Origin of the sequence: Azospirillum sp. A1-3 (genome assembly GCF_023806445.1) — a bacterium.
In the GTDB taxonomy this organism is placed as follows: Bacteria; Pseudomonadota; Alphaproteobacteria; order Azospirillales; family Azospirillaceae; genus Azospirillum.
In genome coordinates this window covers 780245-837694 of the sequence record NZ_JAMSLU010000001.1, presented here as the reverse complement: position 1 = coordinate 837694, position 57450 = coordinate 780245, and the positions used below count along the sequence as shown (strand labels likewise).

The following is a 57450-nucleotide window of genomic DNA, read 5'->3' as shown; positions in this document are numbered from 1 at the left end:
GTGGCAGGCGGCGCAGAGCCTCGCCGACGGACCGGACGGCTGGTCGCTGGTGAGTTGCACCGTGGCGCCGGCCTTCGAGTTCGCCGGATTCAGGATGGCGCCGGACGGGTGGGAGCCTGAGGAGGCCCTGTGAGGGGCGGATGATCGCCCGCCCTCCCCCGGTGTTCGGACCGGGAGAGGGTTTGGCTCGCGGTTCAATGCTGTACGTCAGCCCTCCTCAAACGAATCCCTCATAGACCACCTCCGTCATCATCCCCGTCGTCATGTGCAGCAGGTTGTGGCAGTGCAGCGGCCAGCGGCCGGGGTTGTCGGCGTCGAAGGCGACGGTCACGCTGGCCATCATCGGCACCAGAACGGTGTCGCGCACCGCCCCCGCCACCGGCCGGCCGTCGATCGCCACCACCTGGAAATGGTGGCCGTGCAGGTGCATCGGATGCGCCATCATCGAGGCATTCTCGAAGGTCAACTCCACCCGCTGGCCCTGGCGGACCAGCAGCGGCCGGTGTTCGCCGAAGGTCCTGCCGTCCAGGCTCCAGACATAGGGCATCATCGAGCCGGTCAGCTGCATCCGCCGCGTCTGGTCGGCCGTCCGCGCCGCCAGCGGCGTCATCGCGACCAACTGGCGTTCTAGCGACAGGTCCAGCGCGTCGGTCTCCGCCTGCCCCGTCTCCGCGACCTTCTCCACCGCCGCGCCGGGGGTGGCGAGGATGATGCCGGTGCGCTGCACCGCCCCTTCGCGCAGAGCCAGGATCGGGAAGGCGCCGCCGTCGGCCGGCAAGGTCAGGCGGATGTCGAGCCGCTGCCCCATCGACAGGCCGAAACGGCTGCCCGCCGCCGGTTGCACCGGGTTGCCGTCGGCGGCGATCACCTGCCCGCTCAGCCGTCCGAGGTCGAGATGGAAGGCGGTGGAGGTGGCGCCGTTGATGACGCGCAGCCGCACCCGCCCGCCGCGCTCCACCCGCACCACCTGCGGATCGGCAAGGGTGCGGTCATTGGCGAGATAGGCGTCGTAATCGATGTCGTTCAGGTCCATCGCCATGCCGCCGGACATGCCGACCATGTCATGGCCGTTGGCCTGGGGCGTGGAGGCGTGCCCCATGGAGCCGTGATTCATCTGGCCGTGATTCATGGCGCCGTGGTTCATCTGACCCTGGCTCATCTGGCCATGATTCATGGCGCCGTGATCCATGGAGCCGTGGTTCATGGCCCCCTGCCCCATGCCGGCAGCACCATGCCCGCCATGCGCCATCCCGGCGGACGGCCCGCCCAGCGACGCCAGAATTTCGGCCGGGTCGCGGAAGGTGAAGTCGTGCAGCAGGATGACCACCTCCTGCTCGTCGGCGCGGAGATCCTCGTCGCTGCGGACCACCAGCGGGGCGGCCATCAGCCGTTGTTCCTGCATTCCGTGGTGGGAGTGCATCCAGTGGGTGCCGGTGCGCGGCGCGAAGTCGTAGCGAACCGTCAGGCCGTCGCGGATCGTCGGCCGGTTCACGTCGGCGACGCCGTCCTGGACATAGGGCGGGGTCTGGCCATGCCAGTGGATGATGGCGTCCTCCCCGGCCCTGTTGGTGAGATCCACCAGAAAGCGCCGGCCGGGATCGAGGATCAGCCCATGCGTGCCGTCGGGCTGGCGGATGCCGAACATGCTGGCGGCCTTGCCGTTCACCTCCAGGGTGCGGCGCTCTACGGTCAGGCGGACGGCATCGCCGGCAGTCGGGCCGGGAACGGGAGCGGCTGCCAGGACGGAGCGGGAAAAGGACGGCAGCAGGGCGGCACAGCCGCCGGCCACCGCCGTGGACAGCAGACGGCGGCGGGAAAGCGCGAGAGCCATGACGGACTCCGGATGATCTGGGGAAATGGGACGGATGACGGCGCCGCTCAGGACCCGCGGCGCAAGAGCATCATCCCAGACGGGGTGGCGGCAGATCGGGGCGCAGGCCCAGCCCCTCTCGCAACGGCCCGGCGGCCCAGCCCAAGCGCGGCCCAGCCGACCCGAGCGGCGACGCCAGCTCGGCACCCGGCAGCCCGACCGGCACGGCGGCGCAGGCCATCCCGCCGCAGCAGGGCTGCACCGCATGGTGCGGTCGGCCCGGCGCCTGCCGGCCATGGTCGATCCTGTTCGTATCCATCGCATGCGACGTGCCATGAGGCGCGACGGCAGCCGGTGCGCCCGGACGCTCGTGCGGGCACGCGGCGGAGGCGGCTCCCGACCACAGCAGCAGGCCGAGCATCACGAGGACCATCGCCCCCGCGATACCACCCAGCCTCCGCATCCAGTCGGCGACGCGCATCGGCACCGCACCGCTCCCGCTTGTTGTCAGCCTTTTCACATAGGCTTGAGGGTCGAACCGGTCAACCACCTCCGACCGCAGGACAAGCCCTCTACCCATTCGGTGCTAGGCGTTATCCCGAGCATGGAACTGCAACACACCGCCCCTATATTGGCGGTCACCCGAAACCAGCCCGAACCCTTCCAGATGTCCGCCTCCACCCGTCCGGCCAATTTCCCGCACACCGCGCCCCGCCAGTTGCATTGCGCCTGCTGCGGCCGTCCCTTCGTCCGTCCGTCCACGCGGGGACCGGCGCCGCTCTATTGCTCGGTGGATTGCCAGAAGCAGATGCGGGTCCGCACGCGGGTGTGGAGCCAGCGCGACGACGCGCCCTTCGGCCTGCGCCGCGCCTCTTAGCCGTACCTTATTGGGGGTCAGCGAATCTCGACGGTCGCGCTGTCGCTGCGGCCGTCGGCGTCCAGCACGGTCACCCGCACCACCCCCGGCCCGGCCGGGCGCCACAGCACCTCGCGCGCGATGGGCGACTGGGCGATGCGCCGGCCGTCGATCAGCCAGGACAGCGGACGCCGCCCGCCGCTGGCGGTCAGGGTCATCGGCTCGCCCCTGCCGTCCGGCCCCAGCGCCTCCAGCACCATATCGCTGACCGGGAAGGTCAGGCGCAGCCGGTCGGTCTGGCGTGATCCGGCCAACTCCACCTCACCCGGCCGCAGGCGCCGCAGCAGTTCCGGCGGCGCGTCGTTGCGCACCGGCCCGGCGGGGCGGCCACGCTCGGCCGGCAGCCGGTCGAACACCTCGAACAGCAGCGGGGCGGCGGTGTTGCGGCCGTAATGGTCGGGGCTGGGCGTGCCGTCCGGCCGGCCGACCCACACCCCCACCGTGTAGCGCCCGGTGACGCCGAAGGCCCAGGCGTCGCGGAAGCCATAGCTGGTGCCGGTCTTCAGCGCCACCGGCCCGCTGCCGCGCAACTCCTGCGCCTGCACCACCCCCGGCGGCGGCGGGGAGCCTTCCAGGATCGCCCGCACCTGCTGCGCCGCGGTGGCCGACAGCAGCCGCTGCTCCGTCCCGTCCGTCTGGTCCAACATTGTCCGCAAGGGCGCCACCAACCCGTCGCGCGCCAGCCCGCTGTAGAGAGTCGTCATGTCCCACAGGCTGATCGAGGCCCCGCCGAGCGCCACCGGCAGTCCCGGCAGCGCCGTGCCGCTGGGCAGCACCAGCCGGGCACCGGCCTTGCGCAACGCCTCGGCGAAGCGCAGCGGGCCGACGCGGTCGAGCACCAGCACCGCCGGCACGTTCAGCGAGCGCTGCAACGCCTCCATCACCGTCAGGTCGCCGGTGAAGCTGCGGTCGAAATTGCGCGGCGCCCAATCGCCGAAGCGGGTGGAGACGTCGGCGATCTGGGTCAGCGGGTGGATGATGCCGTCGTCGAAGCCCAGCCCATAGATGAAGGGCTTCAGTGCCGACCCCGGCGAGCGCACCGCCCGCACCATGTCGATCGGCCCCTGCCGGGTCTCGTCCAGCGCGTCGGGGCTGCCGAGATAGGCGAGGACCGAGCGGTCGCGGTTGTCGACCACCAGCACCGCCAGCCCGGCCTGCGGGTTCAGCGTCTCCGCCGCCCGGCGGGCCATCGCCTCGATTGCGTGCTGCAGCGTGCCGTCAATGGTGGTGGCGATCACCGGCCGGTGGGGTTCGGCGTTGCGCAGCCGGTCGGCCAGATGTGGGGCGGACGCCGGCAGGGACAGGCGCGCCGAGGGCACCGGCAGGGTCTTCGCCTCCGCCACCGCCTTGGGCGGCAGCGCGCCGGCTTCGGCCACCCGGTCCAGCACCTTGTCGCGCGCCGCCTGCGCCCGCTCCGGATAGCGGTCGGGCCGCAGGCGGGAGGGCGATTGCGGCAGCGAAACCAGCAGCGCCGCTTCCGCCGCGTCCAACTCCACCGGCGCTTTGCCCAGCAGCATCAGCGAGGCGGCGCGAATCCCCTCGATGTTGCCGCCATAGGGGGCGAGCGTCAGGTACATGCCGAGGATGTCGCGCTTGCTGTAGCGCCATTCCAACTGCGCCGCCCGCGCCGCCTCGATCAGCTTGGCGCCGAAGGTGCGCGGGCGCGGCTCCAGCAGGCGGGCGACCTGCATGGTGATGGTGGAGGCGCCGGAGACCACCCGCCCGGCTCCCAGATTCTGCGCCGCCGCCCGCAGCACCGCCAGCGGATCGACGCCGGCATGGCTTTCGAAGCGCCGGTCCTCATAGGCCAGCAGAAGCTCGACGAACAGCGGCGACACGTCGTCCACCGTCGCCGGCAGCCGCCACGCGCCGCCCGCGTTGGTGAAGACGCGCAACGGCTGGCCCTTGCGGTCGGTGACCGTCACCGACAGGTCGGCCAGCCGGTCCAGCGGCGGCGGGAACAGCCGGTCTAGCGCCAGCGCCGTCCCGATCAGGGTGGCGACGCCCGCCGCAGCAAGCGCCAACCGCCGCACCCAAACCTTGCGCATCCAAACCCGCGCCAATCGTCACTCCGCCGGATGGACCGTGATCCGCCCGGTGGTCTGGCGAGCGAAGAAGCGCGGCTTGTACATGTCCTCCACCGTGGCGCCCGGCAGTTCATAGCTGCCGGGGGTGATGGCGCGGACGATGAAGGCCAGCTTGAAGGTCTGCTGGTCCTCCGTCAGGTCCACCGCGGCGACATAGCGGTCGTCGCGCGCCTCGGTCGTGCGAGTGTAGCTGAGATCGCCCAGCCACTGCATCTCCTCCGGCGTGCCGCCGCCCAGCTTGGCGTTCTCGATCTCCCAGCCGGCGGGAAGCGCGTGGGTGACCATGCCCTGGTGGAACAGCTTGGTGTTGGCCTCGCCCTCCAGCACGACGACGAAGACGTCGTTCTGCTTGATGCTGTCGAGGTTCAGCGGCTCGCCCTTGCGGGTGAAGAAGTAGCGCTTGATGCGCAGCCCCTCGCGCGCTGCCGGCTGCGGCGCCACCGGCACGCCGGACAGCGACACCGCCTGCCACACCGCCGCCTTGCCGGCGTTGGCGACCGGAATGCCGGCCTTCAGCTGGGCCAGCGTCGGGGTCAGATCGACCCGCGCGCCGTCCTTCTTCGCACCGCCCAACGTCACCTCGACCTTGGCCGGCGCGCCGCGCAGCAGGGCGTCGGCGGCCAGGACCGACCACGCCTTCTCCTGCGTGTTGGTGCGGCCGGCGGCGGTGGCGGAGGCCGGAAGCCGGTCGATCAGCGCCGGGATGCGGGTGCCGGCCATGTCGACCTCGGTCATCAGCGCCACCAGCGCCGCGGCGTCGCGGACGGTGGAGCCGTAATCGACATGCCACTCCTCGCGCGCCAGATGGGAGACCGCGCTGTCGAAGGCGCTGGCCGCCCGCTCCTTGTCGCCCATGCGGGCGAGCGCCGCGCCGAGCTGTCCCTTGGCGAGCGGCGTCGGCAGCTTTTCCAGCGCAGTGTCGTGCAGATAGCGCGCCGGCCCCGGCAGCGACACGCCGGCCAGCGCCAGCGTGTGCAGGGCATAGGCGCGCACCGCCAGTTCCTCCGGCTCGGTCGCGCTGGCGATGGCGCGCTGGCGCAGCCAGGACAGCGCGTCGGTCAGCGGTTTGTCCGGCACCGCCTCCCCCTTCTGCTTGGCGCGGACCAGGAACTCGGTGGCATAGGCGGTCAGCCAGCCGTCGGCCTCGTCATGGGCACCCCACAGGCCGAAGGCGCCGTCGAAGCGCTGCTTGTCGAGCGTGCGGGAGATCGCCTGCTGGACGCGAGCCTCCAGCCCGTCATCCGGCTTGCGGTCCTTGCCCAGCGCCAGTTCGACATCGCGCACCACCAGCAGCGGCAGGGCGCGGCTGACCGTCTGTTCCAGGCAGCCGAACGGATAACGGTCGAGCGCCCGCAGGATGCCGCCGACATCGAAAGGCGGCGCGGTGGTGAAGCTGGCCGACCAACTGGTCGTTCCCGGCAGATAGGTGGCAAGCTCCGCCCCGTCGAAGCGGACGCTCTCGCCAGGGGCGATCTGGCGGGTGAGGAACTGGGTCTCGACCGCGCGGGCCGGGCGGACGGTGATGCCGTAGTCGTGGTTCAGCGCCAGATTCTCCGGCCCCTTCACCGCCACGGCGACATGGCCGATGCCGGCGGCGACGCCCTTCAGCGGCACCACCAGCGTCTTGCGCTCGCCCTTCGCCAGCGGAACGGAGAGATTGCCGCCCTCCACCGAAACCGCGTCCTGCGCGGTGACCGCCACCTCGTAGGTGCCGGCCGCCGCCTCGACATTGTGCAGCGACAGGGTCACGCGGCTGTCGTCACCGGGGGCGAGGAAGCGCGGCAGGATGGCGTCGGCCACCAGCGGATCGCGCACCGTCACCGGCCCGGCGGCCGAGCCGACCCGGCCGCGGCTGTAGGCCACCGCCATCAGGCGAAGCTCGCCGTTGAAGTCGGGCACGTCGAAGCCGATGCGGGCGGTGCCGTCGGCCCCGACCTTCACCGGCCCGTGGAACAGCGAGACCACGGTGAAGGGCACCACCGGCAGCCCGGCACCGCTGGAATCGCCGCCCTGGCGCATGGCGCCATAGGGGCCGTCGAGCGGGTCGATCAGCCGGCCGTAATCGTCGCGGATGTCGAGGCCGAGCCGGCGCTTGCCGAAATAATGCTTCTCCGGCTGCGGGCTGGCGAAGTCGGTCAGGCGAAGGATGCCCTCGTCGACCGCGGCCAGCGTGACATAGGTGTCCTCCATCGACCCGCCATCGGCGGCGGCGACCTTCACCCCGACCTCCAGCCGGCTGCGCGGGCGGATCACCTGCGGCGCGTCGAGCGCGACGGTCATCGTGCGCACCGACGGATCGACACCGACCCAGGCGACGCCCATGGCACGCACCGGCTGGCGCTCCCGCCCCTTGACCGGCGGACGGTAGGCGGTGGCGGTGACATAGGCGCCGGGTCCCCAGGCGGCATCGACCGGGATTTCCACCGTCGCCCCTTCGGCCGGGACCGAGATGGTGCGGACGTCGAAGATGCGGTCGGTCGCCACCGTCACCAGCAGTTCGCCGGCAAAGGGCGGGGCGATGCGGACGCGCGCGGTCTCGCCCGGCTTGTAGGACTGCTTGTCGGTGGAGACCTCCAGCTTGTCCGGGATGTCAGCGGTGTCGTCGCCGCTCGCCCAGCCGGAATAGAAGCGGTAGGAGCTGGCGACGCCGGCCGCCTTGTCCGTGACCTCCAGCCGGTAGCGGCCGAACTCGCGCTTGCCGAGCGCCACCTGCGCCGGCTTGTCGGCGCCGACATCGACGGTTCCGGAGGCCAGCGGCACGTCACGCACCGAGGCATTGTAGCTGTAGCGGCCGTCGCGGCGATACCAGACGAAGGAGACCCGTTCCTCCACCAGTTCCCATTTGACGCCGGGCTTGGCGATGGCACTGCCGTCCGGCGCGACGGCGACCAGATCGAAGGCGGCCTCGCCCCCCTCGCCGATGCGGCCGTCGGAAAAGCGCGGGCGCAGGCCCAGCGCGTAAGTCTTAGGCCGCACCGGGACCGAGACCGACTTGTGCACCGGGCGCCCGCCCGGCTCCGACAGGGTGACGCGGATGTCGGCGCGCAGCGGCTTGCTGGTGTCGGGCACCTCCGGCAGCGTCACGGCGACGTGCGAGACACCCTGCTCGTCGGTGGTCGGGAACTCCAGCGGGTCGAGCCGCTCGGTCGGATTGTCCTGCACCCGGCCGAAACGATAGTCCTTGAAGGCGGGATAGGGCATCGGGTCGGGCTTCAGCGCCACCTCGGCGGTGCCGTCCAGCCCGGCGGCCGGCGGGCCGTAGAGGAAGCGGCCCTGCGCCGTCACCTCGAAGGGCTGGCCCGGCACCAGGATCGGCGCGCTGGCGGTCAGGTCGAGCGCCAGCTTGACCGGCACGAAATCCTCGACCTGGAAGGAGCCGCGGCCGATCGGCTCGCCCTTCGGGTCGCCATAGACCAGCACCTCCCAGCCGCCGAGCGGCGCGGTGCGGGTCAGGTTCAGCGGCAGGAAGAAGCCGCCGGCCTCCTGGCCCTTCAGGGCGCCGCTGTAATATTCGGTACCGCTGGGACGCAGGACCTTCACCGTCAGCGGGAAGTCGCTCACCGCCTCCGTCTTGTCGTCGCGCAGCAGGATCGACAGGTTGACCGTCTCGCCCTGGCGGTAGACGCCGCGGTCGGCATAGACGAAGGCGTCCATCGGCCCAGGCGCCGGACGCCCGCCCACCCCGCGGTCGCTGAGGTCGAAGGCGGCGCCGGTCAGGTCCTGCATGGCGAAATCGGTGCCGAGATAGGCCATCACCATTTCGGGCGCGTTGCCGCCGGTCTTCAGCAGGCCGGGCGCGAAGCGGGCGCGGCCGAACTCGTCGGTCTTCACCCGCGCCAGTTCGGTGTTGTTGCGGGCGACCAGCGCCATGTCCACCCCCGGCAGCGGCTTGGCATTGCCGAAGGAGCGGGCGAAGACGGTCAGCCCGTCGGCGCCACGGAAGCTGGTCAGGCCGATGTCGGACAGCAGGACCCACTGGGTCGCCAGCGCCTCCCAGCGGTCGGACTCCTCGACGTCATGCGGACGGGCGGTGACGACATAGAGGCCGGCCTTGGGATCGTCGCCCACCGCCTGCCGGAAGGGGATCGCGGCGGTGGTGTCGCGGTTGCGCTCGCCCTTCACCTCCAGCGTGCCGGTCCAGACCAGTTCGCCATTCTCCTGGGCCAGCCGGTCGGCGGTATAGCCGGTCAGCTCGCTGAACAGGCTGGCGTCATACTTGTTGGAAACCAGCGCCCGGTCGGCGATGCGATACACCGACACGTCCAGCTTGTCGGTGTTGACGCTGATCACCGGAATGCCGTCGGCGCCCTTGCGCGGCAGGATGTAGGCGGAGCCGCGGAAGGCCGCCATCGACGGCCGATCGGGCACGCGGACGCGCTGGGTCTCGTCGGCCTTCAGCGCCACGCCGTCCTCGCCGGGCAGGCCCTGGCGCAGGGTGACGGTATAGCCGTTGCCATGGGTGACGCCGCGCAGGCACAGGCTGTTGTCACGCGCCTCGATGGCGGTCTTGGTCGGCGGCTCCACCCGGACATAATCGTCGAAGCGCACACCCTGCTTGGCGCTCAGCCGGTCGTTGAACTGGAAGCAGACGCGCGGGCTGCTGCCCTCCGCGTTCACGGTGACGCCGGTCATCGCCAGCCCGGCCTTGCGGCGCATGGCGACGAAGCGCTCCTCCAGCTTCGGCGCGCGGGCGTCGAGTGTCGCCGTGTCCAGCTTCGGCGCCAGCTCGCGAATCGCATTCAGCGCCTTCACCGCCTCGTCCGGCTTGCCGAACGCCTCGTCCATCAGGGTGGCGATGCGCCAGAGGATGGCGACGCGCTCCTCGTCCTTCGGATTGAACTGCCCGGCCATCACGGCGCTCTGCAGCGCGCGGTCCTTGTTTGGCGGGGTGGCAGCCGACCAGGCGGCGCTCAACTCCAGCCAGACCGATGGCGAGCCGCCGCCCTGGGTGATGGTCTTCTCATAGGCCTGGATGGCGCCGGCCATGTCCTTGCGGTCGCGGGCGGCATGGGCCTGTTTCAGCAGGTCGGCGATCACCTGCGGCTTGGGCTGCGGCGGCGATTTCAGCAGCAGCCCGTTGGCATAGGCGGTGGCGTCCGACAGCGCCCCCGGCGGCGTGTAGTCGGCACGGACCGGACCGGCCGCAAAAACCATCACCACGAGGACCCAAAGCAGCGTCAGCAGCCGTGCCATCTTATCGCCTTACAACCGGGAACCGAATCGAACCGGTTATAGCGCCGATAATCAGGCTGCTGCGATAGGCCGAACCGCCGATGCCACTTCTCGGTAGCCTACGGAATCCTCCCTTTCCCCAGGACGGGAGAGTGAAAATCCTCCACCGCCACGCGCACGAAGGCCCGTTCGGCGATGCTGCGGTAGCGGTCGCGGTGGCGAACCAAATGGAAAGGTCTGGCCGGCAGGTCCAGCCCCTCCAGCGCCACGATCCGCCCGGCCGCCAAATCCTCGGTCAGCATCAGGTCGGACAGCACGCTCGCCCCCAAACCGGCGAGCAGAGCCGCGCGGATCATCCCGCCGCCGGGCAGCGTCATGGCGACATCCAGCCCGCCCGGATCCAGCCCCGCCCCGCGCATCGCCGCCTCGAACAGCGCGCGGGTTCCGGAGCCGGGTTCGCGCAGGATCCAGCGCCCGGCCGCCAACTCGTCCCGCCCCACCCGGCCAAGCCCGGCCCAGGGATGGGAGCCGCCAACCACCAGCCGCAGCCGGTCGCCCTCGACCGGTTCGCTGACCAATGCCGAATCGGTCACCACCCCCTCGGCGATGCCCAGCTCGGCCCGGCCGTCGCGCACCGCCTCGGCCACCTGCTCGGTGTTGCCGATCGACAGGTCGACGCGGATGCCGGGATAGGCGGCGGCGAAGCGCAGAAGCCGCGGCGGCAGCCAGTGATTGCCCACCGTCTGGCTCGCAGCCAGCCGCAGCGCGCCGCGCGACAGGCCCGACAGCTCGGCCAGCATGGTCCCGGCCTCGTCCACCTTCGCCAGGATGGCGCGGGCCTGACCGTGGAGAAGCTGACCTGCGGCGGTCAGCTCCACCCGCCGGCCGATGCGGTCGAACAGGCGCAGGCCATGCTCCGCCTCCAGCGCGGCGATGGCAGCGCTGACCGCCGGCTGCGACAGGTGCAGCACCTCGGCGGCACGGGTGAAATGCAGCATCTCCGCCACCGTGGCGAAGATGCGCAGCTGTTCCAGCGTCACGCGAACAGACCGGTGAAGGGCAGGAAATCGACCAGATCGCCGGGATTCACAGCCGTGGCCTCCGCCGGCATGTCGACCAGCCCGTCGGCCTCCACCATCGAGGTCAGCACGCCGGAGCTGTTGCTGGGGAACTTCACGGCGACCGGACGGCCGTCCGCGCCGCGCTCCAGCCGGGCGCGCAGGAACTCGCGGCGGCCGGGCTTCTTGGTGAAGGTGAAGTCGGCGACAACGAGGCTGCGCGGCGTGGCAATGCCGGTCGCACCGGACAGGCGCAGCACCAGCGGCCGGCCGACCAGCAGGAAGGTCACCATCGCCGACACCGGATTGCCGGGCAGCCCCAGGAAGGGCGTGTCGCCGACCCGGCCGAGCGCCAGCGGCTTGCCCGGCTTGATCGCCAGCGTCCACAGATCGATGGAGCCCAGCGCGTTGACCGCCGCCTTGACATGGTCCTCCTCGCCGACCGAAACGCCGCCGCTGGTGACGATCAGGTCGGCGGTGCCGGCGGCCTCGGCGAGGGCGGCGCGGGTGGCGTCCGGCCGGTCGGGCAGGATGCCGAGGTCGCGCACCTCCACCCCCAGCGCGTCGAGCTGGGCGGCCAGCGTGTAGCGGTTGGCGTCATAGATGGCGTGGTCGGGCTTGGGCGTTCCCGGCTCCCGCAGCTCGTCGCCGGTGGAGAACAGCACAACGGTCAACCGCTTGCGCACGATCAGGCTGGAGCGGCCGACCGCGGCGGCAAGCCCGACCTCCTGCGCGCGCATGCGCTGGCCGGGATGCAGCACCACCGCGCCGGCGGTCATGTCCTCCCCGGCCAGACGCACGTTGGAGCCGCGCTTCAGCGAGGCCGGGACCAGCACGGCATTGCCGTCGGTCCGGCAATCCTCCTGCATCGCCACGGTGTCGACCCCGGCGGGAACCGGTGCGCCGGTGAAGATGCGCACCGCCTGCCCCGCCCCAACGATGCCGTCGAATTTCGATCCGGCCGGCACACGCCCGACGATGTCCAGCCGCCGGAACCCCTCCCCCGCCGCGGCGGCGAAGGCCCAGCCGTCCATGGCGGAGACGTCTGCCGGCGGCACATTGACCGGGGCCACCACCTCCTCCGCCAGCACGCGGCCGAGCGCCTGGCGCAGCGGCACCTCCTCCGTCCCGGTCACCGCGCCATACCCCTGCGCGACGCGGGCGACCGCCTCGTCCAGCGACAGGGGAATGGGGCCGTGTGCGGAGCAATCGTCCATGGTCTCGGTGTCCTTGATGAGGTGGGCCGGCCGGGCACCGGCGGAATTGCGGTCAGACTCCGCCCTTCCTATCGCCAACTGCAGCCCACGACGTTGATCCGCGTCAAGGCTCTGTTTGGGCCTGGCGGCATTCCTGCCGCTCAGGCGGTCTCCGCCCGCAGCCAGTCCAGATAGTCCGGGTTGCCGCGCCCCAGCGCCAGTTCGACGACGCAGGGGGTGTCGTAGCTGTGCAGGTCGCGCACGCGGGCGGTGAGGCGGTCGAACAGGGAAGATCGGGTCTTGGCGATCAGCACCGCCTCGTCGGCCTGCTCCACCGCGCCGTTCCAGCGATAGACGGAGGTCATGCCGTCCAGCACGTTGGCGCAGGCGGCCAGCCGCTCCTCCACCAGACTGCGCCCGATGCGCAGCGCCTCCTCCTTCGAACCGGCGGTGATGTAGGCGAAGACCAGACCGTCGTCATGGGTTTCAGGGCGGGTCGCTGGGCTGGTTTCCGGCATGGGGAAAACCCCCTCCTTTTCGATGCACCTGTGCCGCGCTTTCGCGTAGGATGCCCGCACTTTGCCACAGCCCCCATGGGGGCCGGCAATCCCCTGTCCGATCCCGTATCCGCAAGAGCAGCCCGTCCCATGGCCAAGTCCCGCCGTTCCTCGTCCCGCAGCGCCCCGTCCGACGTTCAGGGGGCATGGCTGCGCCGCGGACTGGACCAGCCGGGCGGCAAGCTGCCGCTGTTCGACGAGCGCGGCCAGCGGGTGAAGAAGGCGACGGTGGAGGCCTGCCTGAAGGCCGGCTGGGCGGAGCGCTGGTTCGACAATCCGCTGAAGCCCGACTGGCTGGTCTGCCGCCTGACCGAGACCGGCCGTACCGCGCTCGGTGGAGATGACCACGGCGACACCGCCCCGGTCGGTGAGGTGCAGGCCGATGTTCGGCAAGGCGCGCTGATTTAAAAGAGAAAAGCGGCGATCGGCCCGGCGATGCGGTCTACTGGGCCGCTGGTTTACTGCGCCGCTTCGGCCAAGCCGCTTCCGCGCCTGATCCGCAGCTGGCGGTCTACCTCCGCCTGGAGCTGGCGCGGAGTCACCGGCTTGTGCAGGACGGCGACGCCGTGGGCGGAGGCATCGGCCAAGGTATCGGCGCCGGTCTCGCCGGTCAGAATCAAGGCAGGAACCTCGGCCCCATAATGTGCGCGCACGCGGCGGATCACCTCGGTGCCGACGCGACCTTCGCGCAGACGGTAATCGGCGATGACGATGTCCGGCACGCGCCCCAGCGACTCCAACCGGTCCATCGCCCGGTCGGCGCTGTCGGCGGCGACGACGCGGAAGCCCCATTCGGTCAGCACCGTCTGCAACCCCAGCAGCACCACCGCGTCGTCATCGACCAGAACCGCCAGCCGCGGCCGGTCGATGGCCGGCGGCCGTTCCGGACCACCCGGCCGTCCGGCCAGGAATCGGGCCGGGGCCAGCGGCACCAGGACGCGGAAGGCCGATCCCTGCCCGTGGACCGATCGGACCTCGACGGGATGGTCGAGCAATTGCGACAGCCGCCGCACGATGGCGAGCCCCAGCCCCAGCCCGCGCAGCCGGTCACGCTCCGGATTGCTGACCTGATGGAACTCGTCGAAGATGCGGTCGAGATGTTCGGGCGGGATGCCGATGCCGGTGTCCTGCACCTCGATCGCCAGCCGGTCGCCGCCGGGCGCGGCGTCGATGCGGCAGCGGATGCGGATCGCGCCGGCCTCGGTGTAGCGCAGAGCGTTGTCGACCAGATTGCGCAGCAGTTGCATCAGCAGGCCGCGGTCGCTGCGCAGGACCGCCTCGCAGCTCTCCACCCGCCAGACCAGCCCCTTGGCGGTCGCCTGCTCGCCATAGGCGGCGTCGAGCGCGTCGGTGATCTCGCTGATCTCGAAGGTGTCCAGCACCGGCGTCACCACGCCCGCTTCCAGCCGCGACACCTCCAGCAGCCCGTCGAGCAGGCCCTTCATGGTGTCCAGCCCCTGGTCGAGCCGGGACAGCAGATCGCGCCCGTTGTGGTCGCCGACATGGCGGGCGAGTGCAGCGGACAGGAAGAACAGCGCCTGGAGCGGCTGGCGGAGATCGTGGCTGGCGGCGGCGAGGAACTTCGATTTCGCGAGATTCGCGCGCTCGGCTTCCTCCCGGGCGGCATCGCGCTCCGCTTCCAGCGACTGAAGGCGATGAATGAGACTCATGCTTCGACCACGGCTCTCACGGAGGATGATGGGGTTCCCGAAGGCGCCCCGTTTCCATTTTCGAACAGAACCGGGGATAATGTTAAACTGCATTAACCATAATCATGCTGCAGCGCGCAACCCCTCCCAGGCATATGTGCCGCATGGGCAGGGTCCATGAAGAAAAGGTTAATGGTGGTTCATATGCGAAAGCCCCGGCATTTTTCCGGGGCTTTCCGCATTCGGGACTCGATAAGCGGTCCTGCGCCAAACGTCGTGGGCAAACCTTTCGAGAGACCGGCCCTCAGAACCCCCGACGGACGGCCATGTGGATTTCGCCACGGGTCAGTCCGATGTCGGACAGTTCGGCGTCGGACATATGGTTCAGCTCATCTTCCGCACGATGAAGTTCAATCCGTTCGCGGACCCAATGAACGACACGTTGAAAGAGGGTGTTTTCCTTTGTTCCGGCGGCAAACAATTCACCGGACGAAGACTGCATCGAAGAATAGGCCATGTTGATCTCCTGCGTTTGGCGCCGATTACATGAGCCTATTTTGCCTTTCGCACCCGCGAAATCAATGGCCGACCCTCTGCGGCCCGGCGTCGGCAGACCTGCGGGAATTCGATAGAACATTCGTGGGCAAATCAACGCAGGCACAAAAAAACGCGCGGGGGTCTCCCCCCGCGCGTCTTTCGGAACAGTGGCTTGGCCGCCGGTCCGCTTACTTCACGCCCGGCTTGCGCGACAGGTTATGGTGCGCCTCGATGTAGCGGACCGTGCCCGACTTGGAGCGCATGATGACCGAGTGGGTGTAGGCGCCGCCCGGGAAGCGGCGGACGCCCTTCAGCATGGCGCCGTCGGTCACGCCGGTGGCGGCGAACATGACGTTGCCGCGCGCCAGTTCGTGCAGGCTGTACTTCTTGTCGAGGTCGGTGACGCCCCACTTGGCGGCGCGCGCCTTCTCGTCGTCGTTGCGGAACAGCAGACGGCCCTGGAACTGGCCGCCGATGCAGCGCAGGGCCGCGGCAGCCAGCACGCCTTCCGGCGCGCCGCCGGAGCCGACATACATGTCGACGCCGGTGCCGGCCTGGCTGGTGGCGATGACGCCCGACACGTCGCCGTCGTTGATCAGCATGATGCGGGCGCCGGCTTCACGGACGCGGGCGATCAGCTCGGCATGGCGCGGACGGTTCAGGATGCAGACCAGCAGCTCCTGCACCTCGGTGCCCTTGGCGGCGGCCAGCGCCTTCAGGTTGTTGGCCGGGGTCTCGTCCAGGTCGACGATGTTGTCCGGCAGGCCGGCGCCGACGGCGATCTTGTCCATGTAGACGTCGGGGGCGTTCAGGAAGCCGCCCTCCTCCGCCATGGCGATCACGGCCAGCGAGTTCGGGCCGCCGGTGGCGCAGATGGTGGTGCCTTCCAGCGGGTCGAGCGCGATGTCGACCTTCGGACCGGAACCGATGCCGGCACCGACCTTCTCGCCGATGTAGAGCATCGGGGCCTCGTCGCGCTCACCCTCGCCGATGACGACGGTGCCGTCGATGTAGAGCGTGTTGAGAGCCTGGCGCATGGCGTCGACCGCGGCCTGGTCGGCCAGCTTCTCGTCGCCACGGCCCATCAGCAGCGAGGCCGACAGGGCGGCGGCCTCGGTCACGCGGACGGCCTCCAGCGCGAGGTTGCGGTCCATATGGGACAGATCGACATGCGTAGACGGCGTAGACATCGTGTGCTCCCCCCGACTCTTCGGTCGTATCAGGCTGATATTGGTTATTGTGGGAAACGGGGCAGGTGAGGACTGTCCTGTTCGGGAAAGGGCTTAGAACTGCCTATCAGAACTGTTCGATGCGGATCATCCGCGGCGGCTCCAGCACATTGTCGCTGGCCGCGATGGTGGCAAGCGCGCGCTGCATGGCCGCCTCGTCGGTGTCATGGGTGGTGAGAACCACCGGAACGCCTTCGTCCGGCGAACGGCCGCGCTGCAGGAACTGCTCCATGGAGACGTTCTGGTCGCGCATCGCCGCTGCGATATCCGCTATCACACCGGGGCGGTCCACGACCATCAGGCGGACGTAGTACGACCCGCGGCGCGATTCCATCGGCGACGGGGTTGCCGCGCCCAGCCGATCGGCCGGAACGCCGAAGGTCGGCGTAGACCGCCCGCGGGCGATGTCGATCAGGTCGGCGACCACCGCCGACGCCGTCGGGCCGGCACCGGCGCCACGGCCGACGAACAGCACGCGGTCGGCGAAATCGGCCTGCGCCACCACGGCGTTGAACACGCCGTCCACCGACGCGATGGGCGCGTTCTTCGGCACCATGCAGGGATGGACGCGCTGCTCGACGCCCTTGTCGGTGCGCCGGGCGATGCCCAGCAGCTTGATGCGGAAGCCCAACTGGTCGGCATAGTCGAAATCGACCGCCGAGACCTGCCGGATGCCCTCGATATAGACCGACGAGAAATCGACCGGCGTGCCGAAGGCGACCGAGGCCAGGATCGCCAGCTTGTGCGCGGCATCGACACCGTCGATGTCGAAGCTGGGATCGGCCTCGGCATAGCCAAGCGCCTGGGCATCGGCCAGCACATCGGCGAAGTCGCGGCCGGTGGTCCGCATCTCCGTCAGGATGTAGTTGCAGGTGCCGTTCAGGATGCCGTGGATTTCCGACACGCAATTGGCGGCCAGCCCCTCGCGCAGCCCCTTGATGATCGGGATGCCGCCGGCCACCGCCGCCTCGAAGGCGACGGTCAGGCCGCGGGACTCGGCCTTCTGGGCGATCTCGGTGCCGTGGATGGCCAGCAGCGCCTTGTTGGCGGTGACCACATGCTTGCCGGTCTCCAGCGCCGTGGCGACGGTGTCGCGCGCCGGGCCTTCCGACCCGCCGATCAGCTCCACCACCAGATCGGCGCCGGATTGGGCGGCCATCGCAACCGGATCATCGAACCACTGCACGCGCGACAGGTCGACGCCGCGGTCCTTGCCCTTGGAGCGCGCGCTGACCGCGACCACCTCGATCCGGCGGCCGCAGCGCTGTTCGATCAGCGAGGCTTGGGTGTCCAGCAGCTTCAGGACACCGGCGCCGACCGTACCAAGGCCGGCGACGGCGATTTTCAGGGGGGCTTGCTGGGCGTTCGGCATCAGGCTTTCGCTTTCTCGGATTCCAGAAGGGCGGCGCGGGCCACCGGGTCCTTGCTCGCCGCAACGCCGCCGGCGTTGGAACGGAAGAACTCCTTGATGTTGCGGGTCGCCTGACGGATGCGGTGGACATTCTCCACCATCGCCAGACGGACATGGCCGTCGCCGTATTCACCGAAGCCGATGCCGGGCGCCACCGCAACCTCCGCCTGCTGCAGCAGCAGCTTGGAGAATTCCAGCGAGCCGAGATGGGCGAACTGCGGCGGGATCGGTGCCCAGGCGAACATCGACGCCTTCGGGCTCGGGACTTCCCAGCCGGCGGCGGCCAGACCCTCGATCATCACATCGCGGCGCTGATTGTACATGTCGCGCACCTGCTGCACGCAGTCCTGCGGACCGTTCAGCGCGGCGGCGGCAGCGACCTGGATCGGCGTGAAGGCGCCGTAGTCGAGGTACGACTTGATGCGGGCCAGCGCGGTGATCAGCGTCTTGTTGCCGGTGGCGAAGCCGATGCGCCAGCCGGCCATCGAATAGGTCTTCGACATCGAGGTGAACTCGACCGCGATCTCGCGCGCTTCCGGGATCTCGAGGATCGAGGGCGGCGGGTCGTTGTCGAAGAAGATCTCGGCATAGGCCAGATCGGACAGGATGTAGATGCCGTGCTTGCGGCAGAACTCGACGATCGGGCGGTAGAAGTCCAGCCCGACCACTTCGGCCGTCGGGTTCGACGGATAGTTCAGCACCAGCGCCAGCGGCTTCGGCACGCTGTGGCGCACGGCGCGCTCCAGCATGATCATGAAGCTGTCGATGTCGGTCGACGCCCCGTTCTCCATGCCGACCGGCAGGTGACGCACCGAGGCGCCGGCCAGGATGAAGCCGAACGGGTGGATCGGATAGCTGGGGTTCGGCACCAGGATGATGTCGCCCGGGCTGGTGATCGCCTGGGCGAGGTTCGCCAGACCTTCCTTCGAGCCGATGGTGACGATGCACTCCGTCTCCGGATCGACATCGACGTTGAAGCGGCGCTTGTAATAGGCGGCATGGGCCTTGCGCAGGCCGGGGATGCCGCGGGAATTCGAGTAGCGGTGCGTCTTCGGATCGCGCACGGCCTCGACCAGCTTGTCGACGATGTGCTGCGGGGTCGCCTGGTCGGGATTGCCCATGCCGAGGTCGATGATGTCGGCGCCGTTGGCCCTAGCTCGCGCCTTCATCGCGTTCACTTCGGCGAAGACGTAGGGCGGCAGGCGCTTGATGCGATGGAATTCGTTGTTCGACATGGACGCTCCGGAAGACCGCTCCGGTCACGCCACGAACCCAAGAGACCTGCGGACCGGGACTGACGTTCTACCGCCCCGACGCGACGGAAGCGAGGCAAATTTCGTTGCCCGGCCTTTCAACCCGGCGCTTTGGCCGCAATGAGTTTGGCGGTCCCGGTAATAGAGTGACTTAACAATCTCCCTACCGACGTCGTGGTTAAACCTAACTGTCTCTTAACTCGTTAGCTTTCATACAGTCCTGAAACTGGGTGATCGCGCCGGGCTGCGATGGTTCCGTTTGCTGGAGATGTGAGATGGTGTCGCTTCTGAAGATCGCCGATGGCCTGCTCGGGAACATGCGCTTCTCACGGAAGATGGCGCTCGCCCTGTCGGTTCCGATGGGCGGCGTGGTCGTCCTGTCGTCGTTGCTGGTGTGGGAACAGCTCGACACCAGCCGCCGGGCCGCCGATCTCGCCTCCGTCACCCGGCTTTCGGTCGGGATGACCAGCGTCGTGCACGAATTGCAGAAGGAACGCGGAGCCTCCTCCATCTTCATCAGCGGCAAGCGCGACGACGACCGCCGCCGCATGGAGACGGTTCGAAGCGCCGCCGACACCAAACTGTCCGATCTGACCCGGCAATTCGCCGAGGCCCGCATCCGTGACCCCCATGTCGCCGACGCTATGGCCGGCGCCCGCGACGCACTGTCGCAGCTGTCGCGGCTGCGGTCCGGGGTGGACGGCACGGCCCAATCCTCCATGGAGGTGGTGGCGAGCTACAGCGCCTTGATCCGCAAGCTGCTGGATGCCTCCGGGCAGGCGCGCAACCTGTCCGCCGACAGCGACCAGCTGCGCGCCGCCGACGCCATGGTCTCCCTGTCGGAGGCGAAGGAGCGGCTGGGCCAGCAGCGCGCCGTCGGCGGCGGGGCCTTCCGCAAGGACCGCTTCCCCGCCGACGCGCATGAGCGCTTCATCGAACTGTCGGGCGAGTACAAGGCGCTGATGGGCGGCCTGATGGGAAAACTGACGGCCGAGCAGGCGCGCTACCACGACCAGACCGTTGCCGGACCAGCCATTGCGGAGGTGGAACGGATGCGGCGGATCGGCGTCGCCTCCGCCTACGGCGCCGGCAACCAGGGTATCGACGCCGGAAAGTGGTTCGACACCATCACCGCCAACATCGACATGCTGCGCAGCGTCGAGATTCGCGTGGCCGACGACCTGATCGCGCTTGCCAACCGTGACGCGCAGGACGCGATGAACCGGCTGACCGGCATGGTCGTCGGCTTGACGGTCCTGCTGGCGATGATGACCGTGATCGCCGTGCTGGTCGCCCGCAACATCACCCGGCCGATCGCCCGCCTGAACGGCGATATGGCGCGGATGCAGGCCGGGGAACGCGAACTGGCCATCCATGGCGCCGAACGCGCCGATGAACTGGGCGCCATGGCCCGCAGCCTGGATCATTTCCGTCTCGGCCTCGCCGAAGCCGACCGGCTCGCCGCCGAACAGCGGCGGCACCAGGAGGACCGCCTGCGCGAGGCCGAGCGGCTGGAACGGCTGGTGGCGGAGTTCGACCGTCACATCGAGGCGGTTGCCGAACAGCTGGCGGGCGCCGCCAGCGGCCTGCGCGGCAATGCCGAACAGATGAGCAGCATCGCGTCGCAAACCGAAAACCATGTGCTGTCGGTTGCCCGCGCGTCCGAAGGCGCCTCCGAAAATGTCCAGGCCGTGGCCGCGGCGACCGAGGAGCTGACCGCCTCCATCTCGGAGATCGGCCGGCAGATGACGGGCTCGACCGAGATGGCCGAACGGGCGGTCACCGACGTCCGCCGCACCGCCGGCATCATCGCCGACCTCAGCGGCGCCGCCCAGCAGGTGGGCGATATCGTGCGGATGATCACCGACATCGCCAGCCAGACCAACCTGCTGGCCCTCAACGCCACCATCGAGGCCGCCCGCGCGGGCGAGGCCGGCAAGGGCTTCGCCGTGGTGGCGCAGGAGGTGAAGCAGCTCGCCAGCCAGACCGCCAAGGCGACGGAGGACATCACCGCCAAGGTCGCGGAAATCCAATCGGCGACTGACCACACCGTCCGGGCCATCGGCGACATCGGCACAATCGTCACCCACATCGAGGAGAACATCTCCGCCGTCGCCGCCGCCGTGGAGGAGCAGAACGCCGCCACCGCGGAGATCGGCCGCAATGTCCGTCAGGCCGCCGACGGCACCGATCAGGTCTCCCACAACGCGTCGCTGGTCGGCACGGAAGCCGGTCGCGCTGGCGCCATGGCGAAGGAGGTGCTGTGGATGGCCGATGCGCTGAAGCAGAACGCCGACGGCCTGCGCAGCGACGTGGCCGACTTCATCGGGAAGATCCGGGCGGCGTGAGGGGGGGGGGAGATGTGTCGACTTCCGGATGTCCCCTCCCCGACCCTCCCCCGCTAATGCGGGAGAGGGTGCCTTATGCGAATTAGCGGCAGTCCCCTCTCCCTCGAGGAGGGGGAGGGCTAGGGAGGGGGCAATCGTTGCAAGGTCCACTCACGAAAGCCCTCCCTCACCCCACCGCGGTCGCCTTCGCGTATTTCCGCTTCGCCACTTCCAGCGACGCCAACAGCTGCTGCCCGGTCGCCCCGCCGTCGCCGCTGACGCGGCCGGTCATCACCGCCTTGATCGCGTCGACATGGGCCTTGAACAGCAGATGTTCGTTGGCGGTCACCGTGGTCAGGCCGCTGCGGGTGGCCTCGTAGAGCGACTTGGCGATGTGGGTGATCAGGGGATAGCCGAAGATGCCGCCCTGCCCGCGCATCTCGTGGGCGGCGCGGTTGACCTGGGCCAGAAGGTCGGGCACCGACTCCGGCTCGCGCGGCAGGCGGTCGACGCGGCGGCCCATCTCCTCCACCTCCGCGCCGATCCACACGGCATAATCGCCGGCGCGGTTCAGGATTTCCTCCTCCGCGGCGGCCAGCACCTCCGGCGGCAGGGTCGGCACCGGATCGCGCGGGGCGAGGCCGACCTTGGCGCCCAGACGGTTGGGCAGGTCGAAATAGATGACGGGGAAGCGGTCGATGCCGCGGGCCTTCGACGCGCTGTGCACCACCAGGATTTCCGACGGCGCGGTCATCCGGCAGTCCATCGCGACCGGCTTGTCGGCGCGGCGGCGGTCGGGACCGAAATAGCCCTTGGCCAGCACGAACCGGCGCGGTCGGGCGATGGCGAACAGCAGCCGGCTGGCGATGGTTTGGGCGGAGAAGGGCTTGGCGATGAAGTCGGTGGCGCCGAGATCGCGCGCCTGCTCCACATACTGGCGGTCGGCAGCGCCCGACAGCATCAGCACCGGCAGGAACTTATCGGGGCTCTTGGGGCTGTAGCGGATCCAGCGCAGCAGCATCAGCCCGTTCACCTCGGGCATCACCAGATCGGACAGGATCAGGTCGACCGGCGCGGTCCCCGGCGGCAGCGCCGCGCGGCGCTCCTCCAGCCAGCGGATGGCGTCGGCGCCGCTCGCCACCCCCTCCACCCGGCCGATGCCGATGGCGCGCAGCGTGGCGGTCAGGACCGAGCGGATGAAGCCGCTGTCCTCCACCACCAGCACCGAGAGAAGATCGAGCTTCGACTGGGTCATCGCCCTCTGCTTCGCCAACCGGGCCATTTTGCCGCATTCGGATTCCATTTCTGGCACAGGCTCGTCCGATTGGCGAGCGGCAAGCGGAACGGGAGACAAACCGGCTCGCCGCGGTTACCCTCCCCCCGCCGAAAGGCCCAACAATCAATCAGGAGAGGAACCGCCCGATGCCGCAACCCGATCACGTCATGGCCCTGCCCCTGCCGGAGAAGCCGGACCTCGACGCCGACATGCAGGTCCTGTTCGACAAGTGCAATGAGAAGCTGGGTTTCGTGCCCAACGTGCTCCAGGCCTACAGCCTGCGGCCGAAGAAGCTGCGCAACTTCGCCATGCTCTACAACGAGCTGATGCTGGGCGAGAGCGGCCTCAGCAAGCTGGAGCGCGAGATGATCGCCGTGGTCGTCTCCTCGGCCAACCATTGCTATTACTGCCTCGTCGCCCATGGGCAGGCGGTGCGCAAGCTGTCCGGCGATCCGGAACTGGGCGAGATGCTGGTGGCCAACTACCGCGTCGCCCCGCTGGAGCCGCGCCAGCGCGCCATGCTCGATTTCGCCTGGAAGCTGACCGAGAACCCGATGTCGGTGGGCGAGGCGGACCGCGAGGCGCTGCGCGCCGTCGGATTCAGCGCGGAGGACATCTTCGACATTGCCGACACGGCCGCCTTCTACAACATGTCCAACCGGCTGGCGACCGCGGTGGACATGATCCCGAACCGCGAGTACCACAGCCAGGATCGCTAGGGGCAGGATCGTTGAGTACCGGCACCGTCTAAGCCACACAGGGTAGGAATCATGGTGATCGTCCGTTTCTTCGTCCGTCTGTTCGCGCTCATCGGCCTGCTTCTGGTGGCCGGCGCGGTCGCGGTGACGGTGCTGGTGGTGCGTCATGAACCCACCCTGCCCGATGCGGTGGTGCTGGACCTCGACCTGACCAAGCCGCTGGCGGAGAGCGACAGCGGCAAAATCGGCAGCCTGTTCGAACACCACACCACCCTGCGCGAGGTGCTGGACGCGCTGGACGGCGGCCGGCGCGACCCGCGGGTGAAGGGCGTGCTGGCCCGCTTCGGCGACGACAGCATCGGCTTCGCCCAGACGCAGGAGCTGCGGACCGCCATCGAGCGGTTCCGCGCGTCGGGCCGGTTCGCCGTCGCCTTCGCCGAGGAATATGGCGGGGCCGGGGCGGGCAACCGCTCCTACCTGCTGGCCAGCGCCTTCGACGAGGTCTGGCTGCAGCCGATGGGCACGCTCGGCATCACCGGCCTGTCGGCGGAGCTGCCCTTCGCCCGTGGCGCCCTCGACCAGTTGGGCGTGCAACCGAACTTCGCCCAGCGCGAGCAATACAAGAGCTTCGCCGAGACCTTCACCAAATCCGGCATGACCCCGGCCAACCGCGAGATGATGGAGGCGCTGGTCACCGATCTCGGCAACCAGCTGGTCGACGGCATCGCCAAGAGCCGGCGCCTCGCCCCCGCCTTGGTCCGGGCCGCCATCGACAAGGCGCCGCTGCTGAGCAAGGAGGCGCTGGACCAGAAGTTCGTCGACCGGCTCGGCTATGCCGACGAGGCGCGCGACGAGGCGCTGAAGCGGGCCGGCGCCGGGGCGGAGGCGATGGAGCCGGCCGATTACCTGTCGGTCGCCGGCAGCCCGAACGGCAAGGGGCCGACCATCGCCCTGATCCACGCCGTCGGCACCATCACCGGCGGCGAGAGCGGCAAGCCGGCGCTGGGCGGCACCTCCGCCGGGTCGAAGACCATCGTCGACGCCATCGAGGAGGCGGCCGACGATCCCGACGTGCGCGCCATCCTGTTCCGCATCGACAGCGGCGGCGGCGCCGTCTCGGCGTCCGAGGCGATCAGGCGGGCGCTGGTCCGGGCGCGGCAGAGCGGCAAGCCGGTGGTCGCCAGCATGGGCGACACCGCCGCGTCGGGCGGCTATTGGATCGCGCTCGCCGCCGACCGCATCGTCGCCTCTCCCGCCACCATCACCGGGTCGATCGGCGTCGTCGCCGGAAAATTCGCCATCGGCGGCCTGTCCGACAAGCTGGGCATCCAGTGGGACCGTGTGCAGGGTGGGCGCAACGCCGGCATGTGGTCGCCGCTGCGCCCCTTCGACGACAGCGAAACCGAACGGCTGAACGCCATCATCGACGACACCTACGCCAACTTCCTGCAGCGTGTGGCCGAAGCCCGGCACATGACGCCCGAACAGGCGCGCGGCGTCGCCAAGGGCCGTGTCTGGACCGGCGCCCAGGCCCGCGAACTCGGCCTCGTCGACGATCTCGGCGGGCAGGAGCAGGCGCTGACCCTGGCCCGCACCGCCGCCGGCCTATCGCCCGACGCCCCGGTGACGCTGGCGCCCTACCCGCCGCCGAAGTCGGTGACCGACCAGCTGCTGGACCTGATGTCCGGCAAGGGCGAACTCGTCGGCGCGCTGGCCGCGGTGGCGGAACTGCGCCCGCTGCTGGCCCATCTGCGCCCCTTGCTCGCCGCTACCCAGGCCGACGGCGTGCAGGCCCGCATGCCGGCGATGACGCTGGAGCGGTGACGCGCGCCTGGACCAAATCCCCTCCCCCCCTGGGGAGAGGGGGATATTTCCGCTCAAAGACATCAACGTCCGAGACGACCGATCATGACAGAGACCGCCGCCAGCCCGTCGCAAGCCGCCGCCGACCATCCCGTCTTCACCCACCAGGAAATCCTGCGGGTGTTCAGCGGGGTGGCGCTGGCGATGCTGATGGCGGCGATGGACCAGACCATCGTCGCCACCGCGCTGCCGACGATGGCCAGCCAGTTCGGCGGGCTGGAGATGCTGCCCTGGGTGGTCACCGCCTATCTGCTCACCTCCACCACCACGACGCCGATCTACGGCAAGCTGTCGGACCTCTATGGCCGCAAGCGGGTGCTGCAGACGGCGATCATGCTGTTCCTGGCCGGCTCGCTGCTGTGCGCGATGGCGCAGAGCATGACCCAGCTGATCCTGTTCCGGGGCTTGCAGGGGCTGGGCGGCGGCGGGCTGATGTCGCTGGCCTTCACCATCATCGGCGACGTGGTCGCCCCGCGCGAACGCGGACGCTACCAGGGCATGATCGGCGGCGTCTTCGCGCTGGCCAGCGTCGCCGGGCCGCTGCTGGGCGGCATCTTCACCGAGACCATCGGCTGGCACTGGATCTTCCTCATCAACCTGCCGCTGGGCGTCGCCGCGCTGGCCATGACGCGCAGCACCCTGTCGCGCCTGCCCGCCGGCCGCGCGAAGCCACGCATCGATCTGGTCGGGGCGGCTCTGCTGACCGGTGCGGTGACCACCCTGCTGATCGTGGCCACCCGCGGCGATGCCATGGGCTGGGGCAGCCCGGCGGCGCTCGGCCTGCTGGCGGCCGGCCTCGTCATGCTGGTGGTCTTCCTGTGGCACGAACGGCGGATCGAGGAGCCGATCCTGCCGCTGCACCTGTTCCGCCGCCCGGTGGTGGCGGTGGCGACTCCGGTGGTCGCCGTGTCGGCGATGGTCCTGTTCGCCGGCATCGTCTATCTGCCGCTGCACCTGCAACTGGTGCAGGGCACCAGCGCCACCGTGTCGGGCCTGCTGCTTCTGCCGCTGGTGCTGGGCATGACCTTCGGCTCGGTCGGCGGCGGCCGGCTGATCGCGAAGACCGGGCGCTACAAGGCCTTCCCGCTGGCCGGGCTGGCGTTGTCGGGCGTGATGTACGCGCTGCTCGGCACCCTGCCGGAGCTGGCGGCCGACGGGCTGTGGTCGACGTTGATCCTGGTGCCGCTGGGCATGGGGCTGGGGCTGGTCATGCCGGTGATGACGGTGGCCGTGCAGAATGCGGTGGAGCAACGCGACCTCGGCGCCGCCACCGCGTCGGTCGGCTTCTTCCGCTCGCTCGGCGGGTCGGTCGGCGTCGCGGTGTTCGGCGCCGTCTTCAACGCAGTGGTGTCCGACCGGCTGGAGGGCGCCGGCCTGTCCGGCCGCTCGGTTCTGGACCATGGCGCCGCCGCCCTGGCCACCCTGCCCCCGGCCGCCCGCAGCGGCGTGGTGGCGACGCTGGAGCATGGCTTCGCCACCCTGTTCCTGCTGGCCGCGGCGCTGGCGGTCGTCTCCTTCGCCATGACGCTGTTCCTGAAGGAACTGCCGCTGCGGTCCGCCGATCCACGCCGTTCCAAAGCCGCCCCGGCGGCGGAAGGCTGACCGGTCAGGACCGGTTGCTCTACGATTTGTCGCTGGGGAAGTGCCTGGGCTGCCCCAGCTTGTCCTCGATGTAGAGCAGGTTGACCATCACCAGCGCGACCACGGCCAGCGGCGTCGCCAGGAACATGCCGAGGATGCCGAACAGCACGCCGCCGGCGGCGATGGCGCCGATGGTGACCACCGGCGGCAGGTCGACCACCCGCTTCTGCAGCAGCGGCGTGACGAGGTTGCCCTCGACCTGCTGGATGATCAGATAGAGCCCGGCGACCCAAAGCGCGTCCTGCGGCGATTGGGCGAAGGCGATCATCAACGCCGGCACCGCGGCCAGGAAGGGCCCGATCAGCGGAATGAACTCCAGCAGCGCCGCCACCAGCCCCAGGGCCGGCGCCGACGGAATGCCCAGCAGCATCAGCCCGACGGCCGTCAGAGTGCCGACCGAGGCCATCGCCACCAGTTGTCCGATCAGCCATTTCCACAGGCTGTCGCCGACCACCTCCATCACCTCGCACGCCCGCCCCTGCCCGCGCGGCGGCACCAGCAGGACGACGCCGCGCTGATACACGCCCGGCGACGCCGCCAGATAGAGCGCCGCGAACATCACCACCACCGCATCGCCGACGATATAGATGAGGGTGGAGGCGAAGCTGCCGAGCTGGTTCATCCAGGGCCACTCCTTGCCCTGCTCCACGATGCGCTCGCGCCAGCCGTCCGGCAGCAGTCCGATGGCTTTGACCACCTGTTCGCGCAGTTGGTCGAACTGCGCCGCCATCGAGGTGCCCATCAGCCAGACGCCGCCGCCGACCAGAACCACCAGCACCAGCAGCACGATGGCCAGCGCCCAGCCGTGGGCCAACCCGGTCCACCGCCGCACATAGCCGGTCAGCCGCTGCAGCAGGATGGCGAAGAGCACGCCGGTGAAGATCAGCAGCAGCGTGCCCGACACCTTCCACAGGAAGATCCCCAGCGCCGCCACCCCGGCGACGATCAGCACCTTCCAGGTGAAGACGGCCAGTTCCCCGCGCCCAGCACGCGCCGGCGGCTCGTCCTGCGTCGCCCCGCCGCCCGGCTTGGCGGCATGGTGAGCGGTTGGCCTGCTGGGTATCGCCATCGTTCGAAACTCCCGCACTTGGCGCCGCCCTGACGGACGGCCTTCGGGGAGAACGCGCAAAGACCGCCGACGTTGCGGAAAGTCAGCAGGCTAGGTCGTCGGCGATAGTCCGAAAATGGGTATGGAAGCCGCCGGGCGCCGCCCCATATCAAATGTGACGCCAAGGAGTCATTCTCGCTGATGTCACTTGAAGAGCCCGCCTCCCGGCGGGCTTTTTTTTGGCAGCCCGATCTTACCGCCGAGCTTCCGGCGGGAATATCAGGGTGACCTTCAACCCCGGCTCATTGTCGCCCAGTTCCAGCCGGGCACCGTGCAGCGTCGCCACCGCATCCACCAGACTGAGCCCCAGCCCGTTGCCGGGCGAGGCGCGGGCGGTGTCCAGCCGGACGAAGCGCTGCAGGACCTTGTCGCGCATCTCCGCCGGAATGCCGGGTCCGCTGTCGGCGACCTCGATGCTGGCGGCGCGGCCGGGGGCCGGGCCGTCGAGCACCAGCGTGATGCGCCCGCCCTCCGGGGTGTATTTGATGGCGTTGTCCAGCAGGTTCGACACCGCCTGCGCCAGAAGCTGGCCGTTGCCGCGGACGATCGGCTTGCCGCGGATGTCCACCGACAGGCGCTGCCCGCGCTCATCCGCCACGGGCTCATAGAGGTCGGCGGCCAGTTCGACCACCTCGGCCAGATCGACCGGGACGAAGTCCTGGCGCTTGGCCCCCGATTCCGCCTCGGCGATCGACAGCAGGGCGGTGAAGGTGGCGAGCAGCCGGTCGGCCTCGACGATGGTGTCCTGCAGGACGCTGCGGTAGACCTCCGGGTCCTCCGTCTCGTGCAGCAGCGCCAGTTCGATGCGGGAGCGCAGGCGGGTCAGCGGCGTGCGCAGGTCATGGGCGACGCTGTCGGTCACCTGCCGCATGCCGGTCATCAGCCGTTCGATGCGGTCCAGCATGGCGTTGAGGTTGCCGGCCAGCCGATCCATCTCGTCGCCGCCGCCGAAGCGGGGAACGCGGTCGCTCAGGTCGCCGCTCATGATCTGGCGGGTGGTGCGGTTGATCGCCTCGATCCGCCGCATGGCGCCGCGGCTCATCAGCAGCCCGCCCCCCAGCCCGAGCAGGGCGGTGGACCCCAGGATCCAGCCCAGCGAGCGGAACATGCGGGTGCGCAGCTGGTCGATCTCGCTCATGTCGCGGCCGACCAGCAGGCGGAACTGCCCCGGCAGCGTGAAGGTCACGGCCTGCGCGGTGGAGGGGCGGTCGGTGACTCCGCCATAGTCGGCGACCTTGAAGTGGGTCCAGCCGCTGGCATTGGGCACCGCCGCCGGCCAGCCCGACAGGTTGCCGGCCAGGATCGTCCCGGCCGGCGTGGTCAGCAGATAGATGGAGTTGTTGTTGGCGACCGCGCTGCGCGTCCGCACCACGTCGATGAGGCCGGACAGTCCGTAATTGCGGTAATGGTCCTGCAGGCCGGCGACCTCCAGCGCGATGGTCTCACCGATCTCCTGTTCGAGGAATCCCGCCGTGGTGCGATAGACGACACCCAGGATCAGCCCGACCGACAGGACGAACATCGCCAGATAGAGCAGCGCCAGCCGGAACGCCGTGGCCCGCACCAACCGAAAGCCCGCGGCGACGAAGCCGTGCAGGCCGGCGGCCGCGCCGTCATGTTTCATGGAGATGCACCGGGACTCACGCCTCCGCCGCGCGCAGGCTGTAGCCGGCGCCGCGCACGGTGTGGATCAGGGGGGTGGGAAAGTCCTTGTCGATCTTCTGGCGCAGGCGCGCGATGTGCACGTCGATCACGTTGGTCTGCGGATCGAAGTGATAGTCCCAGACATTCTCCAGCATCATGGTGCGGGTCACCACGCTGCCGGCGTTGCGCATCAGGTATTCCAGCAGCGAGAACTCGCGCGGCAGCAGGTCGATCGCCTTGCCGGCCCGCTTGACGCTGCGCGACAGCAGGTCGAGTTCCAGGTCGCCGACGCTGAGCCGGGTCTGCGGCTGGCCGGCACCGCGCCGGCGCACCAGCACCTCGATCCGGGCCAGCAGTTCGGAGAAGGCGAAGGGCTTGGTCAAATAGTCGTCGCCGCCGGCCTTCAGCCCCTTCACCCGGTCGTCGACGCTGCCCAGCGCCGACAGGAACAGCACCGGCGTGTCGTTGCCGGCCGCCCGCAGCACCTGGACCAGCGACAGCCCGTCGCGGCCGGGCAGCATGCGGTCGACGATCATCACGTCGTAATGCTCGGCCCCGGCCAGGAACAGGCCTTCCTTCCCGTCGTTGGCGACGTCCACCACATGGCCCGCCTCCTTCAGCCCCTTGGCAAGGTAGCTGGCGGCCTGACGATCATCTTCGATGACGAGAATCTTCATGAGCACGAGTGTAGCCTCCCAAAACAGCCCGGCCAAGCATGACTAGAATCTCCCTCTCCCGGGGGGAGAAGGAGATTCTTACAGCCTCACGATTCGGCCGGACCTTGCCTCACGCCTTCAGCTTCAGCGCGACGAAGGACTCGTTGCCCTGGCGGTTGATCAGCATCAGCAGCGCCTTCTGCCCCGCCTTCTCAGCCTCCGCCACCTGATGGCGGACGTCGGCCGGGCTCTTCACCTCGGTGTCGCCGATCCGTTCGATCACGTCGCCGGGGCGGATCGGCACATCGACGCTAGAGGACAGGCCGGTCACCACCACGCCATGGACGTTATCGTCGATGCCCAGCCGCTTGCGCGCCGCCCGGTCGAGCGGGGCGAGCTTCAGCCCCTTCACCGGCGCGACCTCCTCCTGCCCGGCAGGGCCGTTGCCGGTGTCGGCCGAGGCGACCTGCGTCTGGTCGGACAGGCGGTCGATGCGCACCGGAACCGTCTTCTCCCGGCCCTCGCGCAGGATCTTCATCTCGACCGTATCGCCGGCCTTGGTCTCCGCCACGTTGCGGGTCAGGTCGCGCAGGGTGTTGACCGGCTTGCCGGCATAGGACAGCACGACGTCGCCCTGGAGCAGGCCGGCGCGCTGTGCCGGGCTGTCGGCGGTGACGTCGGCCACCAGGGCGCCCTTGGCGCTGGGCAACCCCACACTATCGGCAATGTCCGGCGTCACCTCCTGGATCTTCACGCCGAGCCAGCCGCGCTCGACCTTGCCGCTCTCCTTCAACTGGGCCACCACCTCCTTGGCGAGGTTGGAGGGAATGGCGAAGCCGATGCCGACCGAGCCGCCGTTGGGCGAGTAGATGGCGGTGTTGATGCCGATCACATGGCCGCTGAGGTCGAAGGTCGGGCCGCCCGAATTGCCGCGGTTGATGGCGGCGTCGAGCTGGAAGTAATCGTCGTAGGGACCGCTGTGGATGTCGCGGCCGCGGGCCGACACGATGCCCTTGGTGACGGTGCCGCCGAGCCCGAACGGGTTGCCGACCGCCATTACCCAGTCGCCGACGCGGGTCTTGTCGCTGTTCGCCCAATCGACCGAGGGCAGCGGCTTGTCCGACTTCACCTTCAAGAGGGCGAGGTCGGTCTTGGCGTCGCGGCCGATCAGCTTGGCCGGCATGGCGGTGCCGTCCTGCAGGGTGACGGTGATCTCGCTGGCGCCGTCGATGACGTGGTTGTTGGTCACGACATAGCCGGCCGGGTCGATGATGAAGCCGGAGCCGAGCGCCCCCATCTTGCCGCGCGGCGCCTGTTCCTGGTCATCCTGGCCGCCGCCGGGACCGCCGCCAGGGCCGCCGTTTTGGCCCATCTGGTCCTGGAACTGGCGGAAGAACTCCTCGAACGGCGAGCCGGGCGGGAAGCCGGGGATCTGCGGGCCGCGCTGCGCCCGCGGTTCGGCCTTGGCCTCCTGCGTGGCGGAGATGTTGACGACGGCAGGGCTGACCTTGGCGGCGAGATCGGCGAAGGTCGAGGGGGTGTCCTGCATCATCGTGACGGCGGGCGGCGTGGCGCCGTTCTGCTGAGCCTGCGACACCGCCCAGCCGGCCAGCGCCGGAGCCGTCAGCACGGTCGAACCCAGCAGCAGGGCGGCGACGGTCCGGCGAAAACGGCCCGGACGCTGGGTCTGGTTCGGGGTCTGGCTCTGGGTGGGAGGAAGGGTGGTCATGACGGCGACACTCCAATCAGGCGATTCCGACTTCCGGGAGGCGATGGCCGGCCTTCAGACCGCCGCACCGCCTCACCGCTGTTGTCCTGAACATAGGGAACCGCCCTTCACCGCCGCCTTGCGACCGGATGAAAGATATTTCAGGCAAGGAGATGTCAGGCAGGCCGCCCCTTAGTCGCCGATCAGGTGCAGCGCGATCTCGCGCCGGTGCGGCCGGGCGCGGTGTTCGAACAGGTAAATGCCCTGCCAGGTGCCCAGCGCCGGCTCCCCTTCCATCACCGGGATCGACAGGCTGACGCCGGTCAGGGCCGAGCGGATGTGGGCGGGCATGTCGTCCGGCCCCTCGGTGGTGTGGGCGTAGAGCGACGGGTCCTCCGCCACCAGACGGCGGAAGAAGCGCAGCAGGTCGGCCTGCACGTCGGGATCGGCATTCTCCTGGATGGTCAGGGATGCCGAGGTGTGGCGGCAGAACACGGTCAGCAGCCCGGTGTCCATGCCCTGCTCCGCCACCCAATGCCGCACCTGGGCGGTCACCTCGAACAGCCCGGCGCCGCGGGTGGGGACGGTCAGCGTCGTGGCGGCTTGTCGCATGGCTTTCGATCTCCGTCTTTTTCACTGGCTTGGCTCCGCGGGCAAGCAATACCAGATGTGTTCGCCCTAACGGATTTGCCGGGATGATTTGTGCCGGCCAAACTGTTGTACCGGGTCGGCAAGGAAGGAAGAGCGCGCATGGACATCACCGGCACCCACAGCGTCCCCGGACCGCGCGACCGCGTGTTCGCGGCGCTTTGCGACCCCGGGGTGCTGATGCGCTGCATCCCCGTCCTGGAAGAGATGGAGCGGCTGTCCGCCACCGACTATGCCGCGCGGGTGCGCACCACCCTTGGGCCGATGAAGGCGCGCTTCTCCGGCCGGCTGCGGCTGGAGCCGGAGGATGGCGCCCACCGCTACCGGCTGGTCGCCCAGGGCAACGGCGGGCTGGCCGGTGCGGTGAAGGGCGAGGCGCTGGTGGTGCTGGAGGAGGCAGACGGCCGCACCCTGCTGACCTACAGCCTGTCGGTGGCGCTGGGCGGCGCGGTAGGCCGACTGGCGGTGAAGTTGGTGCAGGCCAAGACCGACCGCGTGCTCGCCGGCTTCTTCGAACGCTTCACAGCGGAGATCAGGACGGAGATTACGGGGGAGATCGACGGGCCAGCCGGCTGATGCGGCGCAATGCCGCAGTGCCGGCAGGCGAGCAGCGCCTTTCGCGGGTGCAGCATGATGGGTCAGGATAACAGGCGTCGCGGGTGCTCTTTGCCGGTGGAGATGCCGAGTGGTCCTGTCCCAGCCCACTGCCCAAACCCCTGCCCAAGCCCTTGCCCAAACTCCCGCTGCTGACGAGGTTGCCGCCGATCGCTTGATCTTCGGCCGAATCCTGGCGCTGGCCACCGCCGATCCGGTGCGGACGATGTCCCAGGCGCTGGCGTTGAGGAAAGCGGATCTGGCGGAGCTTGCCGCGCGTCACGCGCCGCAATTCGCCGACTGGGTCGCCGCCCTGCCCGACGGCGACGAAGCCGGCGAGGACGCCATCGAGGAGGCCGATCTGCGCGCCTTCCTGACCGAGCATGGCGCGCGGGGGGCCGACGAGGAGCGCTGGCTCGCTGCCATCCTGACCCGCCGGTCGCTGGAGCCGAACCATCTTTGGCAGGACATGGGCCTCCACGACCGCGGCGAACTCAACCTCCTGTTCCGGCGGCATTTTCCGGCGCTGGTGGCGATGAATGCCGGCGACATGAAATGGAAGAAGTTCTTCTATCGCCAGCTTTGCGAGCGCGAGGGGCTGATGCTGTGCAAATCCCCCAACTGCGAGGTGTGCGACGACGTGGAGGTCTGCTTCGGCGAGGAGGCCGGCGATCCGCTGTCGACCCTCTCCCGCCTCGCGCGTGGTGGATGATCGGGGGCCGTTGAGAGGTCTCAGCGCGGCTGCGCGCCCAGATCCTCGAAGGTCATGCCCTTGTCGGTGCGACGGAAGCGGCCCTTGCCGTTGACGGTCAGCGGAGGTTGGCCCGGCTGCGGCACGAAGGTGGCGGCGTAATAGCAGTCATATTGACCGCCATTGTCCTGCCCGCCCTTCAGCTTCGCGTCGACGCAGCCCTGCTTGCGGAATTCGCCGAAAGCGCGGAAGCCGGCATTGCCCTGCCGCTCCAGCGTGCGGCGGGTGTGCGCCTCCACCAGCTTGCGCATGTCGCCCTCCGACGGCTCGCCGGAGCAGGCGGCGAGCAGCAGCGTGGCGAGCAGGATGGCGTACCTCACCGTCCCCCCAACAGCCGGTCCACCCGCTCCTTCAGCGCGGAGAAGGAGGGCGGCTTGACCACGAAGCCGTTGACGCCCAGCGCCATCGCCTGCTTCACGATCTCCGATTCGGTGTGGTTGGTCAGGAACACCACCGGGGCGCGCGGGTTGGCGGCCTCCGTGCTGGCGCGCAGGCGGGCCAGGAACTGCAGGCCGGATACCGGCTTCATGTCGATGTCGCAGACGATCAGGTCGGGGTTGACGCGGATCGATTCGTACATCGCCGTCTCGCCGTCCTCGGCCTCCGCCACGTCGCGGAAACCGATCTGGCCCAGGATCTGGACGATGGTGCGGCGGACGAAGGGCTGGTCCTCCACCACCAGGATACGATGCCGGGAATAGTCGATCACCTGCATGTCCATCCGCAATCCTCCGGCCAGATCACCGCTTTCCACTGATACCGTCCGAACCGGCGGCCGGCAACCGATGCTCGGTTACCATGGAGTGGAATATGGTTTTGCTTCTGTAAAATTTTCGACAATTTGCGCCGGGCGCCGCTATCCGCCGACCTGCACCCGGCCGGGGAACAGGCGCTCCAGCACCGCGCGCAGACGATCCATGGTCAGCGGCTTGTGCAGGCAGTCGTCCATGCCGGCGTCGCGGCACTGCGCGTCGTCCTCGGCATCGGTGCCGGCGGTCAGCGCGACGATCGGCACGCGGCCGGCCTCCCCCGGCAGGGCGCGGATGGCGCGGGAGGCTTCGTGGCCGTCCATCACCGGCATCTGAACGTCCATCACGATCAGGTCGAACCGCTTGTCCGTCGCGGCGGCCAGCCCCTGCGCCCCATCCTCCGCCGTCGTCACGCCATGGCCCAGCGCCTTGAAGAAGCCGGCGGCGACCAGACGGCCGATCGGGTTGTCCTCCACCAGCAGAACCGACAGGGCGGCCGGCCGCTCCATCCGGCGGACGGGGATGCGGATGACCATCCCCTCCCCCGCCCCGCTTTCCGGACCATCGGGCAGCAGGCGCCCCCGCAGCCGCCGCAGCGCCGGCTGGATCGCCGCCAGCAGCAGCGGGCGCAGCCGCGCATCGCCCCGGCGCCGCACCGACAGCTCCGCCCCGTCGCCGACCGGGCGCAACGCCAGCGACACCGAAGCCCCCGCCTCCGCCGTCAGCAGTGACAGCAGCGCCCGCAGTGCCGCGGCATCGCCGGTGAAGCACTCCTCCGCCCCGCTTTCCACCGTCACCGCCCCGACACCGTCCGCCAGCGCGGCGAGCGTCAGGCTTTCCTCGACAGCGGCCTCCCGTCCGACCGGGCGCAGGGCCGAGCACGTGGCGCGCAGGGCGGCCCCCGCCGATTGGACAGCGATCAGCCGCTCCTGCTGGCGCGGCAACAGCGGCGATTCCAGCGCGGCCGAGGTCAGCGCCATCATCGGGTCGAGCGCCGCCACCACCGCGTCCCCCGCGGCGTCGAGCAGCGACTGCGCCTCTCCCCGCGCCCGCTCCGCCTCGGCCAGCGCCACGCGCAGCCGGTTCTCCCGCATCTGCCGCCGGCGGGCGGCCGACACCACGGCCCGCAGGCACTCGGCAGTGACCTCGCCGGCCGGCAAGCCGTCTTGCGCCCCGGCCGCGATGAAGCCCGCGACCTCATCCCGTGCATCATCCCGGCCATCACCCTGGCCCCCACCCTGGCCCCCGCCCTGAGCGTCCGGCAGCACCACCACCACCGCCGGTGCCGGGTCCAGCCGGGCCAGCGCCTCGACCGCCGCCACGGTGGGGGCATCCAGCAACACCACCGTCTCGCCCGACGCCGCACCGCCGCCGCGCAGGCGGTCCAGCGCCGCGGCCACGGTCTCCACCCGCGCTGGCGCTCCGAAGACCGGAGCGTAGCGCCGGGCAAGCGCCGCCTGCGAGGACACGAGAAGAACCGGCTCCGGGGTCTTCGCCGTTGCAGCCACCATTTCAGTGGTCCGCTGGGTCAAGGTTCCTTCGGTCATTTTTCCTCGACGATGCCCTCAGCTCGCGATCGAAATGGGACCGGACGCGGCGGCGAAGGCCGGGCCCGGATAGCCGTCGCTGACGACGATGCGGTTGCGGCCCGCTGCCTTCGCCTCGTAAAGCGCCCGGTCGGCGCGGCCCAGCGCGCGTTCGATGCTGGAATCCTCGTCGCCGCACATGGCGACGCCGATGCTGACGGTCATGCGCAGGCATCCATGCCTATGGTCGCCGGGGACGATCGGCACCTCGGCCAGCGCCAGACGCTGACGCAGCCGTTCGGCCACCTCGGTTGCCGAAGCCAGCGGAGTTTCCGGCAGGATGATGGCGAACTCCTCGCCGCCCAGCCGGCCGATGTGGTCGGTGTCGCGCAGCTCGTCGCGGCAGACCTCCGCCAGCCTGACCAGGGCATGGTCGCCCACCGCATGGCCGTGGGTGTCGTTGATCGCCTTGAACCGGTCGATGTCCAGCATCAGCACCGAAACAGCCCGGCCATAGCGGCGCAGCCGCGCCATCTCGACCTCGGCCAGCTCCATGAAGCGGCGGCGGTTGCTCAGCCCGGTCAGCGGATCGGTGGTCGCCATGCGACGCAGTTCGCTCTCCACCCGCTTGCGTTCCGACACGTCGCGGATCACGGCGGTGAACAGCAGGCCATGGGCGTGGTGCAGCTTGGCGATCGACACCTCCGCCGGGAATTCCTGGCCGTCGGCGGTCAGGCCCACGACCTCGCGGCGGTTGGTCATCACCTGGGCCTGGGTCTCCGACACGCTGAAATCGGCGATGTGCGCGTCATGGTCCGGCCGGAAGCGTTCGGGGATCAGCAGCGACAGCGGACGGCCCAGGATGTCGTCGGCGTCATAGCCGAACAGGCTTTCGGCCGCCCGGTTGAACAGGGTGATGTTCAGGTTGGCGTCGGTGGTCAGGATGGCGTCCTGCGCCAGCCCGATGATGCCCTGCAGCCGCTCCTCCGACAGGCGCAGCTCCTCCTCCAACCGCTTGCGGGCCATGGCGTGCTGGACGGCGCGCCACATCAGCGGCCCGTCGGTCTGCCCCTTGACCAGATAGTCCTGGGCGCCGTGGGCCAGGATATCCAGCGCGAAATCCTCGTCGTCATAGCCGGTCAGCACCACCAGCGGCAGCGACGGTGCGTCGGCATGCAGGCGGGTCACCGTCTCCAGCCCGAAACTGTCGGGCAGCGACAGGTCGAGAAGCACGACGTCGCAGGCATTGCGGTGCAGCCAGGCCCGCGCCTCCTTCAGCGAGGTGGCGCGCGCCACGCTGGCGCGGCGGGCATAGGGCGTCAGCGACCGGGTGACCAGCCGCGCGTCGGCATCGTCATCCTCGACCAGCAGGATGGCGGTGCGGCCCTCCTCCTGGTCGGAAGTGTTGGATAAGGGCGGCTTGCCGGATAAGGCGATGGACATGGCGGACCTCCCTCACCGTGGCAGCCGGACGACACGGAACCAGTATTCCTCGATGCTCTTCACCGCATCGAAGAAGGCGTCCATGTCCATCGGCTTGGTGATGAAGCTGTTGGCGCCCAGCAGATAGCTGGCGTTCACGTCGCGGTCGACGTCGGATGTGGTGAGGATCACCACCGGAATGGTCTTCAGTTCCTCGTCCGCCTTCAATTCCTGCAGCACCTCGCGGCCGTCCATCCGCGGCATGTTGAGGTCGAGAAGGATCAGGTCCGGGCGGGCGGCGCCGGCGAAGGAGCCCTGGCGGCGCACATACTCCATCGCCTCCACCCCGTCGCGGACATGGCCGACATTGCACAGGATGCGCCCGTCGCGCAAAGCGCGCTTGGCGAGGCCGGCGTCGGCCGGATCGTCCTCGACCAGCAGGATCTCGAAGGGGGTGGTCAGGTCCTGCATCACGGGAATCCTCGGAAGGCGGGGGTGGGCAGATGGATGGAAAAGACGCTGCCGATGCCGGGGTTGGAGACGACGGTGATGCGGCCGCCCAGCCGCTCCACCATCTTGCGGGCGATGGCCAGCCCCATGCCGGTGCCGGGATGCTCGTCCCGCGAATGCAGGCGCCGGAACACCTCGAAGATCTGGTCGCGGTAGCGCGGGTCGATGCCGATGCCGTTGTCGCGCACGTCGATCACGTCATGGCCATTGACCCGCCGGTGGGAGACGTGGACCTCCGCCGGGCGGTCGGGATGGCGGTATTCGATGGCGTTGCCGATCAGCACGATGAAGATCTCACGCAGGCGCCGCTCGTCGCCCTGTACCTCCGGCAGGTCCGCCGCCGTCACGGTGGCCCCCGCTTCGGCGATGCGCCGCTTCAACGCGGTCAGGGCGGCCTTCAGCGCGTCGCCCGCCGGCACGACGCCGCCGCCCAGCGGCACCCGCTCCTCGGCCAGGAACAGCTGGACGTCGCGCAGCAGCATCTTCAGCCGTCCGGCGCCCTCGACGATCTCGCGGATGAAGCCCTCGCCCTCCTCGTCCAGCCTGCCCTTCTGCTGCTTCTCCAGAAGCTGGGCATAGCTGGCGATGGCGCGCAGCGGCTCCTGCAGGTCATGGGCGGCGGCATAGGCGAACTGTTCCAGCTCGTTCTTGGTGCGGCCAAGCTCGGCGGTGCGCAGTTCGACCTGGCGTTCCAGCGAATAGCGGCGGCTGACCGCCATGAAGGTGATCGCCTCGCTCAGCAGGGCCAGCAGCAGGAAGGCGACCTGGAACCCGCGGAAGGCCGGGTCGGCATGGGCGAGCCCGTCCCAGCTGCTGCGCGGAGCCAGCGCCAGATCCCACTGGCCTTCCGGTAGGTTGATCCATTCGACCAGCGGGTCGTTCCTCATCGTCAGGGTGTCGCCGGCCACCCGCTGCCCGGACTCGGTCACCAGGGCGAAGGTCAGATGCGGCGGCACCCGGTCGAACCGCACTTCCTTCAGGATGGCGTCGACATCGAACACCAGCCCGACCGCGCCCCAGGGCTTGACCGGTCCATAGACGATCTGGCGGGCGATCAGCCCCCGCCCGCCCTGCAGCAGGTCGACCGGGCCGTGGATGGTCACGTCACGGCTGATGATGGCGCGCTGCACCGTCTCCGCGAAGCCGGGACGGGAATCCTTCAGCAGGTCGTTGCCCAGGACCTTCTCGTTGCCCTCGACCGGATAGACGATGCGGACGACGAAATCGGGGGCGGCGGAAATGTTGCGCACGCCCACCACCGACCGCCGCAGGCTCTCCGCATAGCGCGGGAACTGGTCGGCGAGGTTGCCGGCGCCGGATGCCACCTCGACGAAGGCGGTCAGGCCGCGGACCAGGGCGAGACGCTCGTTCAGCGCGCTGGACAGGGTGCTGGCCAGCGATGAGGCGGTCAGCGCCGCGCTGGCGCGGTATTCGGCCACCAGGACGCGGATATAGACGTCGCCCATCCAGAGATAGCTCAGCACCAGCACCAGCGTCACCGCGGCCTGAAGGGCGGCGAGCTTCCAGATGCGCCGTGCGTCGGACAGCAGCCGGCGCAGAAGAACCGGAAGCGGCCGGCGCAGGGCGGGCGATGGCTGCACCGTCATTGCGGGCTCGGGGCCTCCCCGCCCCGCTCCCCACCTCTCTCCCCCTGCCCGTCCAGGGCCGGCAGGACCATGCGGAACAGGCTGCCACAGGGGCGCCCGTCTTCGCCACGCAGATCGTCGCCGGGAAGGTCGTCGACCCACAGCCGACCACCGTGATGTTCGACGATCTTCTTGCAGACCGCCAGCCCGACGCCGGTGCCCTCATACTCGTCGCGACGGTGCAGCCGCTGGAAGATGCCGAAGACACGCTCGCGGTCCTCGGCGGCGATGCCGATGCCGTTGTCGCGGATGTCGATCCGCCAGACCGCGACGCCGTCCTGCCGGTCCGCCGCCACGGCAACGCGCACGATGGGCGGACGGCCGGGCTCGCGGTACTTCACCGCGTTGCCGATCAGGTTCTGGAACAGCCGCATCAGTTCGTTGTCGTCGCCGGTCACCGTTGGGGTCATACCAACGCCGGCTGCGGCCGGTGCCGCGCCGTCGCCGGCGATCCCGACGGTCACCGTGGCGCCGGCGTCCTGCACCGCCACCTCCAGATTCAGCAGCGCGAGACGCAGCGGTTCCTCCAGCGGCACCGGCCGGAAGGGCTTGGCCTTGCGCCCGACCCGCGAGTATTCCAGCAGGTCGACGATCAGCCGGTCCATGCGCTGGGCGCCGTCGCGGGCGAAGTCGATGCACTCCCGCCCCTCCTCGTCCAGCGACGTGCCCAAGCCGCGCTCCAGCAGGGTCAGATAGCTGGTGATGACACGCAAGGGCTGGCGCAGGTCGTGTGAGGCGACGTAGGCGAAGGCCTCCAGCTCGGCGTTGGAGCGTTCAAGCTCAAGCGTCTTGCGCCGAAGAGCATCGGCGGCCAGGCAGCGTTCGGTGATGTCGTGGATCAGCGACATCAGCATGGTGCGGCCATGCACGACGATGTTGCTGATATAGACCTCGACATCGCGAAACTCGCCGGAGGCCAGCCTGTGGCGGAACTGGAAATGCCGCTGTCCGGCGCTGCCCGCGTGATGCAGGTCCCGCTCCACCTCGGTGCGCGGGGCGGCATTGATGTCCTGGATGTGCATGCTGCGCAGCCGGTCGAGCGGATAGCCGTAGAACTCCGCCGCCGCCGGGTTGGCGTCGACGATCCGCCCGTCCGCCGGGTCGACCAGCAGCTTCACCGCGCAGCTGGCGACGAAGATCTGCTCGAACAGTTGCTGCCGTTCCAGCAGGGCCTGTTCGGCGTGCTTGCGTTCGCTGATGTCCATCACCGCGCCGACGATCCCGGCCGGCTTGCCGCCGGTCCGGCAATAGACCGCCTTGGAGAACAGCACGTCGCGCAGCGTCCCGTCGGCGTAGCGCAACTGAGTCTCGTAGCTCTGCGGCTTCTGGTCGGCCAGCAGGGCCTTGTCCACCGCCCCGTCGGCCTCGGCGATGTGCGGCGGGGCGAGATCGAAGACGGTGCGGCCGAACAGCGCCTGCCGGTCGATGCCCATCCAGCGTTCGAAGGCGCTGTTGGCGTCGACATAATGGCCCATCACGTCCTGCACGAAGATCGGCACAGGCACCGTGTCCAGCAGCACGCGCTGGAAGCCGGCGCGGTCGTTCAGCGCCTGTTCGGCGCGCCAGCGGACGGTGACGTCCTCCACCACCCAGACATAGCCGCGCGCGGGATCGCCCGCCTTCACCGACCGGCCGATCAGACGGCAGCGGATGTCGGCGCCGTCGGCGCGGCGCATCACCACCTCCTCGTCGAACTGGCCGCCGGCCTCCATCCGGGGATAGGCGCGCCGGCCCACCTCCTCGAACACCCCGTCGTCGCCGTAGATGACGCGGGCGCTGCAGCCGACGATGTCCTCCAGCCGGTGCTGGAAGGTGGCGGCCACCGATTTGTTGACGCGGCGGATCACCCGGTCGCGGTCGACCAGCAGGACGCCCACCGGCGCGTTGTCGAGAATGGCGTCCAGCTGCAGCCGGCTCTCGGCCAACTCCTCCTCGATGCGTTTGCGGGCGGTGATGTCGACATGGGTGCCGATCATGCGGGACGGACGGCGCTCCGCATCCCAGCTCATCACCCGGCCGCGGTCGAGTATCCAGAGCCACGCCCCCGATTTGGTGCGGACCCGGTGCTCGCATTCATAGACCGGACGCTCGCCCGACAGATGCGCCGCCAGCGCCGCCTCGACCAGCGGCAGGTCATCGGGATGCACGCGGGAGCGCCAGAACTCGACATGCGGCGGCACCTCGTCCGGCGTGAAGCCCAGCATCGTCTGCCATCGCGGGCTGTACCACACCGCGCCGCTGGCCATGTCCCAATCCCACAGCCCGTCGCCGGCGGCGTCGGTCGCCTGATACAGCCGCGGAACCGCCGCTGCCTGCCGGCCGCGCCGCCAGCGCAGGCGGGTGCGGGGCGTCCGTCCGGTCCCCGACGTGGTGTTCGGCGACGTGGTGTTCGGCGGCGTGGCAATCGGGGGGCCGGCAACGGTCTGGAGGAGTCCCGACCGCGAAGCGTCCTGCTCGGGACATTCCATCAGGGGGGACAAGGTTGTGGTATTGACCATGGATGCGGCCGACCCTCGATTCCGTGCAAGCGGCGGGACGCGTGAACGAGCACAGGATCCCGGCGACAAGCCCAATAATACTCCTTCACTCCCTAAGGACTCCCTTGCGAAATTGTCACAGGGGAGCATCCCTCAACCTAGGGAATGGAGAAGACACGCAAAGTTCCGCGCCGACCACTGTTGGGAAGGCGCTGGATATTGCCGGAACTGTTCAGGCTGCCACGTCGACCGGTGAACGATCCTTCGTGGCGATTTCGATGGCCCGATCGAAGTCGCGCGACATCGTCTCGCCATCGAAGGCGAGATGGATGCGGTTATGCTCCACCGCCTTGACCGCGACCGTCGCCTCGGCGCCGTAGCGGTCCAAGCGCAGCTTGCCGGTGGCGCCCGCCAGCGAACGGCCGTCGGTTGCCGTCACCGGGTCGATCATCGCGCCGCCGATCGACAGGTTGCGCACGGTCACCGCCAGACGGTCGCCGCCGATCAGCAGCGTCCCAGTCTCTTCCACCTGATAGCGCGGCTTGCGCCGGCGGTCGGCGTCGCCGGTGGAGGTGCGGACGATGCGGACCAGCACCTTGCGCAGGCTCTCGATGGAGCGGGCGACGTCGCCGGAGCCGTGCTTGACCTGGGTCGCCTGCTCGCCGGTGCGGTCGGCTTCCTCCGACACCGCGGCGATGCGGTACGACACCTCCTGCGCCGCGGTGGAGGTCTCCACCACGTTGCGGCTGATCTCCTGGGTGGCGGCCGACTGCTCCTCCATCGCCGCAGCGATCGAGCCGGCGATGTGGTCGATCTCGGCGATGGTCTGGCCGATCTCCTCCACCGCCTGCACCGCCTGATCGGTCACCGACTGGATGGCGGTGATCTGGCGCGTGATCTCCTCGGTCGAGGAGGCGGTCTGGTTGGCGAGGTTCTTCACCTCCTGCGCCACGACGGCGAAGCCCTTGCCGGCCTCCCCCGCCCGCGCCGCCTCGATGGTGGCGTTGAGCGCCAGAAGATTGGTCTGGCCGGCGATCGACTGGATCAGGTTCACCACCTCGCCCACCTTCGCCACCGTCTCCGACAGGGAGCGGATGGTGGACTGGGTGTGGTGGCCGCTTTCCACCGCACGGCGGGTCACCGCGCTGGAATGGGCGATCTGCGAGGAAATCTCGCGGATCGAGGCGGCCAGCTGCTCGCTGGCGGCGGCGACGGTCTGGGCGTTGGCCAGCGCCTGGCCCGCAGCCGACGCCACGGTCTGGGCGTTGATGCTGACCCGCTCGGCCGAGCCGGACATGCCTTCGGCGTCGTTGGCCATGGCGCCGGTGCGCTGGGCCACCTCCTCCACCGCACGGCCGGCCTCGCGCTCCACGGTGGAGGCCATGGACTCCAGCGCGCGGCGCCGCTCCTCGTCGGCCTGGCGGGCGCGTTCGACGCGCTCCTGCACGGCGTAGCACAGCCGGGCCTTCAACCCGCGCAGCTGCCCGGCGATGGGATGGAACTCGACCGCCGTCGGCAGGTCGATGATGTGGGTCTGGTCGTTGCGGGCGATGGCGTCGAAATCGGTCGAGAAGTCGGCAAGCGGCCGCCGCACGGTGCGCAGCAGCATGAAGCCGCAAAGCACGGCCGCCACCAGCACCGCCAGCCCGGCGGCCACCGCGAAGACCAGATGCCAGCGGAAATCCTCCAGCGCCCCTTCATATTCGGCACGGCCAACGGTCAGCTGCAGCTGCAGCAGGTCCTTGTTGGTCTGGAAGGCGGCCTGGAACAGCGGATCGATGCGGTCGCGGACCATCACCTCCAGCCGCAGCGAATCGCCCAGGCGCGCCAGTTCCACCGCCGGCTTCAATCCTTCGTTCAGGAACGCGGCGCGCTGCCTGGCGAAACGCTCCGCCAGTTCCTTCTCCTCGGGCGTCAGGTGGGTGGTGAGAAACTCCGCCCACAGCCGGTCGATGGTTGCGGCATTGCCGGAGATGCGCTGCTCCCGGCCGGCGATCACCTTGGAGTCGGTGCCGTCGCGGGTATCGATGATGAGCTGCTGCAGCGTCTGCACATTGTCGCGCATATGGTCCAGGATCTGGCCGATCTGCACGGCGGGAACCGTCCGGTCCTCGTACACCGTCTTCAGCGACGCGTTGCTGTCGGACATGCCGCGCAGCGTGACGCCGCCCACCACCAGCATCGACAGGACCATGAAGGCGAAGATCAGGGTCAGCCGCCCGGTGATGCTGGCCACCCAGCGCCGCAGCGCCGCAGCGCCGCCCCGCGCCACCGCCTGTCCCTCGCGCACCGAGAGATGGCCCGCCCGTCCTTCGCGGATGTCGGCGTAGAGCCGTTCCGTCGCCGCCACCTGCTCGCGCGACGGCTTGGTGCGGATGGAGATGAAGCCGGTCACCGTCCCGTCCTCCACCACCGGGGTGACGTTGGCGCGGACCCAGTAGAAGTCACCGGTCTTGGTCCGGTTCTTCACCAGCCCTTCCCACGGCCGGCCGCCCTTGATCGTCGCCCACAGGTCGGCGAAGGCCTCCTTCGGCATGTGGGGATGGCGGATCAGGTTGTGCGGAGACCCGATCAGCTCGTCTTCGGCATAGCCGCTGATGTCGACGAAGGCCTTGTTGACGAAGGTTATGCGGCCGCCCGTGTCGGTTCTCGACACCAGCAGCACGCCGTCTTCCATCTCGATTTCGCGGTCGGTGATCGGTTCATTGAGACGCATGGACGGAACCTCGTCGGGCAAGGGGCAGGTTCGGCAGCGCAAGGGATGCGCGGCCAGGATGCGGACCAGGGGAACACACCATCGCCGGAAAAAAGCGATGGTTCGGCACAGCTAACGGAATGGAGTTTCGTCTACCCTGGGTAGGCACCGCCCCGCACTGATGCAGATCAAGTCAGCAAGAGGTGTGCCATGCTCGCGCGGTTGGCCGAAAAGCGGACTTCCGGGAAACCCCCTATGAACGGCAACGCCGGGGGGATGGGGGATTGCAGTCGCCCGGCGGCGGTCATATGCATTCAGCGTCGCAATTTGCGAGAAAAAGCGCGGGAGGGCCGCCGGATTGCCAGTTTGCAAAAGACTAGATGGTGACTGGAGAATAAAGCCGGCTTTATCAGCGAAACGTCATAAAAGAAAAGCCCCTCTCTCGACTTGAGGGAGGGGCTTTCAACACTGCGACAGTTCGCCGCAGCATTTGCGGGCATGTAATATAGACGTAACGCAGTCAGGACTTCGCCATCAGCTGTTCCAGCCAATGGATGTCGTAATTGCCGTCGATGAAGGCCTGCTGGGCGATGATGCGGTCATGCAGCGGCAGCGTCGTCTGGATGCCGCCGATCACATACTCCTCGATAGAGCGGCGCAGGCGCATCAGGCACTCGTTGCGGGTGGTGCCGTGGACGACCAGCTTGGCGATTAGGCTGTCGTAATGTGACGGCACGCGGTAGCCGTCATAGAGAGCCGAATCGACACGGACACCCAGGCCGCCTGGCGCGTGATAGCCGTCGATCTTGCCCGGCGACGGGATGAAGGTCTCCGGGTTCTCGGCGTTCACCCGGCATTCGATGGCGTGGCCTTCGAAGCGGATGTCCGACTGGCCGTAGCCCAGCGGCGCGCCGGCGGCGACGCGGATCTGCTCGCGCACCAGATCGATGCCGGTGATCATCTCGGTGATGGTGTGTTCGACCTGCAGGCGGGTGTTCATTTCGATGAAATAGAACTGCCCGTCCTCGTACAGGAACTCCATCGTGCCGACGCCGCGATAGCCGATGGCCGCCGCCGTCTTGGCCGCCAGATCGCCGATGAAGGCGCGCTGTTCGGCGTTCAGCGCCGGGCTCGGCGCCTCCTCGATCACCTTCTGGTGCCGGCGCTGGACCGAGCAGTCGCGCTCGCCGAAATGCACGCAGGTGCCGTGGGTGTCGCCCAGGAGCTGGATCTCGATGTGCCGCGGATGGCCGAGATACTTCTCCAGATAGACCTCGTCGTTGCCGAAGGCGGCGCGCGCTTCGCCACGGGCCAGCTGATAGGCTTCCTTCAGCTGGTCGGGGTTGCGGGCGACCTTCATGCCCTTGCCGCCGCCGCCCGCCGCCGCCTTGATCAGCACCGGATAGCCGGTCTCGTGGGCGATCTTCTCCGCATCTTCCAGCGACGTCACCGGACCGTCGGAACCGGGCACCACCGGCAGCCCCTGTTCCATCACCGTCTTCTTGGCGGTGACCTTGTCGCCCATGATCCGGATATGCTCCGGCGTCGGGCCGATGAAGGTGAAGCCGTGCTCCTCCACCATCTCCGCGAACTGGGCGTTTTCCGACAGGAAGCCGATGCCGGGGTGGATGGCGTCGACATTGGTGATCGACGCCGCCGACAGGATGGCCGGAATGTTGAGGTAGCTGTCGCGCGCGGACGCCGGGCCGATGCACACGCTTTCGTCGGCGAGGCGGACGTGCATGGCGTCGGCGTCGGCGGTGGAATGCACCGCCACGGTCTGGATCCCCATCTCGCGGCAGGCGCGGTGGATGCGCAGAGCGATCTCACCACGGTTCGCGATCAGGACCTTTTCGAACATCGCCAAGGGAATGCCCCGCTTACTCGATGATGAGGAGAACTTCGCCGAACTCGACCGGCTGGGCGTCGGACACCAGCACCTCGGCGACAGTGCCGCCGCGCGGGGCCTTGATCGGGTTCATGACCTTCATCGCCTCGATGATCATGATGGTCTGGCCGGCCTTGACCACGTCGCCCGGACGAACGAAGGGCGTGCCGCCCGGCTCGGCCGCCAGATAGGCGGTGCCGACCATCGGCGAGGTGACCGCGCCCGGATGGTTCACCGGCTTGCCCGCCGGAGCCGCCGCGGCGGCGACCGGGGCGGCCGCCAGGACCTGGGCTGCCTGGACGGCGACCGTCTGGGCGGCGGTCGGGCGGGTGACGCGGATGCGCTTTTCGCCCTCGGCGAACTCGATCTCGCTCAAGCCCGTCTCACGCAGGAGGTCCGCCAGCTTGCGGACCAGATCGCCGTCGATGTCGAAGCTCGCCATGATGTCAGTCGTTCCCGTTTCCTTAATCGCGGTCGATGATGTTCGCGATGGCGTCCAGCGCCAGAAGATACCCGTGCGGCCCGAACCCGCAGATCATCCCCCTCGCCACCGGCGAGATGTAGGAGTGATGGCGGACCGGCTCGCGCTTGAAGATGTTCGACAGATGGACCTCGATCACCGGCAGCTCCGACAGGATCAGGCTGTCCATGATCGCGACCGAGGTGTGGGTGTAGGCGCCGGCGTTGATGACGATGCCGTCATTCTCCGTGCGCGCCTGCTGGATCCACGAGACCAGTTCGCCTTCGTGGTTGGACTGCCGGAAATCCACGGTCAGACCCAGCTGATCGGCACGCTCGTGGCAGGCGGCCTCCAGGTCGTCCAGGGTCATCGACCCGTAGATTTGCGGCTCCCGCACGCCCAGCATGTTGAGGTTTGGTCCGTTGAGGACCAGAATCGACGCGTCGATGGCCACGGCCCGCGCCCCTTTTCCATGATCGAAACCGCGCGTTTATAGCACGAAGCACCGTCCTGTCCATGGCGACGGGGGCCTATGGCGCGGAAAAGCGCGGCATCGAACCGGAAAATCGCCCCGGCCACCCCAAAGACCGCGCAAAACCGAGGGAAATCAGGGAAGAGGCTGAACCGTGTGGGCGGCCAGCAGCCGAAGGTAAACCCCCTGCTGTTTCAGCGTCTTCAGCCCGTCGTTGAAGGCGGCGACCATCGCTTCGGCCCCCGGCGTGGCCCGCCCCACCACCAGATGCAGGGTCACCACGGCGAAGGGCCGCTCCGATACCCGGATTTCTTCGGCCAGACCGGCACGGGTGATCGCCGCGGCGGCGCTGTATTCGTCGATCACCAGGGCGTCGGCCCGGCCGGTCGCCACCATGCGCATGCAGGCGCCGAGGTCCGACGGCGTGTGCCGGGTCAGCCGCCCCAGCTGCACCAGCTCTTCCAGCTCGGCCGGCAGGGCGTAGCCGACCGGCTGGCAGACCGTCCGCCCGTGGAAGTCCGTCACGCCGCCAGAGTCGCCGCCGGGCTTGCCGCCGGCGCCGCCGTCATGGAACTCCATCGCCGACCGCTTCGACAGATAGACGAACTGCCGCACCTCGATGACCGGGTCGGAGAACAGCACCTCGCGCTCCCGTTCGGGCGTGCGGACATAGGGGAAGGTGGCGAGGAAACGGCCCAGGACCACGCCGTCATAGCCCCGCTTCCACGGCATGAAGCGCACATCGTAGCGGCGCCCGCCGACCGCGAAGGCTTGGCGGACCAGCTCCGTCACCAGACCGCCGCCCGGCAGATCCTCGCCGGTGTAGGGGGCGTAGTCATTGCCGGTCACCAGATCCAGGCCGGTGTAGGGCGCCGGCACCGGGCCGGATTGCGTCTCCAGCGCCGATGGTCGAGCCGGTGCGGCGCACAGAAACAGCCCGGCCATGACGGCGCCAAGCGCCGCTCGTCTCACCCCGCCTGCCGAATCCCGCAAGTCCACTGGTCGTCCACCGGTGAGTCCCGCGCCGCCGTCCGGCGGGCGAGCGCAGATCTAACGGCCCATCCGTTGCACTGTAAAGGGTGGCCGAGGTCCTATGCGGGCCGCGGTCATTCCGCCGCGGCGGCCGGGCCGGGCGCGGCTTCCCGGGCGCGGCGGCCGGCCGGATCGGTGTAGAGGTCGTTGACGCGCTGGACATGCACCGCCGTCGCCTCGCGGATGGCAAAGATCGCCCGGCGCGCCCGCCCGCCCCAGCCGGCCGGCTGCTTGGCGAAGATCGAGCGGAAGAAGCGCGTGTTCTTCAGGAAGGCCGCCCGCAGGTCCAGGTCGACGTCGCCGAAGCGGTCGCTCAGGGACGCGGCGATGCGGCGGGCGAAGAACTGGCGGATCTTGAAGTGCCCGGCCAGGAACAGCCCGCCCAGCAGCACGGCGGTGCCGATCAGGTGCAGCGGCAGCCCGCCGTCGGCATTTTCGAACAGCCAACCGAGGAAAGCGCCGAAGCCGCCCCCCACCGTCTGGACCACCGTCCCCAGAAGCGCCAGCAGCAGGACGCCCCAGACCGCGTCGCCGGTCAGCACGCGGCGGCGCCACGTCGCCATCGCCTCGCGCAGCTTGGGCAGCACCTCGCCCTCCAGCTCCTTGGTCAGGCTGTCGATCGAACCGATGATGCGGTAGGCGCGGGCGACCTCCACCTCGTTGATGCGGGTGTGGATCTCGGCGAGGTCGTGGTCTCGGCGCGCCTCGTAGCGGGCACGGCGGCCGTCATCCTCGATGTCGACGGCGGAGCGCTGGTCGTAGATGGCGTAGAAGCGGCCCGACACCAGCCCGGCCTGGGCGATGGCGCGCTGCCAGGCGCCGAATACCGCCTCCAGATTGTCCTCCTTGGCCGTGGTGTCGACCTGATTGAGGATGTAGCAGACCTTGCGGGCGTCGGCACGGTTGACCGTCTTGGCGACCAGATGGCGCAACGTGTCCTGCATCGCGCCCGGTTCCGGATGGCGGGCGTCGAAGAATACCAGCACGAGGTCCGACAGCTCGACGATATGGTCCACCAGCCGCAGGACCGAGCGGCGCTGGTCGTCGGCGTCGAAGCCCGGCGAATCGATGAAGATCTTGCCCTTGGTCCGCGGGCCGGCCAGCGTCTTCAGTTGAAGGTAGTTGTCGATCCGCTTGCCCTCGCCGGCCGCCACCTTCTCGATCTCGTCGGCGATGCGATAGAAGGGAAAGCGCGGGTCGGCGTTCAGCGCGGTGCCAGGCAGCGCCTCCTTGCGGGTTTCCGGCCCGTGGCAGATCACGGTGAACTTGTCGTCGACCGCCTGATTGCCGGTGTTCTGCAGAACCTCGCCCAGATAGCCGTTGAGGAAGGTCGACTTCCCGGCCGAGAAGGTGCCGAGCACCGCGACCATCGGCCACCACGGAATGCGGGTGGTCAGCGATTCATGGCGGTCGATCAGCCCAAGCCCGGCCAGGATGCGGTCGAAGGCGCGGAAGGTCGGAAGGACCGGCAGCAGGTTGGGGTTTTCCGCGCGCAGATGGGCATCCAAGGCCGCAAGGCGCTGCTGAAGGGCTTGCCGGGGGGTCATGGGCGGGCGAATTCCACTGTTGCACGGGCCGGGAAGACGGGCCGGAGAGAGGACGGCGGCCCGAATAAGGACGGCCTTTCTCTAGCACGGGCGGGACCGGCACCGGACATGAAATCTCCCTCATCATCCGTGCGGAGACCCTGGCGGGGTCGTCCGACCGGGCGCGGGAACATGGCGGGCGGCCGTTGCGTTCCCTCGCGATGGACGACACCGACGGCGACCGCGACAGCCCCTCCACCTCCGTGCCCGCCGGGTCGGAGCCGGAGCATCGGCTGACCGCGGAGGAACTGGCTTTCCTGCTGCGCGACCCGATGCTGCAGGCGCGCGAGGCGGAGCGCGCCGCCCGCTCCAACCGCAGCCGCACCGAACGCCGCGCCGCCGACCCGGCCTATGCCGAGCGGCTGCGCGCCGGCGACCGCGAGCGCCAGCGGCGACGGCGGCGGCGCGACTCCATCGGCCGTCCCGAACCGCCGGAGCAGCCGGCCGCCGCCCTGCCCGACATGACCCAGGCGCAGGCGGCGGAGCGGCTGGCCGAACACCTGAACCGCAGCGCCTCAGCCCAGGCGGCGCAGTTGCGCGCGCGGCCCGACCGCATCCGCTTCTATGCCGAGGCCTTCGTCGCCTACCGCACCCTGTCGGCCGACGGTGTCCGCCCGACACGCGGCGCGCTGGCCGCCCTGCTGAAGTCCCGCTTCGGCCGCAGCGTCACTCCGTCGCAGGTTCAGAAGCTGCGCGACCATGTCGAGGGGTTTGCCGCCGCCGGTGGCCCCTGGGCGGTGCCGCCCGCTTCCAGGTCCGCTGCTGCCCGGACGGGGATTGGCGGCAAGGCCGATACGGATTGTCACGCACCACGGCCCTCGCGGCCCTGAATCCACTCTGTCGGGCACCGATCGGCCCTGCGCAAATATAGTTAATTATGTATTAACGACGCCCCGGCCAACGATGCCGGCCCGTGGCGGCCGGTCGCCGGTGCGTGACGCAGTGTATCGGCCCGTTGAACAGAAAGTTGTTCTGCAATCGTCCGAATATTTACCACAACCAGAAGCTTTCTGATCACCATTTGTGGCGGTAAAACCCCTATCCGGTCACGATCGTCGAATTCCTGTAAACAAAAAGCTATCGACCCAACCATTGGGCGAACCGGAAGATTCCGGCATTTCCGCAAAAGGGTTGAATGCAGGGATCGGACAAGCCCTTCTGGCAATTGATCCTCATCGCCTGCGAAATAATACAAAGCTGTAACACGACAACTCTCGCGAATGCTGCGGCACCATCGATGCCTATCGGAATATGACGACTGTGCACCAATATTCGAAAGTTTTCTCTTGAACATCCCCAAGGAATGTGTGAACAATCTTTTCATTCTCGCAAAGAGAGGCTGCGGAAGACTGGGCATCGGAGACCAATGGACATGAGTGAACCGACGGTGCGCAAAAGAGGACGACGCGGATCGCCGGAATCCTGGTCCGTGGATGCCCATGTCGGGCAGCGCGTGCGGATGCGCCGGACCCTTCTGGGAATGAGCCAGGAAAAACTTGGCGAGGCGATCGGCCTGACCTTTCAGCAGGTTCAGAAATACGAACGCGGCTCCAACCGCATATCGGCCGGAACCCTGTACCGTCTTGGACAGGTGCTGGATGTTCCGGTGAGCTTCTTCTTCGACACCTACAACGATGCCGACGGCCTGCGCCGCTCCCGCGGCGGCTTCCAGGAGTCGGACGACGACGACACCCAGATCAGCCGGCGCGAGGCGCGGCTTCTGCGCCTGTGGCGCGCCGCCCCCTCCCATGTGTCGGACGAGATGCTGTCGTTGCTCTCCGCCCTGTCACCGGAAATCAAGGAGCCGCCGGAAGGCCCCGACGAGGGCGAGGATGGCGATCCCGACTCCTCGACGTCCCAGGACCCGATGCAGTCTTCCGGTGGCGGCAGCAGCCTGGCGGGCAGCGAAATCGTCGCCGCGGTCCCGGAGAGGGAAAGCGCCCGCAAGGCCGGCCGCACCGTCCGCAGCGATGCGCCACGGGTCAAGGCGGTGAAATCCACCGACAACTCCAGTGAGGGCAAGGCGCGCCGCCGTCATGGCGCGGTTTGGGACCCGACCGACATCCTGCGTGCGACCAAGCCGTCGCCGCGAAGCTGAAGGCGACAGGGCGACCGACAGGCCGCCGGCACATCATCCGCATAGCAAAAAGGCTCCGCATCGGTCGATGCAGAGCCTTTTTGCTTGGAATGGTTTCTTGTGGAATGGCGCACCCGGGGTGTCGGCTGAGACAGCCGACGCTCCGATGCCTACCAGCTGCGAACCGGGCCGACGTCGAGATGGACGAAGCCGCTGCGCGGGTAATAGCCGACGCCGCCCGACTGCATCGACTTCGCCAACTCCGAGATGGCGCGCAGTTGGGTATCGGGCAGGCGGATGTCGATGGCCATGCCGCGGGTGTGATAGCTTTCCTTCGCCACCCCGCGCGACCGGCGCCGCGCCATCGCATTGGTGCGGCGGGAGCGGTAACCGCAGATCACTTCGAACGGATCGTCCGACCCGACGCTCTGGTGAACGCGGGCGAGCAGGTCGAACAGGCGCGGATCGTAACGGCAGACCTGCTTGGCCCGATGGTCGCGCAGAAGCACGTCCAGCTTGCGCAGCGCATCCGGCTTGTAATGGCCGTCGGCCCAATAGACGCCGTCGAACCGCTCGTGCGTGTTGATGTTGTGCAGGCTGATGCGCCGGACGCTGCCGGCAAGGGGAGCGGCCTCCGCGCTGCCCGATCCCAGAAGGACCGGCGCCGTCGCCACACCTGTCGCCACGCTGGTGGCGACCCCCGTCATCAATCCCGAAGCGGCCGGAAGGGCCGACGTTACCGCCGCGGCGGCAAAACCCAGGAACCCGCGCCGACCGATGGCCGGAGCGGCACGCTCGTCATCCCCCAAATGCATCCCCGAACCTCGTCGTTTTACGTTTTTGGCCGTTCTACGCTGTGGCCGTTCGGCGTTTGGCGGGTCGCGTGGCGCCCGCGGCTGGTATAACCTTATGACCAACGCTGGTCCGAAGCGTCCCGTCTGGTGTGAATCGTCTCCGGACGGGTATCCGTATAAGGAAGGTCATCGGTCGAGGCAACCAAAAAATTTTGCACTGTGACCTTCTTGCATAGGCACGTCATAGGACGGCGGCAGGAAGATCACACCGGGAGAATGATCGACGGAATTTCGCGCCGCACGCCTCGCCTTCCATTATTGCGTTGCATAAATTGTTCGAAAGGGCCGCGGCGCGTTCATTCGTACGCACAGCCGGCCCACTGTGACAGAGGGTATCCGACATGACCGTTTCCGCCGACCTCCGCAAGCCCCGCAAGCTGGCCATGCTGGCGCTCGCTGCCGCATCGGCGCTGGCGCTGCTCGGCGTCGGCCCCGCGGACGCCCTGCCCTACCGCGACACGCTGACGCAATGGGCCGACCGGCTGGACGCCGCCGCCGTGGAGCTGGACCGCAACCCGGTGCAGCCGTCCACCCGGATCGGCGAAGGCGGCCTGATGAAGCTGGGCAGCAGCGGCGAGCGCGTCGGCCGGCTGTCGCAGCGTCTGGTCGAACTCGGCCTGCTGCCGGCGGACAAGGTGTCGGACGTCTTCACCGCCGACATCGACCGCGCGGTCAAGGCCTTCCAGCTCGCCCAGCGGATGAAGCCCGACGGCCTGATCGGCGCCGGCACCCGCGCCGCCCTCGACCGCACGCCGGCGGAGGCCGCGGCGCTGATGCGGCAGAGCGCCGTCGCGATGCGCAGCTTCCGCGACACCGCCCCGGACAATGTCCTGGTGGTGAACCTGACCGACCAGACCACCACGCTGGTGCGCGGCGGGGAGGAGGAGCTGACGATGCGCGCCATCGTCGGCCGGCCGTCGCGCGAGACGCCGCTGCTGACCGACCGCATCACCCACGTCATCGTCAACCCGACCTGGACCGTGCCGCCCACCGTCCTGAAGGAAGACAAGCTGCCGATGCTGCGGGCCAAGGGCGTGCCCGGCATCCAGAACGCCATCGTCTATCTCGACGGGCAGGAGGTGGCGCCGGAAACGGTCGACTGGCACGACGTCACGCCCGGCCGGGTCCGCATCGTGCAGCAGCCGGGCGACCACAACGCGCTCGGCCGGTTCCGCTTCAACCTGACGAACCCCTACGACATCTATCTGCACGGCACCAACGAGCCGCGGCTGTTCGCGCGCGAGCTGCGCTCCATCAGCTCCGGCTGCGTCCGGCTGGAGGACCCGCGCCGGCTGGCGGAGCTGCTGCTGCAGGGAACCAGCGTGACCCCGGCGCGGATCGACCGCATGCTGACCAAGCCGCAGCCGCAGTGGGTCAAGCTGCCCACGCCGATGCCAGTTCAATTCGTCTATTGGATCGCCACGGTCGAGGCCGACGGCGCCGTCCGCCTGCATCCGGACATCTACGACCGCCTGGACGACGTGCCGGTCGGCGTATCCGCCCCGGCGGCCGAACCGGCGCCCGGCTCGCTCCCGGCCGTCGCGCCGGCAACCGCCCCGGCGGTGACGCCGGCCGACACCGGCCGCGCCTCCATGCCCGAGGGCAGGAGCGGCACGGCAGAGGGGACGGCCGGCGGCACGGCGGAAAAGTCCCGCGTCTGAGGGGCTATCCCCGGCGGCGCGTCTTCTTGCTGCGGTTGGGCGGCACGGCGGTGGAGGCCGCTTCTTCCGGCGTCGGCCACGCATCACGGTCGCCGCGCATCGGAATGCCCATCTCGTCGCCCTGGTCGGCGAGGCCGGGCTGTTCGCCCTGATTGGCGATGCTCAGCACCGGCTCCACCGGCTCGGTGCGCATCGCGGTCGCTTCCGGACCGCCGGCCGGGTTGGGCTTCAGCGTGTCGCGGTAGTTGTCCTGGATCGCGATCTCCTCGCTGGCCAGTTCCCAATGGGCGGCGTCGCGGCCTTCCGGCCGGCCTTCGCGCTCCCAAATCTCATGCGCGCGCCGACGGATGCGGCTTTCCAAATCCTCGGCCATACGGGTCGTCTCCTTCACGGGTGGGCCTTCCAGAGGGGTTGCGGACGCGGCCCACGGCGCCTGTTCCGGCGCCCGGCCGCTCCGCCTGTCCCCTAATGAACCCCGCCGCTCCCCCGCCGGTTCCGGCATGCCTCTCCACCCGCCTTTGCCCACCCCTTGGGCATGCCCGGTGGCGGCACCGTTTCCGAACGGCAACGCCCCTGTGAAAAGCGGCGAAGCCGCCACATTTTCGCCGCTTGTCGTTTGAATTAACCCCTTCGGGATGATATTGCACCGCCATCAACCGGCGGTCCGCAGATAGTGGCTGGGCCAAGCGACGGGACCGATATGTTGCGCATTTCCTGGCCGAACGCCGCATCCCACAGTTCCAGCCTCCGGGTGGCCGACAGCCGCCGGGGCCGGGGCCTCGCGCTGGTCCTGCCGGCGTGCGGCCAGGGCTCCGGCGGGCTGCTCAAGGTCGCCCTGCTGGCCTGCGCGATCGCGTTGCCCGCCCTGCCCTCCCACGCCGCCGAATCGCCCGCCAAACGCCAGCCCGCCGCCAAGGTCGAGCAGAAGGCGCCGACCCCGGCTCCGGCCGCAGCCGCAGCCCCAGCCATACCCGATGGCCCGGTCCTGCAGCTGGGCATCTATTCCGGTGACGGCGACGCCTGGTGGAGCTGGAAGAACCTGCAGCGGCGCGAGCGTGATCTGACGGCTGGGATGACCGCCTCGGTCATGCTGCTGGACGGCAAGAGCGAGGCCGGCGGCGTGGCGCTTTACGCCCAGGTCGCCAAGGGCACCGACGCGCGGGCGCTGTGCCGGCGGATCGTCGGCGCCGGCTTCGGCTGCCTCGTCGTCGACCGCCCGGCCCCGACCGCGACGCCGGCGCCCGTCACGCTGGCGAAGACCGCTCCCGAAAAGGCCGCTCCCGAAAAGACTGCGCCCGCTCCCGAAGTCGCCCCCGTTCAGGCGGCATCACCAGCGGAGCCGGCCTTCGTTCCGTCGCCCGCGACCAAGCCGCCGGCCGTGACCGTGGCCGTCGCCCCGCCGCTGCCCGACAACAAGCCGCCGCAGCAGGCCGTCGAGCGCGAGACGGTGACGACGACGACCACCTCCGTCCTGGCGCCGATCGGCTCGGCCAATGCCGCTCCGCTGCCGCCGCCGTCGGTCGCCGCAGCCTTGCCGCCGGCCGAGGGCCTGGTCATCTACAATGAGGAAGATGCCCGCACCATGGCGGACATCGAGCAGCACAGCCGCCGCAAGGGCCGGCTGCGCTCGGTGATGCCGGATTCGCGCTACGACGTGATGCCGGCGACGCTGAAGCGGGAGAACTGGAACCTCTGCGCCCTGACCTTCGACGACGGGCCGCACCGCACGGTCACCCGCCAGGTTCTGGACATCCTGAACCGCGAAGGCGTGCGCGCCACCTATTTCCCGGTCGGCCGCATCGCCGAACGGCAGGGGGATCTGATCCGCGACTTCGTCGCCGGTGGACATGAGATCGGCAACCACAGCCTGACCCATTCCGACCTGCGCAAGATGGACGCCGCCGGCGCCCGCTACGAAATCGCGGAGACCAACCGCATCCTGCGCGAGTTCGGCGCCAACCCGGTGCTGTTCCGCCCGCCCTACGGCCGCTATTCGGACGATCTGCTGACCATCGCGCGAGAGGAGCATATGGGCTCCGTCCTGTGGTCGGTGGACACGCGCGACTGGCAGGTGCGCAACGCCGACAAGATCGTCAGCCAGATCAAGATCGCCGGCATGCCGGGCAACGTCTTCCTGATGCACTCCACCTATCCCAGCACGGCGCAGGCCCTGCCCCGCGTGATCGCAGAACTGAAGGCCAAGGGCTGCGAATTCGTCACCCTGTCGGAATGGCTGGAACGGGCGCGCGTCCTGGCACTGCCGAAGATCGTCAACGCCGGCATGCCCTCGCCGGTGGCCGGAACCCCCACGGACCGCCAGTAAGGGCCTGCGCTCTTACCGAGGGCCCTTACCGGGCGGGCTTGCCGTCCTGCTTCTTGCGGTTCTGGGCGTATTGGCGGATCACCGCATCGACTTCCGTCGGCAGGATCGTCCAGGTGGCGCCGATGGTGTCGCCCTTGATCTCCACCACCGCGACGGTCGCGTTGAAGGTGAATTTTCCGGCTGGATCATCGACCCGCACCGACACCTTGGCGTTCTGACCGACGATCAGCGACCCGTCGAAGCCGCGGGCAACGAAGCCCTTCGGCGTCAGCGACACGATGGG

47 protein-coding genes (2 of these 47 only partly in view) are annotated in these 57450 nt (G+C 69.0%); 13 read left to right on the top strand and 34 right to left on the bottom strand.

Features of this window, described 5'->3' with window-relative positions; all coding sequences use genetic code 11:
- On the top strand, nucleotides 1-133 hold the end of the coding sequence (locus M5E06_RS03990) for a cupin domain-containing protein (RefSeq protein ID WP_252137235.1). Its footprint begins 320 nt before the window's first position; only the last 133 of its 453 coding nucleotides appear in the window; the start codon falls outside the window, past its left edge; its stop codon occupies nucleotides 131-133.
- Between the two features lie 84 nt (nucleotides 134-217).
- Here M5E06_RS03990 and M5E06_RS03985 read toward each other — a convergent pair whose 3' ends face one another.
- Nucleotides 218-1831: a multicopper oxidase family protein gene (locus tag M5E06_RS03985; RefSeq protein WP_252137234.1), complete on the bottom strand. Its 1614-nt coding sequence runs from the start codon at nucleotides 1829-1831 to the stop codon at nucleotides 218-220.
- Between the two features lie 70 nt (nucleotides 1832-1901).
- Nucleotides 1902-2297, bottom strand: coding sequence for a hypothetical protein (locus M5E06_RS03980; RefSeq protein WP_252137233.1), 396 nt, complete (start codon nucleotides 2295-2297; stop codon nucleotides 1902-1904).
- Between the two features lie 117 nt (nucleotides 2298-2414).
- Between M5E06_RS03980 and M5E06_RS03975 the strand changes: the two genes are divergently transcribed.
- A complete protein-coding gene (locus M5E06_RS03975; protein ID WP_252137232.1) occupies nucleotides 2415-2687 on the top strand; it encodes a hypothetical protein in 273 nt (90 codons plus the stop codon).
- A gap of 17 nt (nucleotides 2688-2704) precedes the next feature.
- Here the strand turns inward: M5E06_RS03975 and pbpC are convergent, their stop codons facing one another.
- The 5 genes from pbpC to cutA form a co-directional block, all read right to left on the bottom strand.
- Nucleotides 2705-4774 carry a penicillin-binding protein 1C gene (pbpC, locus tag M5E06_RS03970; RefSeq protein WP_252137231.1) on the bottom strand — a complete coding sequence of 690 codons (2070 nt, stop codon included), beginning with the start codon at nucleotides 4772-4774 and terminating at the stop codon, nucleotides 2705-2707.
- An 18-nt stretch (nucleotides 4775-4792) separates the two neighbouring features.
- Nucleotides 4793-10006 (bottom strand): alpha-2-macroglobulin family protein, encoded by a 5214-nt coding sequence (locus M5E06_RS03965; RefSeq protein WP_252137230.1) that lies wholly within the window; start codon nucleotides 10004-10006, stop codon nucleotides 4793-4795.
- A gap of 98 nt (nucleotides 10007-10104) precedes the next feature.
- Entirely contained in the window at nucleotides 10105-11025 is a 921-nt protein-coding gene (locus tag M5E06_RS03960) for a LysR family transcriptional regulator (protein ID WP_252137229.1), read from the bottom strand.
- A complete protein-coding gene (locus tag M5E06_RS03955) occupies nucleotides 11022-12260 on the bottom strand; it encodes a molybdopterin molybdotransferase MoeA (RefSeq protein ID WP_252137228.1) in 1239 nt (412 codons plus the stop codon). The genes M5E06_RS03960 and M5E06_RS03955 overlap by 4 nt, the downstream gene beginning before the upstream one ends.
- Nucleotides 12261-12400: 140 nt before the next feature.
- Nucleotides 12401-12757, bottom strand: coding sequence for a divalent-cation tolerance protein CutA (gene cutA, locus M5E06_RS03950; protein ID WP_252137227.1), 357 nt, complete (start codon nucleotides 12755-12757; stop codon nucleotides 12401-12403).
- 129 nt (nucleotides 12758-12886) lie between these two features.
- On the opposite strand from cutA, the gene M5E06_RS03945 reads away from it, so the two are divergent.
- On the top strand, nucleotides 12887-13204 hold the full coding sequence (locus tag M5E06_RS03945) for a hypothetical protein (RefSeq protein WP_252137226.1): 318 nt from the start codon (nucleotides 12887-12889) through the stop codon (nucleotides 13202-13204).
- A 50-nt stretch (nucleotides 13205-13254) separates the two neighbouring features.
- Here M5E06_RS03945 and M5E06_RS03940 read toward each other — a convergent pair whose 3' ends face one another.
- The 5 genes from M5E06_RS03940 to M5E06_RS03920 form a co-directional block, all read right to left on the bottom strand.
- Nucleotides 13255-14466, bottom strand: coding sequence for a hybrid sensor histidine kinase/response regulator (locus M5E06_RS03940; protein ID WP_109151469.1), 1212 nt, complete (start codon nucleotides 14464-14466; stop codon nucleotides 13255-13257).
- A 283-nt stretch (nucleotides 14467-14749) separates the two neighbouring features.
- Complete coding sequence (locus M5E06_RS03935) at nucleotides 14750-14962, bottom strand: DUF1127 domain-containing protein (protein WP_158281976.1); 213 nt, start codon at nucleotides 14960-14962, stop codon at nucleotides 14750-14752.
- A 208-nt stretch (nucleotides 14963-15170) separates the two neighbouring features.
- Nucleotides 15171-16172: a class II fructose-bisphosphatase gene (gene glpX, locus M5E06_RS03930; RefSeq protein WP_199230844.1), complete on the bottom strand. Its 1002-nt coding sequence runs from the start codon at nucleotides 16170-16172 to the stop codon at nucleotides 15171-15173.
- Between the two features lie 106 nt (nucleotides 16173-16278).
- On the bottom strand, nucleotides 16279-17583 hold the full coding sequence (locus M5E06_RS03925) for a homoserine dehydrogenase (protein WP_252137225.1): 1305 nt from the start codon (nucleotides 17581-17583) through the stop codon (nucleotides 16279-16281).
- Nucleotides 17583-18857, bottom strand: a complete 1275-nt coding sequence (locus tag M5E06_RS03920; RefSeq protein ID WP_252137224.1) for an LL-diaminopimelate aminotransferase — start codon at nucleotides 18855-18857, stop codon at nucleotides 17583-17585. The genes M5E06_RS03925 and M5E06_RS03920 overlap by 1 nt, the downstream gene beginning before the upstream one ends.
- A gap of 293 nt (nucleotides 18858-19150) precedes the next feature.
- Here M5E06_RS03920 and M5E06_RS03915 point away from each other — a divergent pair, with 293 nt between their 5' ends.
- Nucleotides 19151-21223, top strand: a complete 2073-nt coding sequence (locus M5E06_RS03915; protein ID WP_252137223.1) for a methyl-accepting chemotaxis protein — start codon at nucleotides 19151-19153, stop codon at nucleotides 21221-21223.
- Nucleotides 21224-21389: 166 nt separating this feature from the next.
- On the opposite strand, the gene M5E06_RS03910 is transcribed toward M5E06_RS03915, so the two are convergent.
- Nucleotides 21390-22457, bottom strand: a complete 1068-nt coding sequence (locus M5E06_RS03910) for a response regulator (protein WP_252137222.1) — start codon at nucleotides 22455-22457, stop codon at nucleotides 21390-21392.
- 167 nt (nucleotides 22458-22624) lie between these two features.
- On the opposite strand from M5E06_RS03910, the gene M5E06_RS03905 reads away from it, so the two are divergent.
- The 3 genes from M5E06_RS03905 (at nucleotide 22625) to M5E06_RS03895 (ending at nucleotide 26641) form a co-directional block, all read left to right on the top strand.
- A complete protein-coding gene (locus M5E06_RS03905) occupies nucleotides 22625-23197 on the top strand; it encodes a peroxidase-related enzyme (protein WP_252137221.1) in 573 nt (190 codons plus the stop codon).
- Nucleotides 23198-23248: 51 nt separating this feature from the next.
- Nucleotides 23249-25000, top strand: a complete 1752-nt coding sequence (gene sppA / locus M5E06_RS03900; RefSeq protein ID WP_252137220.1) for a signal peptide peptidase SppA — start codon at nucleotides 23249-23251, stop codon at nucleotides 24998-25000.
- An 84-nt stretch (nucleotides 25001-25084) separates the two neighbouring features.
- A complete protein-coding gene (locus tag M5E06_RS03895; protein WP_252137219.1) occupies nucleotides 25085-26641 on the top strand; it encodes an MDR family MFS transporter in 1557 nt (518 codons plus the stop codon).
- Between the two features lie 19 nt (nucleotides 26642-26660).
- Here M5E06_RS03895 and M5E06_RS03890 read toward each other — a convergent pair whose 3' ends face one another.
- The 5 genes from M5E06_RS03890 to M5E06_RS03870 all read right to left on the bottom strand — a co-directional run bounded on the left by M5E06_RS03890 (nucleotide 26661) and on the right by M5E06_RS03870 (nucleotide 32408).
- Nucleotides 26661-27749 (bottom strand): AI-2E family transporter, encoded by a 1089-nt coding sequence (locus tag M5E06_RS03890; RefSeq protein ID WP_252137218.1) that lies wholly within the window; start codon nucleotides 27747-27749, stop codon nucleotides 26661-26663.
- Nucleotides 27750-27981: 232 nt separating this feature from the next.
- Complete coding sequence (locus M5E06_RS03885; protein WP_252137217.1) at nucleotides 27982-29412, bottom strand: HAMP domain-containing sensor histidine kinase; 1431 nt, start codon at nucleotides 29410-29412, stop codon at nucleotides 27982-27984.
- A gap of 16 nt (nucleotides 29413-29428) precedes the next feature.
- Complete coding sequence (locus M5E06_RS03880) at nucleotides 29429-30109, bottom strand: winged helix-turn-helix domain-containing protein (protein WP_109151481.1); 681 nt, start codon at nucleotides 30107-30109, stop codon at nucleotides 29429-29431.
- A 109-nt stretch (nucleotides 30110-30218) separates the two neighbouring features.
- Nucleotides 30219-31817 (bottom strand): DegQ family serine endoprotease, encoded by a 1599-nt coding sequence (locus M5E06_RS03875; protein WP_252137216.1) that lies wholly within the window; start codon nucleotides 31815-31817, stop codon nucleotides 30219-30221.
- A 171-nt stretch (nucleotides 31818-31988) separates the two neighbouring features.
- Nucleotides 31989-32408: a secondary thiamine-phosphate synthase enzyme YjbQ gene (locus tag M5E06_RS03870; RefSeq protein WP_252137215.1), complete on the bottom strand. Its 420-nt coding sequence runs from the start codon at nucleotides 32406-32408 to the stop codon at nucleotides 31989-31991.
- 138 nt (nucleotides 32409-32546) lie between these two features.
- On the opposite strand from M5E06_RS03870, the gene M5E06_RS03865 reads away from it, so the two are divergent.
- A complete protein-coding gene (locus tag M5E06_RS03865) occupies nucleotides 32547-33020 on the top strand; it encodes an SRPBCC family protein (RefSeq protein ID WP_252137214.1) in 474 nt (157 codons plus the stop codon).
- A gap of 193 nt (nucleotides 33021-33213) precedes the next feature.
- Nucleotides 33214-33750 (top strand): nitrogen fixation protein NifQ, encoded by a 537-nt coding sequence (locus M5E06_RS03860; RefSeq protein WP_502801959.1) that lies wholly within the window; start codon nucleotides 33214-33216, stop codon nucleotides 33748-33750.
- Between the two features lie 20 nt (nucleotides 33751-33770).
- On the opposite strand, the gene M5E06_RS03855 is transcribed toward M5E06_RS03860, so the two are convergent.
- The 13 genes from M5E06_RS03855 to M5E06_RS03790 form a co-directional block, all read right to left on the bottom strand.
- Nucleotides 33771-34109 (bottom strand): hypothetical protein, encoded by a 339-nt coding sequence (locus M5E06_RS03855; RefSeq protein WP_252137213.1) that lies wholly within the window; start codon nucleotides 34107-34109, stop codon nucleotides 33771-33773.
- A complete protein-coding gene (locus tag M5E06_RS03850; protein WP_252137212.1) occupies nucleotides 34106-34510 on the bottom strand; it encodes a response regulator in 405 nt (134 codons plus the stop codon). The genes M5E06_RS03855 and M5E06_RS03850 overlap by 4 nt, the downstream gene beginning before the upstream one ends.
- A gap of 135 nt (nucleotides 34511-34645) precedes the next feature.
- Nucleotides 34646-36085 carry a response regulator gene (locus M5E06_RS03845; protein WP_252137211.1) on the bottom strand — a complete coding sequence of 480 codons (1440 nt, stop codon included), beginning with the start codon at nucleotides 36083-36085 and terminating at the stop codon, nucleotides 34646-34648.
- A gap of 18 nt (nucleotides 36086-36103) precedes the next feature.
- Nucleotides 36104-37507: a diguanylate cyclase gene (locus M5E06_RS03840; RefSeq protein ID WP_252137210.1), complete on the bottom strand. Its 1404-nt coding sequence runs from the start codon at nucleotides 37505-37507 to the stop codon at nucleotides 36104-36106.
- A gap of 12 nt (nucleotides 37508-37519) precedes the next feature.
- Nucleotides 37520-37957, bottom strand: coding sequence for a response regulator (locus tag M5E06_RS03835; RefSeq protein ID WP_252137209.1), 438 nt, complete (start codon nucleotides 37955-37957; stop codon nucleotides 37520-37522).
- Nucleotides 37957-39603, bottom strand: coding sequence for a sensor histidine kinase (locus tag M5E06_RS03830; protein ID WP_252137208.1), 1647 nt, complete (start codon nucleotides 39601-39603; stop codon nucleotides 37957-37959). The genes M5E06_RS03835 and M5E06_RS03830 overlap by 1 nt, the downstream gene beginning before the upstream one ends.
- Nucleotides 39600-42140 (bottom strand): PAS domain-containing sensor histidine kinase, encoded by a 2541-nt coding sequence (locus M5E06_RS03825; RefSeq protein ID WP_252137207.1) that lies wholly within the window; start codon nucleotides 42138-42140, stop codon nucleotides 39600-39602. Before M5E06_RS03825 ends, M5E06_RS03830 begins: the two co-directional genes overlap by 4 nt.
- A 211-nt stretch (nucleotides 42141-42351) precedes the next feature.
- Entirely contained in the window at nucleotides 42352-44835 is a 2484-nt protein-coding gene (locus M5E06_RS35450) for a methyl-accepting chemotaxis protein (RefSeq protein WP_286208613.1), read from the bottom strand.
- Between the two features lie 499 nt (nucleotides 44836-45334).
- Nucleotides 45335-46675: an acetyl-CoA carboxylase biotin carboxylase subunit gene (gene accC, locus M5E06_RS03810; protein WP_109074516.1), complete on the bottom strand. Its 1341-nt coding sequence runs from the start codon at nucleotides 46673-46675 to the stop codon at nucleotides 45335-45337.
- A 19-nt stretch (nucleotides 46676-46694) separates the two neighbouring features.
- The gene (locus tag M5E06_RS03805) at nucleotides 46695-47144 is read right to left on the bottom strand and encodes an acetyl-CoA carboxylase biotin carboxyl carrier protein (protein ID WP_252137206.1); all 450 of its coding nucleotides are present in this window, start codon (nucleotides 47142-47144) and stop codon (nucleotides 46695-46697) included.
- A gap of 22 nt (nucleotides 47145-47166) precedes the next feature.
- Complete coding sequence (gene aroQ / locus M5E06_RS03800) at nucleotides 47167-47616, bottom strand: type II 3-dehydroquinate dehydratase (RefSeq protein WP_014247329.1); 450 nt, start codon at nucleotides 47614-47616, stop codon at nucleotides 47167-47169.
- A gap of 153 nt (nucleotides 47617-47769) precedes the next feature.
- Nucleotides 47770-48579 carry a substrate-binding periplasmic protein gene (locus M5E06_RS03795; RefSeq protein ID WP_252137205.1) on the bottom strand — a complete coding sequence of 270 codons (810 nt, stop codon included), beginning with the start codon at nucleotides 48577-48579 and terminating at the stop codon, nucleotides 47770-47772.
- Between the two features lie 161 nt (nucleotides 48580-48740).
- Nucleotides 48741-50213: a dynamin family protein gene (locus M5E06_RS03790; protein ID WP_136705409.1), complete on the bottom strand. Its 1473-nt coding sequence runs from the start codon at nucleotides 50211-50213 to the stop codon at nucleotides 48741-48743.
- Nucleotides 50214-50398: 185 nt separating this feature from the next.
- Between M5E06_RS03790 and M5E06_RS03785 the strand changes: the two genes are divergently transcribed.
- Both M5E06_RS03785 and M5E06_RS36025 read left to right on the top strand, forming a co-directional pair.
- Nucleotides 50399-51082 (top strand): hypothetical protein, encoded by a 684-nt coding sequence (locus M5E06_RS03785; RefSeq protein WP_252137204.1) that lies wholly within the window; start codon nucleotides 50399-50401, stop codon nucleotides 51080-51082.
- Nucleotides 51083-51732: 650 nt separating this feature from the next.
- Nucleotides 51733-52350 carry a helix-turn-helix domain-containing protein gene (locus M5E06_RS36025; protein WP_502801958.1) on the top strand — a complete coding sequence of 206 codons (618 nt, stop codon included), beginning with the start codon at nucleotides 51733-51735 and terminating at the stop codon, nucleotides 52348-52350.
- A gap of 149 nt (nucleotides 52351-52499) precedes the next feature.
- Here the strand turns inward: M5E06_RS36025 and mepK are convergent, their stop codons facing one another.
- A complete protein-coding gene (gene mepK / locus M5E06_RS03775) occupies nucleotides 52500-53144 on the bottom strand; it encodes a peptidoglycan L,D-endopeptidase MepK (RefSeq protein WP_252137203.1) in 645 nt (214 codons plus the stop codon).
- A 380-nt stretch (nucleotides 53145-53524) separates the two neighbouring features.
- On the opposite strand from mepK, the gene M5E06_RS03770 reads away from it, so the two are divergent.
- Nucleotides 53525-54844, top strand: coding sequence for a L,D-transpeptidase family protein (locus tag M5E06_RS03770; protein ID WP_252137202.1), 1320 nt, complete (start codon nucleotides 53525-53527; stop codon nucleotides 54842-54844).
- A 4-nt stretch (nucleotides 54845-54848) separates the two neighbouring features.
- Here the strand turns inward: M5E06_RS03770 and M5E06_RS03765 are convergent, their stop codons facing one another.
- A complete protein-coding gene (locus M5E06_RS03765) occupies nucleotides 54849-55217 on the bottom strand; it encodes a DUF2934 domain-containing protein (RefSeq protein ID WP_109074523.1) in 369 nt (122 codons plus the stop codon).
- 327 nt (nucleotides 55218-55544) lie between these two features.
- On the opposite strand from M5E06_RS03765, the gene M5E06_RS03760 reads away from it, so the two are divergent.
- The gene (locus M5E06_RS03760; RefSeq protein WP_252137201.1) at nucleotides 55545-57167 is read left to right on the top strand and encodes a polysaccharide deacetylase family protein; all 1623 of its coding nucleotides are present in this window, start codon (nucleotides 55545-55547) and stop codon (nucleotides 57165-57167) included.
- Nucleotides 57168-57192: 25 nt separating this feature from the next.
- Here the strand turns inward: M5E06_RS03760 and M5E06_RS03755 are convergent, their stop codons facing one another.
- Nucleotides 57193-57450, bottom strand: partial view of a hypothetical protein gene (locus tag M5E06_RS03755; RefSeq protein WP_109151499.1) — the 3' portion only. The gene runs 105 nt beyond the window's last position; the window shows 258 of its 363 coding nt (coding positions 106-363); its start codon lies off the right edge, out of view; its stop codon occupies nucleotides 57193-57195.

Coding starts and splice junctions, on each gene's coding strand:
- M5E06_RS03940 (WP_109151469.1), bottom strand. CDS start 14,466: ATGAGTCTCATTCATCGCCTTCAGTCGCTGGAAGCGGAGCGCGATGCC.
- M5E06_RS03975 (WP_252137232.1), top strand. CDS start 2,415: ATGGAACTGCAACACACCGCCCCTATATTGGCGGTCACCCGAAACCAG.
- M5E06_RS03765 (WP_109074523.1), bottom strand. CDS start 55,217: ATGGCCGAGGATTTGGAAAGCCGCATCCGTCGGCGCGCGCATGAGATT.
- accC (WP_109074516.1), bottom strand. CDS start 46,675: ATGTTCGAAAAGGTCCTGATCGCGAACCGTGGTGAGATCGCTCTGCGC.
- M5E06_RS03985 (WP_252137234.1), bottom strand. CDS start 1,831: ATGGCTCTCGCGCTTTCCCGCCGCCGTCTGCTGTCCACGGCGGTGGCC.
- M5E06_RS03880 (WP_109151481.1), bottom strand. CDS start 30,109: ATGAAGATTCTCGTCATCGAAGATGATCGTCAGGCCGCCAGCTACCTT.
- M5E06_RS03865 (WP_252137214.1), top strand. CDS start 32,547: ATGGACATCACCGGCACCCACAGCGTCCCCGGACCGCGCGACCGCGTG.
- M5E06_RS03845 (WP_252137211.1), bottom strand. CDS start 36,085: ATGACCGAAGGAACCTTGACCCAGCGGACCACTGAAATGGTGGCTGCA.
- M5E06_RS03895 (WP_252137219.1), top strand. CDS start 25,085: ATGACAGAGACCGCCGCCAGCCCGTCGCAAGCCGCCGCCGACCATCCC.
- M5E06_RS03760 (WP_252137201.1), top strand. CDS start 55,545: ATGTTGCGCATTTCCTGGCCGAACGCCGCATCCCACAGTTCCAGCCTC.
- M5E06_RS36025 (WP_502801958.1), top strand. CDS start 51,733: ATGAGCCAGGAAAAACTTGGCGAGGCGATCGGCCTGACCTTTCAGCAG.
- M5E06_RS03790 (WP_136705409.1), bottom strand. CDS start 50,213: ATGACCCCCCGGCAAGCCCTTCAGCAGCGCCTTGCGGCCTTGGATGCC.
- M5E06_RS03890 (WP_252137218.1), bottom strand. CDS start 27,749: ATGGCGATACCCAGCAGGCCAACCGCTCACCATGCCGCCAAGCCGGGC.
- M5E06_RS03825 (WP_252137207.1), bottom strand. CDS start 42,140: ATGGTCAATACCACAACCTTGTCCCCCCTGATGGAATGTCCCGAGCAG.
- M5E06_RS03805 (WP_252137206.1), bottom strand. CDS start 47,144: ATGGCGAGCTTCGACATCGACGGCGATCTGGTCCGCAAGCTGGCGGAC.
- M5E06_RS03905 (WP_252137221.1), top strand. CDS start 22,625: ATGCCGCAACCCGATCACGTCATGGCCCTGCCCCTGCCGGAGAAGCCG.
- M5E06_RS03770 (WP_252137202.1), top strand. CDS start 53,525: ATGACCGTTTCCGCCGACCTCCGCAAGCCCCGCAAGCTGGCCATGCTG.
- M5E06_RS03875 (WP_252137216.1), bottom strand. CDS start 31,817: ATGACCACCCTTCCTCCCACCCAGAGCCAGACCCCGAACCAGACCCAG.
- M5E06_RS03915 (WP_252137223.1), top strand. CDS start 19,151: ATGGTGTCGCTTCTGAAGATCGCCGATGGCCTGCTCGGGAACATGCGC.
- M5E06_RS03840 (WP_252137210.1), bottom strand. CDS start 37,507: ATGTCCATCGCCTTATCCGGCAAGCCGCCCTTATCCAACACTTCCGAC.
- M5E06_RS03870 (WP_252137215.1), bottom strand. CDS start 32,408: ATGCGACAAGCCGCCACGACGCTGACCGTCCCCACCCGCGGCGCCGGG.
- M5E06_RS03965 (WP_252137230.1), bottom strand. CDS start 10,006: ATGGCACGGCTGCTGACGCTGCTTTGGGTCCTCGTGGTGATGGTTTTT.
- glpX (WP_199230844.1), bottom strand. CDS start 16,172: ATGTCTACGCCGTCTACGCATGTCGATCTGTCCCATATGGACCGCAAC.
- pbpC (WP_252137231.1), bottom strand. CDS start 4,774: ATGCGCAAGGTTTGGGTGCGGCGGTTGGCGCTTGCTGCGGCGGGCGTC.
- M5E06_RS03925 (WP_252137225.1), bottom strand. CDS start 17,583: ATGCCGAACGCCCAGCAAGCCCCCCTGAAAATCGCCGTCGCCGGCCTT.
- M5E06_RS03910 (WP_252137222.1), bottom strand. CDS start 22,457: ATGACCCAGTCGAAGCTCGATCTTCTCTCGGTGCTGGTGGTGGAGGAC.
- sppA (WP_252137220.1), top strand. CDS start 23,249: ATGGTGATCGTCCGTTTCTTCGTCCGTCTGTTCGCGCTCATCGGCCTG.
- M5E06_RS03935 (WP_158281976.1), bottom strand. CDS start 14,962: ATGGCCTATTCTTCGATGCAGTCTTCGTCCGGTGAATTGTTTGCCGCC.
- cutA (WP_252137227.1), bottom strand. CDS start 12,757: ATGCCGGAAACCAGCCCAGCGACCCGCCCTGAAACCCATGACGACGGT.
- M5E06_RS03885 (WP_252137217.1), bottom strand. CDS start 29,412: ATGAAACATGACGGCGCGGCCGCCGGCCTGCACGGCTTCGTCGCCGCG.
- M5E06_RS03920 (WP_252137224.1), bottom strand. CDS start 18,857: ATGTCGAACAACGAATTCCATCGCATCAAGCGCCTGCCGCCCTACGTC.
- mepK (WP_252137203.1), bottom strand. CDS start 53,144: ATGCATTTGGGGGATGACGAGCGTGCCGCTCCGGCCATCGGTCGGCGC.
- M5E06_RS03945 (WP_252137226.1), top strand. CDS start 12,887: ATGGCCAAGTCCCGCCGTTCCTCGTCCCGCAGCGCCCCGTCCGACGTT.
- M5E06_RS03795 (WP_252137205.1), bottom strand. CDS start 48,579: ATGGCCGGGCTGTTTCTGTGCGCCGCACCGGCTCGACCATCGGCGCTG.
- M5E06_RS03955 (WP_252137228.1), bottom strand. CDS start 12,260: ATGGACGATTGCTCCGCACACGGCCCCATTCCCCTGTCGCTGGACGAG.
- M5E06_RS35450 (WP_286208613.1), bottom strand. CDS start 44,835: ATGCGTCTCAATGAACCGATCACCGACCGCGAAATCGAGATGGAAGAC.
- M5E06_RS03850 (WP_252137212.1), bottom strand. CDS start 34,510: ATGGACATGCAGGTGATCGACTATTCCCGGCATCGTATCCTGGTGGTG.
- M5E06_RS03830 (WP_252137208.1), bottom strand. CDS start 39,603: ATGACGGTGCAGCCATCGCCCGCCCTGCGCCGGCCGCTTCCGGTTCTT.
- M5E06_RS03835 (WP_252137209.1), bottom strand. CDS start 37,957: ATGCAGGACCTGACCACCCCCTTCGAGATCCTGCTGGTCGAGGACGAT.